This is a genomic window from Streptomyces catenulae (assembly GCF_000718015.1).
In the GTDB taxonomy this organism is placed as follows: domain Bacteria; phylum Actinomycetota; class Actinomycetes; order Streptomycetales; family Streptomycetaceae; genus Streptomyces; species Streptomyces catenulae.
Genome location: NZ_JODY01000012.1, coordinates 1 through 57,671, shown reverse-complemented (window position 1 = coordinate 57,671; position 57,671 = coordinate 1). Strand labels below are relative to the sequence as shown.

The window sequence follows — 57,671 nt, the reverse complement described above, 5'->3', positions numbered from 1 at the left end:
CGACAGGTCCCGGATCCGGCCCAGGTGCAGGGCGAGCAGGGCGAAGGAGACCACCATGTTGGTGAAGCACTTGGTGGAGACCACGCAGACCTCCGGGCCCGCGTGCACGTAGATGCCGCCGTCGGTCTCCCGGGCGATGGCCGAGCCGACCACGTTGACCAGGCCCAGCACCCGGGCGCCCTTGCGCTTCAGCTCCTGGACGGCGGCGAGCACGTCGTAGGTCTCACCGGACTGGGAGACGGCGACGTAGAGGGTGTCGGGGTCGACGACCGGGTTGCGGTAGCGGAACTCGGAGGCCGGTTCGGCGTCCGAGGGGATGCGGGCCAGCTCCTCGATCATCTGGGCGCCGATCTGACCGGCGTGGTACGAGGTGCCGCAGCCGAGGATCTTCACCCGGCGCACCGCGCGCGCCTCGCGGGCGTCGAGGTTGAGACCGCCGAGGTGGACGGTGGCGAAACGGTCGTCGATCCGGCCGCGCAGCGCCCGGTCCACCGCCTCCGCCTGCTCGGAGATCTCCTTGTGCATGTACGTGTCGTGGCCGCCGAGGTCGTACGACTCGGCCGCGTACTCGACGGTCTCCGGCGTCGTCGTGGTGCGCGAGCCCTCGGTGGTGTACGTGCGGTAGTCGTCGGCCTTGAGGGTGGCCATCTCGCCGTCGTCGAGGGTGACGACCTGGCGGGTGTGGGAGACGAGGGCGGCGACGTCGGAGGAGACGAACATCTCGTGCTCGCCGATGCCGAGGACGACCGGGGAGCCGTTGCGGGCGACGACGATGCGGTCGGGGAAGGCGGCGTGCAGCACCGCGATGCCGTAGGTGCCCTCGATGTGCCGCAGCGCCTCGCGGACCTTCTCCTCCAGCGTCTCCGCGGTGGAGCGGCCGATGAGGTGGGCGAGGACCTCGGTGTCGGTCTCGGAGGCGAATTCCACGCCGTCGGCGATCAGCTTGGCGCGCAGGTCGGAGGCGTTGTCGATGATGCCGTTGTGGACGACGGCGACCTCGCCGGTGGCGTCCACGTGCGGGTGGGCGTTCTCGTCGGTCGGCGCGCCGTGGGTGGCCCAGCGGGTGTGGGCGATGCCGGTGCCGCCCTGGAAGCGCTTGGGCAGCCGCGACTCCAGCTCCCGCACCCGGCCCTTGGCCTTGGCGGTCTTCAGGCCCCCGGCGGACTTGCCGGACGCCTTGGCGTGGATGGCGATGCCCGCCGAGTCGTAGCCGCGGTACTCCAGTCGCTGCAGCCCTTCCAGCAGCAGCGGCGCGACATCGCGCTTACCGATGTATCCGACGATTCCGCACATGGGGTGAGCCTCCTGGGTGACGTGGGGACGGGCCGCGCGGCGCGCGCCGCGGGCGGTGCCGGTGCGCGACGGCCGCGCGGGTGATGACGTAGGAGCGGACAAACGGAACGGAAAGGTGGTGGGGCATGGGCGGCGGGGTGGCGCCGGTGGCCCGGCGGGTGTCTCCGGCGGGTGCGGCGCGGTCAGCCGTAGACCATGCGGCGGAGCTGGCGGACCGTGAGATCCGGTGGGGTCACGGCGCGGTGCGGCAGCTCCTGCCGGACGCGCTCGAAGATCGCGTCGTTGCGCAGCCCCTGGAACTGCAGCTCGCGGTGGCGGCGGCGGACGAACGCCTCCGTCGTCTCGTCGAAGTACGCGAGCACGTCCAGCACCACCCGGGTGGCCTCACCGCGCTGCAGCGGTGTGCTGCGCACCAGGTGGTCCACCAGGTCGTCGTGGGGGGCGGGACGGGTGTCCACGCCACGGGCAGGGGGTTCGAGCACGGGTCGATACTGCGGGGGAGCGGAGAGTTTCGCAAGAAACCTGCCCGATATCGGGCAAGGTCGTGGCGAAAGTGCCGGAGATTGGCCCATACCTTGACCTGGAAGGGGGCTCGCGGTACGCATGGTGACCGTTCGGTCGCTCCATGCCATGTTCGACATGCCATGCACGATGCTCGCCGAAGGGATCGTCGATGAGACGACGCAGACTCCTCTGTTCCCTGCTGCTGGTGACGGCCGCCGGGACGGCCACCGCAGCCGCCCCGCCACCGGCCGCCGCGGCACCCGCCGCCACCCCGCTCGACCGGGTCGTCCCCGCCCCCGCCGCGGTCCACCCCGGCGGGGACCCGTACACGCTCGGCGACCGGACCACGATCCGGGTGCCGGGCGGTGGCGCGGAGGCCCGGCAGGTCGCCGGGTACCTCGCCGGGCTGCTCCGCCCCGCCACCGGCTTCAGCCTGCCCGTCACCACCCGCTCCGGGTCGGACGGCATCGTCCTGAAGATCGGCGGGAAGGACACCGCGAAGCTCGGCGCCGAGGGGTACCGGCTGGAGTCCGGGCCCCGCTCCGTCACCGTCCGCGCGGCCCGTCCCGCCGGGCTCTTCCACGGCGTCCAGACGCTCCGTCAGCTGCTGCCGCCGTCCGTCGAGCGCCGCACCGAGCAGCCCGGCGCCTGGCGGATCGCCGGGGGCACCGTCACCGACACCCCGCGCTACGGCTACCGCGCCGCGATGCTCGACGTCTCCCGGCACTTCTTCGGCGTCCGGCAGGTCAAGCGGTACATCGACCAGCTCGCGCTCTACAAGCTCAACACCCTCCATCTGCACCTCTCCGACGACCAGGGCTGGCGGATCGCCATCGACTCCTGGCCCAAGCTCACCTCGCACGGCGGCAGCACCCAGGTCGGCGGCGGGCGTGGCGGATTTTTCACCAAGGCGGACTACCGCGAGATCGTGAAGTACGCCGCGAGCCGGTATCTGACCGTCGTCCCGGAGATCGACATGCCGGGCCACACCAACGCCGCGCTCTCCTCGTACGCCGAGCTGAACTGCGACGGGAAGGCGCCGCCCCTCTACACCGGCACCGACGTCGGCTTCAGCTCGTTCTGTGTGCCGAAGAAGAAGACGTACGACTTCGTCGACGACGTGGTGCGGGAGCTGGCCGCGATGACGCCGGGCCGCTATCTCCACATCGGTGGCGACGAGGCGCACTCCACCAGCCATGACGACTACGTCGCCTTCATGGACAAGGTGCAGCCGGTCGTCGCGAAGTACGGCAAGACCGCCATCGGCTGGCACCAGCTGGCCGGGGCGCACCCGGCGAAGGGCACCGTCGCGCAGTACTGGGGCTACGACGCGACCTCCGCCGACGAGCGGAAGGAGGTCACCGAAGCCGCCGCGCACGGCACCCGGCTGATCATCTCGCCCGCCGACCGCTCGTACCTCGACATGAAGTACGACAAGAACACCCCGCTGGGGCTGGCCTGGGCCGGATACGTCAGCGTGCGGCGCTCCTACGACTGGAACCCGGCCACCTATCTGCCGGGCGTCCCCGAGAAGGGCGTGCTGGGCGTGGAGGCGCCGCTGTGGACGGAGACGCTGTCGACGTCGGCGCAGCTGGAGTGCGGGCGGCCGGTGACGGCCCGCCCGCCGCTCGACGCACGGGCCGTCAGCCGACGCCCAGCTCCCGGGCGATCAGCATCCGCTGGACCTCGCTGGTGCCCTCGCCGATCTCCAGGATCTTGGAGTCCCGCCACATCCGGGCGACCGGGTACTCGTTCATGAAGCCGTAGCCGCCGTGGATCTGGGTGGCCTCCCGGGCGTTGGTGACCGCGATCTCCGAGGAGTACAGCTTCGCCAGCGCCGCCTCCTTCTTGAACCGCTCGCCGCGCACCATCCGGGAGGCCGCGTCCCGCCACGCCAGCCGGGCGGTGTACGCCCGCATCTCCATGTCGGCGAGCTTGAACTGGATCGCCTGGTTGCTGCCGATCGGCTTGCCGAACGCGTGCCGCTCGCGGGCGTACTTCACCGACTCGTCGACACAGCCCTGCGCGAGGCCGGTGGCGAGCGCGGCGATGGCGATCCGGCCCTCGTCGAGGATGCGCAGGAACTGCGCGTAGCCGCGGCCCTCCTCGCCGACCAGGTTGGCCAGCGGCACCCGGACGTCGGTGAAGGACAGTTCGCGGGTGTCCGAGGCGTTCCAGCCGACCTTGGAGTACGGGGCGGCGACGGTGAAGCCGGGGGTGCCCGACGGGACGATGATCGCGGAGATCTCCGGGCGGCCGTCCGGCTTGCGGCCGGTGACGGCGGTGACGGTGACCAGACCGGTGAGGTCCGTACCGGAGTTGGTGATGAAGCACTTGGAGCCGTTGATCACCCAGGAGTCGCCGTCGCGGACCGCGGTGGTGCGGGTGCCGCCCGCGTCGGAGCCGCCGTCCGGCTCGGTCAGCCCGAACGCGCCCAGCACCTCACCGGTGCACAGCTTGGGCAGCCACTCCCGCTTCTGCTCCTCCGTACCGAAGAGGTACAGCGGCATCGCGCCCAACGACACCCCCGCCTCCAGGGTGATCGCCACCGAGGAGTCGACCCGCGCCAGCTCCTCCAGCGCGATGCCCAGCGCGAGGTAGTCGCCGCCCATCCCGCCGTACTCCTCGGGGAACGGCAGCCCGAACAGGCCCATCCGGCCCATCTCGCGGACTATCGGGTACGGGAAGGCGTGCTGCTCGTAGTACTCGCCGATCTGCGGGGCGACGACGTCGTGCGCGAACGCCTCGACCGTGCGCCGGAGTTCTTCCAGCTCGTCGGGGAGACGGTGGTCCAGGGACATGGGTGTCACTCCTTGTGGGAGAGGGCGCGGACGGTACGGGACGGGCTCGGCCGTCCGAGGGCTTCGGCCATCCACACGCTGGTGGCGGTGAGGGCGGTGAGGTCGACGCCGGTGTCGATGCCGAGGCCGTGCAGCATCCACACGAGGTCCTCGGTGGCGAGGTTGCCGGTGGCGGACTTCGCGTACGGGCAGCCGCCGAGGCCGCCCGCCGAGGCGTCCACGGTGGTGACGCCGTGCTCCAGCGCCGCCAGGGTGTTGGCCAGCGCCTGTCCGTAGGTGTCGTGGAAGTGCACGCCGATCCGGTCGGTCGGCACGTCCGCGCCGTTCAGGGCGGTCAGCAGCGCCCGGACGTGGCCGGGGGTGGCGACGCCGATGGTGTCGCCCAGGCTGAGCTCGTCGCACCCCATGTCGAGCAGCGCCCGGCAGACCCGCACCACCTGCGGGAGCGGCACCGGGCCCTCCCAGGGGTCGCCGAAGCACATCGACAGATAGCCGCGGACCCGCACCCCGGCCTCCTTGGACCGCGCCACGACCGGCGCGAACATCGCCAGCGCCTCGTCGACGGTGCGGTTGAGGTTGGCCTGGGCGAACGACTCGGTGGCGCTGGCGAAGACCGCGACCGACCGGGCGCCGAGCGCCAGCGCCCGGTCCAGCCCGCGGTCGTTGGGGACCAGCACCGGCAGCATCGCCGCGTCCAGATCGCCGAGCCTGCCGAACAGCTCCTCGGCGTCGGCGAGCTGCGGCACCCAGCGCGGGTGGACGAAGCTGGTCGCCTCGACGACGGGCAGCCCGGCGGCGGCCAGCCGGTGCACGAACTCCGCCTTGACCTCGGTCGGCACCACCGTCTTCTCGTTCTGCAGGCCGTCGCGGGCGCCGACCTCGTGGATCCGTACGCGCGCGGGCAGTCCCTGCGCGGACACCGTCATGGGAAGTCCGGAAGCGGTCATCGCGTCTGCTCCTCCTCGCCGTCGGCCGGGGGCTCCTCGTCGTGCGGGTCGACCACGGCCAGCACCTGGTCCATGGCGACGGTTGCGCCGGGGGTGACGTCCAGCGCGGTGACGGTCCCGGCGTGCGGCGCGGCGATGACGTGCTCCATCTTCATCGCCTCGACCACCAGCAGCCCCTGGCCCGCCCGCACCTCCTCGCCGACGGCGACCTTGACGACGGTGACGGTGCCGGGCATCGGCGCGGTCAGCGCGTCGGCGCCGTGCCCACCGGCCGCGCCGAGCAGCGCCGCCGCCACCGGGTCGTGGTCGGTGACGTGCCAGGAGTCGCCCTCGCGGCCCAGCCAGTCGCCCGCGCGGTGGAAGGTGTGCACCACACCGTCGACGGTGACCCGCACGGTGTCCGCCGTCACCTCGGCGCCGCCCGTGCCGGGCGCCACGTCCCGGGCGACCGGCTCCCGCCCGGGCAGCTTGAGCCAGTGCCGCACCGGCGCCGCCGCACCGCCCGGCCGGAAGCCGTTCGGTACGCCGAACGGGTCGCGCCAGCCGCCGTCCGCCGTCGGCTCCAGCGCCGCCTGCCGGACCGCCGCGGCCGCCGCGTACACCTCGTCCGGCACCCCGTCCGGCAGCAGCGTGGCGGCGTCCCGCTCGACCAGTCCGGTGTCCAGCTCGCCGGAGACCACGTCCGGGTGGGCCAGCAGCCGCCGCAGGAACCCGGCGTTGGTGGTGACCCCGAGCGTGACGGTCTCCGCGAGCGCGGCCCGCAGGGTGCGCAGCGCCGTCGCCCGGTCCGGGCCGTACGCGATGACCTTGGAGAGCATCGGGTCGTACCGGCTGCCGACCTCTGCGTCCTGGAGGAGGCCGGAGTCGGTGCGGACCGGGCCGCCCTGGGGCTCGCGCAGCAGGTGGACGGTGCCGCCGGTGGGCAGGAAGTCGCGGGCCGGGTCCTCGGCGCAGATCCGGGCCTCGACGGCGTGCCCGGCGAAGCCGATGTCGTCCTGGGTGAAGGGGAGTTCCTCGCCCGCGGCGATGCGCAGCTGCCAGGCGACGAGGTCGAGGCCGCGCTCCTGGCCGATGCTCACGGTCAGCTCGGTGACCGGGTGCTCGACCTGGAGGCGGGTGTTCATCTCCATGAAGTAGTGGGCCGAGGGGTCCTTGCCGGGGACGATGAACTCGACGGTCCCGGCGCCGCGGTAGCCGCAGGAGCGGGCCGCGCGGACCGCCGCCTCGCCCATCGCGGCGCGGGTCGCCTCGTCCAGCAGCACCGACGGCGCCTCCTCGATCACCTTCTGGTGGCGCCGCTGGAGGGAGCACTCGCGCTCGCCGAGGTGGACGACGTTGCCGTGGGCGTCGGCGAGGATCTGGATCTCGATGTGCCGGGGCCGGTCGATCCACCGCTCGACCAGCAGCGTGTCGTCCCCGAAGGAGCCGCGGGCCTCGCGGCGGGCGGCGGCGATCTCCTCGTCGAGCAGCGCGGCGTCCCGTACCAGCCGCATCCCCTTGCCGCCGCCGCCCGCCGACGGCTTGAGCAGTACGGGCATGCCGATCTCGCGGGCGGCGGCGGCAAGTTCCGCGTCGGTCAGCCCGCTGCCGGAGGAGCCGGGGACGACCGGCACCCCGGCCGCCCGGACCGTCTCCTTGGCGCGGATCTTGTCGCCCATCAGCTCGATGGCGGCGGCGGACGGGCCGAGGAAGACCAGCCCGGCGTCGGCGCAGGCGGCGGCGAACGCGGCGTTCTCGGCGAGGAAGCCGTAGCCGGGGTGGACCGCCTGCGCGCCGGTGCGGGCCGCCGCCTCCAGCAGCCGTTCGGCGGAGAGATAGCTCTCGGCGGCGGGCGCGGGGCCGATCCGGACGGCGGTGTCGGCCTCCCGGACGTGCCGGGCCCCGGCGTCCGCGTCGCTGAAGACGGCGACGGAACGGATGCCGAGGGCGCGCAGGGTGCGGATGACGCGGACCGCGATCTCGCCGCGGTTGGCGACCAGCACGGTGTCGAACATGGTGGTGGGCATGGCCTTCGAAGTCCCTCTCGTGTGCGGCACGTCGCTCACATCCGGAAGACGCCGTAGCCGGGCGCCGCGGCGTCCCGGGCGGGCAGCGGGGCATTGGCGCAGGCGGTCAGCGCCAGCCCCAGCACCTGGCGGGTCTCCAGCGGGTCGATGACGCCGTCGTCCCACAGCCGGGCGCTCGCGTAGTAGGCGTTGCCCTGGGTCTCGTACTGCGCGCGGATCGGGTCCTTGAAGGCGTCCTCGGCCTCCGCGCTCCACTCCTCGCCGCGCCCCGCCAGCTGATCGCGCTTGACGGTCGCGAGGACCGAGGCGGCCTGCTCGCCGCCCATCACCGAGATCTTGGCGTTCGGCCACATCCACAGGAAGCGCGGCGAGTAGGCCCGCCCGCACATCGAGTAGTTCCCGGCGCCGTACGAACCGCCGATGACGACGGTCAGCTTGGGCACCCGGGTGCAGGCGACGGCGGTGACCATCTTGGCGCCGTGCTTGGCGATGCCCCCGGCCTCGTACTGCCGCCCGACCATGAAGCCGGAGATGTTCTGGAGGAAGACCAGCGGGATGCCGCGCTGGTCGCACAGCTCGATGAAGTGGGCGCCCTTCTGGGCGGACTCGGAGAAGAGGATGCCGTTGTTGGCGACGATCCCGACCGGGTGCCCGTGCAGCCGGGCGAAGCCGGTGACCAGCGTCTGCCCGTACTCCGCCTTGAACTCCGCGAACCGCGAACCGTCGACGAGCCGGGCGATGACCTCGCGTACGTCGTAGGGCGTCCGGGAGTCGGTGGGCACCATGCCGTACAGCCCGGCCGGATCGGCCTTCGGCTCCTCGACCGGCCGCACCGACCAGGGCAGCGGCGGGCGGTCGCCGAGCGTGCCGACGAGGGTGCGGACGATCCGCAGGGCGTGCGCGTCGTCCTCGGCGAGATGGTCGGTGACGCCGGAGGTCTTGGCGTGCACCTCGCCGCCGCCCAGCTCCTCGGCGGTGACGACCTCACCGGTGGCCGCCTTCACCAGCGGCGGGCCGCCGAGGAAGATCGTGCCCTGGTTCCGCACGATCACCGCCTCGTCGCTCATCGCCGGGACGTAGGCGCCGCCGGCGGTGCAGGAGCCGAGGACCGCGGCGATCTGCGGGATCCCGGCGCCGGACATCCGCGCCTGGTTGTAGAAGATCCGCCCGAAGTGCTCGCGGTCGGGGAAGACCTCGTCCTGCATCGGCAGGAACGCGCCGCCGGAGTCGACGAGGTACAGGCACGGCAGCCGGTTCTCCAGCGCGATCTCCTGCGCCCGCAGATGCTTCTTGACCGTCATCGGGTAGTACGTGCCGCCCTTGACGGTGGCGTCGTTGGCGACGATCAGCGTCTCGCGGCCGGAGACCCGGCCGATCCCGGCGATCACCCCGGCGGCCGGTGCGGCGCCGTCGTACATCCCGTCGGCGGCCAGCGGCGCGATCTCCAGGAACGGTGAGCCGGGGTCCAGCAGGGTGTCGACCCGCTCCCGGGGCAGCAGCTTGCCGCGGGCGGTGTGCCGGGCCCGGGCGCGCTCGCCGCCGCCCAGCCGGGCCGCCGCCAGCTTCTCCCGCAGCTCGGCGGTGAGCGCGCGGTGCGCGGCCTCGTTGGCCCGCCAGGAGTCGGACGCCGGGTCGGCGGCGCTCCCCAGCACCGGTGCCTGCTCCATCAGTACGCGCTCCCTTGTTCGGTCGCCGCGGTCCGTCCGCCGGGACGGAGGTGCGGTTAATGGCCGTTAACGTCGCTCCGTTCAGGTTAACGACCACTAACCCGACTGTCTACAATTGCGTCCATGAGTAATGCGCCCGCCCCCGCCCCGACCAGCCGCCGCGAGCAGATCCTCAAGGAGGCGGCCCGGCTCTTCGCCGAGCGCGGCTTCCACGGCGTCGGCGTCGACGAGATAGGGGCCGCGGTCGGTATCTCCGGCCCCGGGCTCTACCGCCACTTCGCGGGCAAGGACGCGATGCTCGCCGAACTGCTGGTCGGCATCAGCGAGCGGCTGCTGGACGGCGGCCGGATGCGGATCGCCGAGGGCGGCGAGAGCCCCGGGGCGGTGCTGGACGCGCTGATCGACGGCCATATCGACTTCGCGCTGGACGACCGCCCGCTGATCACCGTCCACGACCGGGAGCTGGACCGGCTGCGCGAGGCCGACCGCAAGCGGGTGCGGCGCCTCCAGCGCGAGTATGTCGAGCTGTGGGTGACGGTCGTCCGCGAGGTGCACCCGGAGCCGTCCGAGGCGGAGGCGCGCGCCGCCGTGCACGCGGTCTTCGGCCTGCTCAACTCCACCCCGCACCTGGGCCGCCCCGGCGCGCTGCCGGGCCGCACCGACATGGCCCACCTGCTGCGGCGGCTGGCGCTCGGGGCGTTCGGCGCGATGGCGGACGGTGCCGAAGAGGCCGGTGGGGCGGGCGGTGCCGCGCCTGCGTCCGGAGCGTGACCCCTCTCTGGACAGGGTGCAAACCGGCCGGTAGCTTTCGCTGAGCAAGCGCTTAGGTAGCGATCCGGAGGAGGCGGCCGTGCGTCGCACAGTGTTCAACGAGGACCACGAGGCGTTCCGCGAGACGATCCGCGCCTTCATCGAGGCCGAGGTCGTACCGGTCTACGACCGGTGGATCGAGGCCGGAGCCGCCCCCCGCGACTTCTACCGCAAACTCGGTGAGCTGGGCGTCTTCGGGATCGAGGTCCCCGAGGAGTACGGCGGCGCCGGGGAGACCAGCTTCAAGTTCAACGCCGTGATCACCGAGGAGTGCGCCCGCGCCGGTGTCAGCTTCGGCGGCTCCAGCGTCCACACCGCGCTCTGCCTGCCCTACCTCCTCGCGTACGCCACCGAGGAGCAGAAGCGGCGCTGGCTGCCGCCGTTCGTCTCCGGCGACATGATGACCGCCATCGCCATGACCGAGCCCGGCACCGGCTCCGACCTGGCCGGGATGAAGACCACCGCCAAGCTCTCCGCCGACGGCAGCCACTACGTCCTCAACGGCGCCAAGACCTTCATCACCGGCGGCGTCCTCGCCGACCGCGTCATCGTCTGCGCCCGCACCGCGCCCCCGACGCCCGAGGACCGCCGCGCCGGTATCACCCTCCTCGTCGTCGACACCACCTCCGAGGGCTACGCCGTCGGCCGCAAGCTCGACAAGCTCGGCCTGAAGACCTCCGACACCGCCGAACTCTCCTTCACCGACGTCAAGGTGCCCGTCGCCGACCGCCTCGGCGAGGAGGGCAGGGCCTTCTCCTACCTCGGCCAGAACCTCCCGCAGGAGCGCCTGGGCATCGCCGTCGGCGCCTACGCCCAGGCCGCGGCGGCGGTGCGGTTCGCCAAGGAGTACGTGCAGCAGCGCGAGGTCTTCGGCAAGTCCGTCGCCTCCTTCCAGAACACCAAGTTCGTCCTCGCCGACTGCAAGTCCGAGGTCGACGCGATGGAGGCGGTCGTCGACCGCGCCCTCGACGCGCACGACGCCGGGGAGCTGACCGCCGCCGACGCCGCCTCCGCCAAGCTCTTCACCACCGAGCGCGCCGCCGTCGTCATCGACAAGTGCCTCCAGCTGCACGGCGGTTACGGCTACATGCAGGAGTACCCGATCTCCCGCCTCTACGCCGACACCCGCGTCAGCCGCATCTACGGCGGCACCAGCGAGGTCATGCGCTCCATCATCGCCAAGTCGATGGGCCTGTGACCGCGGCGCCTCCCGCGCACCTTGGAGACGGCGTACGGACCCGGCACCCGGTCTCCCCGGGGACCGGGTCCGTACGCCGTACCGCACCCGACCGAAAGCGCCGCATGCCGTGAACGACGCCCTCAAGGATCTGCTCACCCTGCTCGACCTGGAGCGGATCGAGCAGGACATCTTCCGCGGCGCCAGCCGGGATTCGCTGGTCCCCCGCGTCTTCGGCGGACAGGTCGCCGCCCAGGCGCTGGTCGCGGCGGGCCGCACCGTCCCCGCCGACCGGCCCCCGCACTCCCTGCACGCCTACTTCCTGCGGCCCGGCGACCCGGGCGCACCGATCGTCTACACCGTCGACCGGATCCGCGACGGCCGCTCCTTCACCACCCGCCGGGTCGTCGCCGTCCAGCACGGCCAGCCGATCTTCCATCTGTCGGCCTCCTTCCAGGTCCACGAGGAGGGGCTGGAGCACCAGGAGCCGATGCCGAAGGCGCCCGACCCGCTGTCGCTGCCGACCGCCGCCGAGACGCTGCCCCGCCACGCCGGGCACTTCGCCGACCCGGACGTCACCCGGCGGCTGCTGCGCGCCCGCGCCGCCATCGACCTGCGCTACGTCGACGCGCCCCCGTACGCGACACCGGGGGAGCCACGCGAACCCCGCTCCCAGGTGTGGTTCCGCACCAACGGGTCGCTGGACCACCTGCCGGTCGCCACCGGCTGCGGCGCCCCCGCCGACGACGCCCCGACGGCCCGCCCGCTGCTCGACATCTGCCTGGTCACCTATGTCTCGGACATGACCCTGCTGGACTCGGTGCTGCTGGCGCACGGCCGCGGCGGCTGGGCGGTCGGCGACGTGGTCGGCGCCAGCCTGGACCACGCCATGTGGTTCCACCGCCCGCTGCGCGCCGACGACTGGCTCCTCTACGACCAGGAGTCGCCCACCGCCCAGGGCGGCCGCGGGCTGGGCCGGGGCCGGATCTTCACCGCCGACGGGGAGTTGGTGGTCTCCGTCATCCAGGAGGGCGTGATCCGGGTACCGCACGGCCGGTGACGGGCGCCCGGCCCGGTGCCGCCGCCCGGCCCGGTGCCGCCGCCCGGCCCGGTGCCGTTCAGAGCAGTCCGGCGGCGTTGAGGAGGTAGGCGGTCAGCGGGTCGTAGTGGCGCGGGCTGCGCACATGGTCGTCCAGCGGGACGGTGACCCGCAGCGTGCCCTCGGCCTCGGCGAGGAAGAGCGCCGGGTCGTTGCAGTCGGCGAAGCCCACCGCGTCGATGCCGCGCTGTGCGGCGCACCCGGCCCAGCCGTGGTCGGCCATCACCAGGTCGGGCAGCGGGCGACCGGCCCGCTCCAGCCCGTCCAAGGCCGCGGCCATCGGCGCGGGGGAGTGGGTGTGCCAGAGCGTCGCCCCGCGCTCCAACATCGCCACCTCGCCGAACTGGAACACCATGCCGTCGTCGGCCCGGAGCCCGTCCGGCACCACGACGATCTCGCAGCCGTGGGCCCGCAGCGCCTCCGCGGTGGCCCGGTGGACGTCCAGCAGTCCGCCCGGGTGCCCGGTGGCGAACAGCACCCGCTGCCGCCCGGTGGCCGCCTTGTGCAGCACCGCCGCCGCCCGGTCCAGCGCGTCCACCGTCAGCTCGGGGTCGATGGTGTCCTGCCCGCTGCGGTGGTGCGGATCGTCGTTCACCCCGCACCGCTCCGCCATCACGGCCAGCACGTCCTGCTCGTCCGTCCACCGGTCGCCCAGCTCCAGCCCGAACCAGTAGTGGCGGTCACCGTTGGCGAGGCGGCGGTAGTGGGAGAGGTTGTTCTCCCGGGGCGTGGCGACGTCACCGGCGATCCGGGTCCGTACGAGATGGTCGACGAGTTCGGCGCGGGTGGGGACGGCGTCCACGGTGGGTATCGGCATGGCGCCATTGTGCCCGCCGCGGCCGTCACGGGCCGGGAGTCCGGGGTTCCGGGCTCCGGGGCGTCAGGCGGTGTGCTCCGTGACGAAGTCCGCGATGGCGTCCTGCATCTGCGTCAGCCCCGGCTCTTCGAGCGGGTAGTGACCGGCGCCGTCGAGCAGGACGGTGTCCACCGGGACCCGTGTGATGCGGGACAGCAGCGGCGTGCTCAGGTGGAGCGGGCTCCAGCGGTCCTCGGCGGGCTGGGTCAGCAGCACCGGGCAGGCGTCGAACTCCTCCGGCTCGACGGCGGGGGCGTAGTGGAGGTAGCGGTCGAGGAAGCGGACGCCGACCCGGTTCGCGGCCGAGGTGCGGTCCTTCATGAAGACCTTCATCGCCGCCCGGTCGTTGGCCAGCGCCGACATCTTCCCGGCCAGGCTCATCGGGTACCGCACCGCGGCCGCCGGGGTCTTCGCGAGCAGGCCCATGAGCGGGGCGCCGACGCGTGCGGTCAGCGGGTCGTGCGAGGTCTGCGCGCGGACCCGCCGGTCACGCTGGTCGAGGAAGGTCATCCCGACGATGCCGCGCAGCGTGCCGCGGGGCGCCTTCGCGGCGACGTGGTACGTGAGCATGCCGCCCGCGCTCAGCCCGTACAGCACGATCGGCCGGTCGTCCCGGGACTGCTCGAAGGCGAGGAAGTCCACGACGAGATCGACCCAGTCGTCGTACGACGGTGTGGTCCCGGGCCGGACCCGGGTGAGGCCGTAGCCGAGGTTGTCCAGGGCGACGGTCTCGAAGCCGCGGGCGGCGAGCGGGGCGCCCAGGATCAGCGACATCTGACGGCCGTTGGTGCCCACCCCGTGGTGCAGGACGACCTTCGCCTTCGCGGCGGGGTCGCGGTAGCGGTCGAGGTGGACGCGGTGCCCGCGCCAGTCCCAGAACTCCTCCTCGGGCGCGGTCGCGTCGGTCAGCCGCAGCCGCTCGGGCAGGAACTGCTGGAGGTCGCGCCAGGCCCGCTGGTCGCGGTAGGAGGCGGGGAGGGGGTGGCTCATGAGGGTGCCTTTCGCCGGTGGCCTGGCGGTGCTCAGGCCGGGGAGGGGGCGGGGCCGTCGAGCGCCCCGCGGGTGATCAGCCGTACGCCGGTGCGCAGTTCACGGCGGACGGCGTCGGGGTCGCGCAGATCGTCCTCCAGCCCCCGGGTGAAGGTGAGCAGCACGGCGGCCGCCTGCCGCGCGGCGTCCGGGACGACCTCGGCCAGCGCCGCCGCCAGCAACTCGGCCAGCCCGTCGGTGTAGTCGGTGACCAGGTCGGGAGCCTGGGCGGTGGCGGCGGTCAGGAGTTCCTGGGCGTGCGCCGGGCTGTCGTGCCAGAGCCGGATGGCGACCTCCAGCTTCGCGGTCAGCACGCCGAGCACCTTCTCCTCGGGCGTTCCCGCGGCCGCTGCCGCCTCCCGCGCCCCGGCGGCCGCCTGCTCCAGCGCGGCCCGGACGACCTTGACGATCGCCTCCTCCTTGCTCCCGACGTACTTGTAGACCGTCGGGCGCGACATCTGCGCCTCTTCGACGATGTCGGAGACCGTGGTGCGCCGGTACCCGTTGCGACAGAAGCAGCGGTAGGCGGCGTGCAGCACGAGCTGGGAGGAGGGAACCTTTGCCATGGCTACGAATTTAACAGGGGAGTGGAAAAGTGTAAAGCGGGAGGTTTCTGGATTCTGGGGGGAGAGGGGGAGGTGGGTGCGGGGTGCGCAGGCTGTCCGGGCAGGGCCGGGGGCCCGGTGCGGCTGCCTCGTGGGGCGCGTCGTCCGGGGCGGCCGTCCCGGGGGCGGGCATTCCGAGGCGCCCGCGCCGCCCGTGGTTCCGGCCCGTCCGGTCCGCGCCGCCCGTGGCCCTCCGGCTGGCCGTTCCGTCGAACGCCCTCCGGTCGACTCACGTAAATGTCCATCCCCAGGGGGCGCGGCGCTCCCTACCCTCACCCTCATGACCACCGCATCCGCCGCCCCGTCCGGCCCCGTCGGCCCCACCGACTCCTCCCGCGTCCCGCGCTACGCCGGGCCCGCGACCTTCGCCCGTCTGCCCCGCCTCGACCAGGTCCCCGCCGCCGATGTCGCGGTGGTCGGTGTGCCCTTCGACACCGGCGTCTCGTACCGGCCCGGCGCCCGGTTCGGCGGCAACGCGATCCGGGAGGCGTCGCGGCTGCTGCGCCCGTACAACCCGGCGCAGGACGCGTCCCCCTTCGCGCTGGCGCAGGTCGCGGACGCCGGTGACATCGCCGCCAACCCGTTCAACATCAACGAGGCGGTCGAGACGATCGAGGGCGCGGCGGACGATCTGCTCGCCACCGGCGCCCGCATGATGACGCTCGGCGGTGACCACACCATCGCGCTGCCGCTGCTCCGCTCCGTAGCGAAGAAGCACGGCCCGGTCGCGCTGCTCCACTTCGACGCGCACCTCGACACCTGGGACACCTACTTCGGCGCCGAGTACACCCACGGCACGCCGTTCCGCCGCGCCGTCGAGGAGGGCATCCTCGACACCTCCGCCCTCTCCCACGTCGGCACCCGCGGCCCGCTCTACGGCAAGCAGGACCTCACCGACGACGAGAAGATGGGCTTCGGCATCGTCACCTCCGCCGATGTGATGCGGCGCGGCGTCGACGAGATCGCCGACCAGCTCCGCCAGCGCATCGGCGACCGCCCGCTCTACATCTCCATCGACATCGACGTCCTGGACCCGGCGCACGCCCCGGGCACCGGCACGCCCGAGGCCGGGGGGCTCACCAGCCGCGAACTCCTGGAGATCCTGCGGGGTCTGGCCTCCTGCCACCTCGTCTCCGCCGATCTGGTCGAGGTCGCCCCGGCCTACGACCATGCGGAGATCACGTCGGTGGCCGCCTCCCACACGGCGTACGAACTCACCACGATCATGGCCCGGCAGATCGCGGCCTCCCGCGGCTGACGCGGCGGCACCGGAGCCTGCGGGCGGCGACCGTTGGGGGGTCGCCGCCCGCTTCCCTGCGCCCTGGGCCGCGCCCCCGTGGCTACGCCGAGGCGGTGTGCCCGGTGGTACGCGGTGACCGCGACCGGCGGGCCGGGCGGGGTGCGCGGGGCGCGGCGGCCGGGGGAGTCGCGGCCGGGGGCGGGGTGGCCGTGCCGCCGATGCGGCCCTGGAGCAGCCGGGACAGCGAGGCGTGGACGTCGTCGACCGTGCGGTGGGGCTGGAAGGACTGCCAGTCGAGGGCGGCCACCAGGACCATGCCTATCAGGGCGGACGAGGTGAGCGGGACGTCGATCTCCTCGCTCAGCTCACCGGCGTCGACCGCGTCCCGCAGCACGGACTCGACGACGGCCATCGCGCGGCCGCGCACCGACCGCAGGGTGGCGCGCCAGCTGCGGTTGGTGCGCCACAGCTCGGCGACGTACAGCTGGGTGAGCGAGGGGGCACCGGCGATGAACTCCAGCCCGGCGCGGATCATCGCGTCCACGGCGTCGATATGGGTGCCGCCGCGCGCCGTCACCTCGTCGGCGGCCCGGCGCAGGGAGGCGGCGAGCAGCTCGATGCCGTCCCGCAGCAACTCCTCGAAGAGGACGTTCTTGCTGGTGAAGTTGTAGTAGACGGTGCCCTTCGCGACACCGGCACGCTCGGCGATCTCGTCCACCGTGGTGGCGGAGAAACCCTGCTCGGCGATGAGCGTGACGGCGGCTTCGAAGAGCTTGCGGCGGGTGCTCTCCCGCCGGGCGGCCCGGGAACCCGCCGCGGGGGCGGTGCCGCTGACGGCACCGCCCCTACGGCTCGTGGACGGGGTGGTCACAGGCTGAGTTCCGGGTGGAGGTCCTTCATCCGGACGACCTGCCGGCCCCGCGCGGTCAGCGCGGTCAGCGCCAGTGAGGCGACGGTGAAGACTGCCAGCACGATGCTGCCCTGCGTGACGATCGAGAGGTCGCCGCCGGTGATCAGACGACGCAGACCGTCGACGACGTAGCTCATCGGCAGGAACGGGTGGATCGCCGCGAAGAAACCGGGGCTGGTCTGCACCGGGTAGGTGCCGCCCGCCGAGGTCAGCTGGAGCATCAGGATGACCAGGGTGAGCACCCGTCCCGCCGGTCCGAAGACCGCGCTCAGCAGCTGGATCAGGGCGGTGAAGCACGCCGTCGCCAGCAGCAGGTAACCGATCGTGGCGCTCGCCCGGGCCATCTCCAGACCGAGGCCCCAGTGGAGCACGGCCATCAGCGCCAGCACCTGGACCACGCCGATGGCGAAGGCCGGGAGCCAGGAGCCGAGGGCTATCCGCCAGCCCGGCGCACCGGCGGCGAGCGCCCGCTTGCCCAGCGGCTGGAGCAGCATGAAGGCGACCATCGCGCCGACCCACAGGGACAGCGGGATGAAGTACGGGGCGAGGCCCGTGCCGTAGTTGGGCGCCTTGTGCATCGACTTGGCGGCCAGCTCGACCGGGTCGGCCATGACCTCGGTCCGCGCGTCGCGCGCGCTCTTGTCGTAGTCCGGGATCTTGGCGACGCCGCTGTTCAGGCCGCTGGCCAGCTGGTTGGAGCCGTCCTTCAGCTTGTAGAGCCCGCCGTTGAGCGAGATCGCGCCGTCCTTGAGCTTGCCCAGGCCACCCGCCAGCTGGTCGGTGCCGTTCTTGGCCTCACCGATGCCGTTGTGGACCTGGCCCGCGCCGTCGGCGAGGTCACCCGCGCCGTCGGCCAGCTTGCCGCTGCCGTCGGCCAGCTTCCCGCTGCCGTCGGAGAGCGCGCCCAGCCCGGTGGCGAACCGGTCGGCACCGTCGGCCACCTTGTGCGCCCCGGCGTTCAACTGGGCGACCTGCGCGAGCTGGTCGTCGGCGTGCGCGGTCAGCTCGGGCACCTGCTCGGCGACCATCACCGCGCCCTCGTGGATCTCGCGGAGCTTGGCGCGCTGGGCGTCGATGTCGAGCCGGAAGATGTCGCCCTTGACGTCCTTCGTCGACTTCACCGTGTCGTCGGCCTTGGCGACGGCCTCCTTGAGGTCCGGGCAGGCGACGCCGGAGGCACCGGCCGTGCACTGCTTGCGGTAGGCCGCTGCCGTCCTGTCGGCCGCCTCCTGCGCATCGGACACGCTGGTCTCGGAGGTGTTCGGCAGCCGCCCCAGGGCGTGGTCGAGGGTCTCGGTGAGGTCGGCGACGAACTGCGCCCCCCTGGCGATCTCCTCGCTGTGCTTCTTGAGGTAGGGGAGGTCCTTCTTGGCGAGCCCGTTGAGCTTCGTGGCGAGCTGCTGGGTGCCGTCGGCGACCTGCCCGGCGCCCTCGCTCAGCTCCTTGGCCTTGGCCTGCGCCTGGCCGATGCCGGAGTGCAGGTCCGAGGCGCCCTTGCCGAGCTGACCGGCCTTGTCGTGCAGGGTGTCCGCACCGTCGCTGACCTTGCCCGCGCCCTGGTCGAGCTGGCCGAGGCCGCCGGACAGCTTGCCGGTGCTCTCCTCGGCGGTGCCGAGCCCGTCGGCGAGCTTGCCCGCGCCCTCCTTGGCGTCGTGCAGACCGTCGTCCAGCTTTCCGGCGCCGTCGGCGGCCTTCTGCGTCTGGTCGTGGAGGTCGGAGAAGGAGACGAAGATCTTGTCGAGGAACTGCCGCGACGACTTCGCCGACGTCTTCGCCCGGATCTCCGAGAACACCGTCTTGGAGATCGAGCCGACGATGTAGTTGTTGGCGTCGTTCGTACGGACCTGGAGCGCGCCGGTCTGCGGGGAGTCGCCGCCGCTGGACGCGATGCGCTCGCTGAAGTTCGAGGGGATGGTCAGCGACAGGTAGTACCTGCCGTCCTCCAGGCCCTTCGACGCCTCACCGGAGCCGACTTCCTGCCAGTCGAAGGTGTCGCTGTCGCGGACGCTCTTGACGAGCTGGGAGCCCGCGTCGAGGTGCTTGCCGTCGGCCGTGGCGCCCTTGTCGTCGTTGACGAGGGCGACCGGGATCTTGTCCAGGCGGCTGTAGGGGTCCCAGAAGGAACAGAGGTAGAGCGCTCCGTAGAGCAGGGGGATCAGCGTGAGGGCGATGATGCCGAGCCGGGGGAGCTTGCCCCGGCCGAAACGCCTCAGCTCAAGCGCGGCCAGTTTCGGCGAACGCATGCGCTGTTTCCTCCTCGTCGGTGTCGGCCGGGCCCTGCGGACCGGCGGTGGTCGTGGCATCGGTGGTGGTGCGCGGCGCGGCCGCGGCACCGGAGTCCGTACGGACGATCAGTGCGTCCTCGGGGGCGTCGCCGGCGACCGCCACGACGGTGGTGCCCGCCGCCGACAGCTCGCGCAACAGCCCCCAGATCTGTTCCCGTTCCTCCGCGGAGAGCTTGAGGTCGACGTCGTCGACGGCGAGCAGATGCGGGGCGTGCAGCATGCCGAGCGCCAGGGAGAGCCGCAGCGCCTCCAGGCGTTCGAGGTCGCGGACGGTGGTGTTCAGTCCCTTCGGCAGGGTCTCGGGGTCCAGGCCGACGGCCGCCAGCGCGGCCTCGATCCGGGCCCGGCGCTCCTCCCGGTGACGGCGGCCGAAGGAGAGCCCGCCGAGCGGGGAGCCCTTCAGCCGACGCACCAACAGGGCCTGCTCCTTGAGGTGTTCGCCGACGGTGAGGGCCGGTTCCAGGTCGGCGATGCCCGGTACGTGGGCGACCGCCGTCCGGCCGCGCACCGCGCCCATCCGCTTCGGCAGCGGGAAGCCCGCGACCGTGGCCTGGCCCTCGGCGAGCCGCATCCGGCCGGTGAGGGCGAGCAGGAGGCAGGTACGGCCGGAGCCCGAGGGGCCCTGCAGCGCGATCAGTGCGCCCGGCTCCGCGGAGATGTCGACACCTCTGAAGGCCCATCCGCGCGGTCCTTTGACGCCGATCCCCTTGGCGATGACCGCCGCCCCTTGACGGGTGGTGTCCACTGCCCCTCCTTTGATCTGACTGGTCAGTCTAAAAGTTTGCCGCATCGATCGCCGCTTGACCAATCGGCCCCCTGTCAAATGCCCGATTTCGGTGCGCTCGACGGCGCGACGTGCTTAAGGTCACCCCTGACGTCGCAAGGACGCCGCGATTTCCCCCAGGAAGCGGCCCGCGCCGGGCAGTTGCGGATCCGGGCCGCACACGGACGACGGAGAGCGATGAATCAGACGGCACGGCATCCGGCGTATCCACCATCTCCCGAGCGCCCCCGGACGGCCCGCCCGGCCGCCCGCCCCCGCAAGCTGCTCGCCCCCCTCGTCGCGGTGGCCCTCCTCGCGGGCGCGGCCCCCGCCTCGGCCGCGGCGCCGCCCCTCGCCACCACCCCCGGCGCCGCCTCGGCCCCCGGCCCCGCCCGGGGCGGACCGTGTGGCAACGGCCCCGGCTGGACCGCGAGTTCGACCCGTATCGACCCCGAGGACAGCCACCACGCCTATGTCGGCAACGGCTACCTCGGCCAACGCGTCCCGCCCAACGGCACCGGATATGCCGCCCCCGGCGGCGCCACCGGCTGGCCGCTGAAGACCCCGGCCTACGACGGCTCGTTCGTCTCCGGGCTCTACGCCAAGGGCCCCGCGAACGTCGAGGGACGGCAGGCCGTCGCGGCGATCCCCACCTGGACCACGCTCGACGTGACCACCGGCGGACCGGGCGCCGAGACCTACTCCTCCGCCACCCCCGCCGCCCGTATCTCCCACTACCGCCAGACCCTCGACCTGCGCTGCGGCTTCGTCCGCACCTCCTTGACCTGGACCACCGCCGACGGCTGCGCCACCGACCTCGTCTACGACGTCCTCGCCGACCGGACCGACGCCCACGTCGGCGCCGTACGCCTGCGGATGACACCGCACTGGAGCGGCGCCGCGACCGTCACCGATGTGCTCGACGGGCGCGGCGCCCGCCGGATGAAGGCCACCGGGACCGCCTCCGCCGACGGCACCATGGACGTCGCCTTCCGCACCGACGGCACGGACACCGACGGCGCCGTCGCCTCCACGCTGCGCCCCGGACCGGGGATCCACGCCCGCCCGGAACGGCGGCCCGCCCGCGCCTCCGGGCTGACCAACCGGCAGCACGTCACCTTCCCCGTCCGCAGCGGCCACGGCTACGAACTGACCAAATATCTCGGCGTCGACACCGCCCTGACCTCCCGCTCGCCCCGCGCCGCCGCCCGCACCGCCTCGCTGCGCGCCGCCGGGCGCGGCTGGCCGTCGCTCTTCGCCCGGCACACCGCCGCCTGGCGCTCCCTGTGGCGCAGCGACATCGAGGTCGCCGGGCGGCCCGAGTTGCAGTCCTGGATCCGCTCGGCGCAGTACGGACTGCTCTCCGCCACCCGCGCCGGGAACCGCAACAGCATCGGCCCCACCGGCCTGACCAGCGACAACTATGCGGGCGAGATCTTCTGGGACGCCGAGACCTGGATGTACCCGGGCCTGCTGGCGAGCCATCCCGCGCTCGCCCGGTCGATCGTCGACTACCGCTACCGGACCCGCGCGGGCGCCCGCGCCAACGCCCGCAAGCTCGGCTACGACGGGCTGTTCTACTCCTGGACCAGCGGCGGCAAGGGCGACCTGTGGACCGAATGCCACAGCTGGGACCCGCCGCACTGCCGCACCCAGAACCACCTCATGGGCGACATCTCCCTCGCCACCTGGCAGTACTACCTCGCCACCAAGGACACCGCCTGGCTGCGCTCGCGCGGCTGGCCGGTGCTCAAGGGCATCGCGGAGTTCTGGGCCTCGCGCGTCACCCGTAACGCGGACGGCAGCTACTCCGTCAAGAACGTCGCCGGGCCCGACGAGTACAGCAACGGCGTCGACGACGGTGTCTTCACCAACGCGGGCGCCGCCACCGCGCTGCGGCACGCCCTGCGCGTCGCCGCCGTCCTCGGCGAACCGGCCCCCGCCGCCTGGCGGACCGTCGCCGACAAGCTGCGTATCCCCTACGACTCGGAGCACAAGGTCTTCGCGCAGTACGCCGGGTACCGGGGCACCACCATCAAACAGGCCGACACGGTGCTGCTGATGTACCCCTTGGAATGGCCGATGACGACGGAGCAGGCGGCGGACACACTCGACTACTACGCGGCCCGCACCGACCCGGACGGCCCGGCGATGACCGACTCCGTCCACGCCATCGACGCCGCCGCCCTCGGCGAACCCGGCTGCGCCGCCTACACCTACCTGCTGCGCTCCATCAAGCCCTTCGTCCGCGGGCCGTTCGCGCAGTTCTCCGAGGCGCGCGGCGACAAGGCGGGGGCCGAGGACCCGCTCGCCGGACAGCCCGCGCAGGACTTCCTCACCGGCAAGGGCGGCTTCCTGCAGACCTTCACCCACGGCCTGACCGGCCTGCGGCTGCGGGAGAACGCCGTCCACCTCGACCCGATGCTGCCGCCGCAGCTCTCCCGCGGCGTCACCCTGCGCGGGCTGCGCTGGCAGGGCCGCACCTACGACGTGGCGATCGGCGCGCACCGCACCCACGTCCGGCTGACCGCGGGCGCGCCCCTGCCGGTCGAGACCCCGCAGGGCGTCGAGACGGCCCGCGCGGGGCGGCCCGTCGTCCTCACCACCCGGCGCCCCGACCTCACCCCCACGGACAACGCCGCCCGCTGCACCCCCGCGAGGGCGACGTCCGAGGAGCCCGGGATGTACGCGGGCGCCGCCGTGGACGGCAACGCCACCACCGCATGGGTGCCCGACGCCGCCGACGGCACACTCACCGTCGACCTCGGCCGCACCGTGACCGTCGGGCAGATCACCCCGCACTGGAACGCGACGAAGCCGGTCTCCTACGCCGTGCAGGTCTCGCGGGACGGCCGCCACTGGACCGGCACCGGCTACGCGGGCCGCACCCCGGCGCGGTACGTCCGCGTCACGGTCCACGGCGATCCGCGGCCGAACCCCGACGGCACGCCGAAGAAGCGCCCGGGCATCACCGAACTGACGGTGGACGGAGCCACCGGCACCGGCGGCACCCGGAACTGATCCGCACCGCCCCCGACACCCCCGGCGGCGGCCGGGCCGCACCTCGGCGCCCGGCCGCCGCCGCACGCCGTCCCGGTCACGGTCGGCCGGATATCGCGCCCTCCGCGCCGTCGGCCGGGCCGCCGCCGCGCCCGTGCACACAGCGGAAGACGTCGAGGAGGAGGCCGAAGGAGGTGACACCGCACCGCACCGGCGGAGCGGACGCGGGGCAGGAGGGGCCGAGTACGCGAATCTGTGTTCTCATGTCACTCAGCGTGACGGAAGTCCGGCTCGGGCGCCATCGGGGACATCCCGGAGATCGCCCCTGACGACCCCGACCCCCGTCTCCGGGAAAACCCGGATTCCCGGCCGATCGCCCGCGCGGAGTGTGACGGCGGGATGAAATCCGACGGTGGCGATGTTGGCAATTTCCGTCAAGGACGAGGCGCGGGAGGCACCGGGTGGCGGGGACGGACACGGCAGGACAGAGCTGGACGCGGAGGCTGGTCCGCGACTGCTGGCAGTACCGGACGGATGTACTGCTCTCACTCGGCTCCTCGCTGGGCGGTATGGCGGTCATGGCGCTGGTCCCGCTCATCCCGAAGCTGATCATCGACGACGTGATCGTCCACCAAGACCGCTCGCTCGCCCCCTGGGCCACCCTCATGGTCGTCGCCGCGGTCGTCGTCTACGCCCTCACCTACGTCCGCCGCTACTACGGCGGACGGCTCGCCCTCGACGTCCAGCACAATCTCCGCACCCGCATGTACGGCTCGATCGCCCGGCTCGACGGCCGCCGTCAGGACGAGCTGAGCACCGGACAGGTCGTCGGCCGCGCCACCAGCGACCTCCAGCTCATCCAGAGCCTCCTCTTCATGACCCCCATGATGATCGGGAACGTCCTGCTCTTCCTGGTCTCGCTGGTCGTGATGCTGGTGCTCTCCCCGCTGCTCACGGTCATCGCGCTGGCCGTCGCCCCCGCCCTGTGGTTCGTCGCCAAACGCAGCCGCGCCCGCCTCTACCCCGCCACCTGGTACGCCCAGAGCCAGGCCGCCGCGGTCGCGGGCGTCGTGGACGGCGCCGTCTCCGGCGTCCGGGTCGTCAAGGGCTTCGGGCAGGAGCAGCAGGAGACCGGCAAGCTGCGGGCCGTCGGCCACAAGCTGTTCGCCGGACGGCTGCGCACGGTGCGCCTCAACGCCGTCTACAACCCCGCCCTCCAGGCCGTCCCGGCCCTCGGCCAGGTCGCGATGCTCGCCCTCGGCGGCTGGATGGCCACCCGCGGCGAGGTCACCCTCGGCACCTTCGTCGCCTTCTCCACCTACCTCGCCCAGCTCGTCGGCCCGGTCCGGATGCTGGCCGTGGTGCTCACCGTCGGCCAGCAGGCACGGGCCGGCGTCGAGCGGGTCTACGAACTCATCGACACCGACCCGGTCGTCGAGGAGCGCCCCGACGCCCACGAACTCCCCGCCGACGCCCCCGCCACCGTCGAGTTCGACGCCGTCACCTTCGGCTACGGCGAGGCCGCCGCCGGACGGGACACCGAGCCCGCCGGGAGCGCGGCCACCGGCGCCCCCGCGTTCCGCCCCGTGCTGGACGGCTTCTCGCTGCGCATCGCCCCGGGCGAGACCGTCGCCGTCGTCGGCCGGTCCGGCAGCGGCAAGTCCACCGTCTCGCTGCTGCTGCCCCGCTTCTACGACGCCACCGCGGGCCGCGTCCTGATCGGCGGCCACGACGTCCGCGACCTCACCCTGGAGTCGCTGCGCTCCGCCATCGGCCTGGTGCCCGAGAGCAGCTTCCTCTTCTCCGACTCGGTGCGCGACAACATCGCGTACGGCCACCCGGAGGCCACCGACGAGCAGATCCGCACGGCCGCCCGCATCGCGCAGGCCGACGGCTTCATCGGCGAGCTGCCCGCGGGGTACGACACCGAGGTCGGTGAGCAGGGGCTGACGCTCTCCGGAGGGCAGCGGCAGCGGATAGCCCTGGCCCGCGCCATCCTCACCGACCCCCGGCTGCTGGTGCTGGACGATGCGACGTCCGCCGTCGACGCCCGGGTCGAGCACGAGATCCACGAGGCGCTGCGCGGGGTGATGGCCGGGCGCACGACGCTGCTCATCGCCCACCGCGCCTCCACCCTGGCCCTCGCCGACCGCATCGCCGTGCTCGACGGCGGCCGCCTCGTCGACATCGGCACCCAGGACGAACTCACCGCCCGCTGTCCCCTCTACCGCAGCCTGCTGACCGACCCGGACGAGTTGGGCGGCGTCCCGCACGACCCGGCCGGTGAGGTGGCGGGCGCCTTCGACGGCGAATCCGCCGCGACCGGCCTGCTCGACCCGCTCCCCGCGGCCCACCCCGACGGCGCCCACCCGAACGGCGCACGGCCCGGCGGCACGGACCCCGCCGCCCCGGACGGCGCGCCCGGCCCGCACGGCACCACCCCCGAGCTGTGGGTCCGCCGCGACACCGACGGCGCCCCGGAAGGACCGACCGGACCGGCCGCCACCCCCGAACTCCTCGCCCAGGTCGCCGCGCTCCCGCCCGCCACCGACACCCCGGACATCGACGAGGAGCGGGCCGCCGCGGCCGAGGGCTCGTACGGTCTGCGGCAGTTGCTGCGCGGCTTCCGCGGGCCGCTGCTGATCGCCCTCGGGCTGGTGGCCGTGGACGCCCTCGGCGGTCTCCTCGTCCCGATCCTCATCCGGCAGGGCATCGACGAAGGCGTCCGCCGCGGGGTGCTCGCCGGGGTGTGGACGGCCGCGCTCCTCGCCCTGGTGACGGTGCTCGTCCAGTGGGTCGCGCAGATCGGCGGCAACAGGATGACCGGCCGCACCGGCGAGCGGGTCCTGTACTCCCTCCGCGTCAAGATCTTCGCCCAGCTCCAGCGCCTCGGCCTCGACTACTACGAGCGCGAACTCACCGGCAAGATCATGACGCGGATGACCACGGACGTCGACGCGCTGTCAACGTTCCTGCAGACCGGCCTGGTCACCGCCGTCGTCTCGGTGCTGACCTTCGGCGGCATCCTCGTCGCCCTGCTCGTCATCGACGTCCAGCTGGCCCTGGTCGTCTTCGCCACCCTCCCGCCGCTGATCCTCGGCACGTACTTCTTCCGCAAGCAGAGCGTCAAGGCGTACGAGCTGGCCCGGGAGCGGATCAGCGTCGTCAACGGCGACCTCCAGGAGAGCGTCGCCGGACTGCGGATAGTCCAGGCGTTCCGGCGCGAGGGCATGGGCGCCGCGCGGTTCGCCGACCGCAGCCACGCCTACCGCCAGGCCCGGGTCCGCGGCCAGTTCCTGATATCCGTGTACTTCCCGTTCGTCCAGCTGCTGTCGTCGGTCGCCGCCGCCCTGGTGCTGATCGTCGGCGCCGGACGGGTCGGCGCGGGCACCCTGACGGCCGGTGCGCTCGTCGCCTACCTCCTCTACATCGACCTGTTCTTCGCCCCCGTCCAGCAGCTCTCCCAGGTCTTCGACGGCTACCAGCAGGCGTCCGTCTCGCTCGGCCGCATCCAGGAGCTGCTGCGCGAGCCGACCACCACCCCCGCCGCCGCGGACCCCCGCCCGGTGCCGCAGCTGCGCGGCGAGATCACCTTCGAGGGGGTGGACTTCCACTACGGCGCGGAGTCCGACGGCGCCGAACAGGCCCTGTCCGGCATCGATCTGACGATCCCCGCCGGGCAGACCGTCGCGTTCGTCGGCGAGACCGGCGCCGGGAAGTCCACCCTGGTCAAGCTGGTCGCCCGGTTCTACGACCCGACCGGCGGGGCGGTCCGCGCCGACGGCACCGACCTGCGGGAGCTGGACCTCACCGGCTACCGCCACCGCCTCGGCATCGTCCCCCAGGAGTCGTACCTCTTCCCCGGTACGGTCCGTGACGCCATCGCCTACGGGCGGCCGGACGCCACCGACGCCGAGGTGGAGGCCGCGGCCCGCGCGGTCGGCGCCCACGCGATGATCGCCACCCTCGACGGCGGCTACCTCCACGCGGTCGCCGAGCGCGGACGTAACCTCTCCGCAGGTCAGCGCCAGTTGCTGGCCCTGGCCCGCGCCGAGCTGGTCGACCCCGACATCCTGCTGCTCGACGAGGCCACCGCCGCCCTCGACCTCGCCTCCGAAGCCGTCGTCAACCAGGCCACCGAACGGCTCTCCGGGCGCCGCACCACCCTCGTCGTCGCCCACCGTCTGACGACCGCGGCGCGCGCCGACCGGGTCGTGGTGATGGACCGCGGCCGGGTCGCCGAGGACGGCACCCACGCCGAACTCCTCGCCCGCGACGGCCGGTACGCCGCCCTGTGGCGCGCCTTCGCCGGAGAGGAGACGGCCGCGCGGGTCTGAGCGCGCACCGGCCGGGGCCGCCACCCCCGGCCGGTCAGGCGTTACGCATCGGTGCTGGTGGGCGGCTGTTCTCCCCGGGTAGGTTCGGCGCGAATTCCGCGACCCCTGGGGAGGGATCATGCGAAGAACGTTCAGCTGGCTGGTGCCGGTCGCCGTCCTGATCGGCACGGCGGGCGCCACCACCGCCCCGGCCACGGCGGCCACCACCGCGCCGCAGCCGCAGGACATCAAGGAGCGCCTGCTCGCGATACCCGGCATGCACCTGGTGGAGGAGAAGCCGGTCGACGGCTACCGCTACTTCGTCCTCACGTACACCCAGCCGATCGACCACCGCCACCCCGGCCGGGGCACGTTCGAGCAGCGGCTGACCGTGCTGCACAAGTCGGTCGACCGCCCGACCGTCTTCTACACCTCGGGCTACAACGTCGGCACCAGCCCGTCCCGCAGCGAGCCGACGCAGATCATCGACGGCAACCAGGTCTCCCTGGAATACCGCTACTTCACGCCCTCCCGGCCGCAGCCCGCCGACTGGAAGAAGCTGGACATTCGGCAGGGCGCCGACGACCAGCACCGCATCTACCAGGCGCTGCACCGCATCTACGGGAAGAACTGGATCGCCACCGGCGGCAGCAAGGGCGGTATGACGGCGACGTACTACCGCCGCTTCCACCCCGGCGACATGAACGGCACCGTCGCCTACGTCGCGCCCAACGACGTCGTCAACGACGAGGACTCCGCCTACGACCGGTTCTTCCGCACCGTCGGCACCGCGGAGTGCCGCACGGCGCTGCACAAGATCACCCGCGAGGCGCTCAACCGCCGCGACGAGATGGACGAGCGGTTCGCCCGGTGGGCCGAGAAGGAGAAGAAGACCTTCCGCCTCTTCGGCTCCGTCGACCGCGCCTACGAAGTGCTCGTCACGGACCTGGAATTCGGCTTCTGGCAGTACCAGCCCGCCGCCACCGCCTGCAAGGACGTGCCCTCCCCGGATGTGTCCACCGACGCGCTGTGGACGTGGCTGGATGAGGTCGGCGGCTTCGAGAGCTACACCGACCAGGGCGTGGAGTCGTACACGCCGTACTACTACCAGGCAGGTACCCAGCTCGGTGAGCCCTCGTACGGCTACCCGCACCTCAAGGGCCTGCTGAAGTACCCCGGTATCAACAACTCCCGCACCTTCGTGCCGCGGGAGATCCCCATGAAGTTCGACCGGCGCGCCATGCCGGACGTGGACCGCTGGGTGCGCCACCACGCGCAGCGGATGATGTTCGTCAACGGCCAGTGGGACCCGTGGAGTTCGGAACACTTCGAGCTGGGCCGGGGCGCCCGGGACTCCTACGTCTACACCGTGCCCGGCGGCAACCACGGCTCCAACATCGCCAAGCTCAAGGACGCCGACCGCACCAAGGCCACCGCCTCCCTCCTGAAGTGGGCGGGCGTCGACGCCAACGGCAAGGCCACCGCGCAGGCTCCCTACGACCGGAAGCTGGACCGCCAGGAACTGCACCGCACCGCGCCGCTGCGCCCCTGACCTCCGGACCCCGGCCCCGTCACGGCTGACGGAACGTTACGGCGCGCCCCTCCACCCGGGAGGGGCGCGCCCCGTGCCGCCGCGTCAGTACGTCAGCCCGTGGCCGACCGGGTACAGCTCCTCGTCCGGCGCGTCGGCCCGCATCACCGGCACCGGCAGCCGCCCCCGCGGCGCCCGCCGCCCGGCGATCACCCGGGCCGCCGCCCGCACCTCGACATCGGTCCACCCGTAACTCGCCAGCGCCGCCCGCACCGCGCCGAGCTGCGCGATGTCGTACGGGTTGCGGACCGCGAGCTGCACCACCGGCTTCCCGGTGGCGAGCAGCGCCTCGACCAGCGCGCACTGCGCCGAACCGGGCGTGATGTCGTACGTCACGACGACCGCCGCGTCATGGTCGCCGAGCACCGCCACCGCGTCGTCGATCACCGTCCGGTCCGGCGTCAGGCCCGTGGACAGCGCGGTCGCGGCGAAGCCGAGCCCGGTCAGCTCCCGGGCGAGCACCCCGGTGGGCGGCCCGCCCGTCCCGGACGGCGCGGCCGTGTCCACCCCCGCGACCAGCAGCCGGTGCTCCCGGCGGCGGGAGAGCGGCAGCACCCCGCCGGTGTTGCGCAGCAGCGTCGTCGTCCGGTCGGCGAGCGCGTCCGCCGTCTCCAGATGACGGCGGATCCCCACCACCCGGTCGACCGCGGCCCGTGAGGTGTACGGATCGGTGAAGAGCCCGCGGCGCTCCTTGAGCAGCAGGATGCGCAGCAGTTTGGCGTCGATGTCGGCCTCGGACAGCTCGCCGTCCCGCAGGGCGCGGACGACGGCGGCGTGCGCGACGGCGAGGTCCGGCGGGTTGAGCAGCTGATCGACACCGGCCTTGAGCGCCAGCACCGGCACCCGGTCGTCGCCGTACTTCTCGCGGACGCCCTGCATGCCCAGCGAGTCGGTGATCACCACGCCGTCGTAGCCGAGCCGTTCGCGCAGCAGTCCGGTGAGGATCGGGCGCGAGAGGGTCGCCGGGTCCCCGCTGGGGTCGAAGGCGGGGACGACGATGTGCGCCGACATGATCACATCGATCCCGGCGGCCACCGCGGCCCGGAACGGCGGCTCGTCCAGCCGCTCCCACTCCTCGGCGGTGTGGTGGATGGTCGGCAGCCCGACGTGGCTGTCGACGTCGGTGTCGCCGTGCCCGGGGAAGTGCTTGGTGCAGGCGGCCACGCCCGCGTCCTGGTAGCCGCGCACCTGGGCGGTGACCAGCCGCGCCACGGCCCGCGGATCGGAGCCGAAGGACCGGACGCCGATGATCGGGTTGGCCGGGTTGACGTTGACGTCGGCGTCCGGGGCGAAGTCCTGCCGGAGGCCCATCGCGTACAGCTCGGCGCCGCTGATCCGGGCCGCGACCGTGGCGTCGGCGCGTGAGCCCCCGGCGCCGAGCGCCATCGCGCCGGGCAGCAGTGTGGCGGGCGCGCCGATCCGGGTGACGATGCCGTGTTCCTGGTCGGTGGAGATCAGCAGCGGGACGGGCAGCCGCTGGGCGGCGCCCGCCCGCTGGATGCCGTTGGACAGCTCCGCGATCTGGTGCGGATCGCGGGTGTTGTGCGCCCAGCTGAAGTAGATGATGCCGCCGACGTGGTACTTCGCGATGAGTTCGGCCGCGTTGGCGACGCCGATCTCCTTGCGGTTGGCGTCCACGTCGGCCTGGTCGGGGTCGGTGGCGGAGTGCCCGTAGACCCGCATGACGAAGAGCTGACCGGCCTTCTCCTCCGGTGTCATACGGGCGATGAGGCGCCGCATCCGCTCCCGCGCGGCGGCGGTGGGACGGGCGGCGGCAGGGCCCGCGGCGGTCGCGGGAACGGTGCCCGCGGCGCAGGCGGCGGCCACGGCGGCGGTGGTCAGGACGGCACGTCTGGAGTGCATGTGCGCTCCTTCCGGCGGGCTTCCCCGGCGAAATGAGGGACAGTCGGAGGATCACGGATAGCCCGAAAGCATCGCCCGGTCAATCACCGGTTGACCGGCGCCGCCCGGCGGTTGCGGCCGACGCGGACCCGTGCGCAGGGCCGGCACCGCCCTCCCGGCGGCCCGTCAGGATCCCGCCGGTGCCTCGGCCGGGCCGCGTTGTCGGACCCCGGCGGTACCGTTCGGAGCATGGGCAACACGGTCAACGCCTCGGTGGTCGAGGGGGTCCTGGAGCGGATCACCTACGCCGACGAGAAGAGCGGTTACACCGTCGCGCGCGTCGACACCGGCCGCGGCGCGGGCGATCTGCTGACGGTCGTCGGCGCCCTGCTGGGCGCGCAGCCCGGCGAGTCCCTGCGGATGGAGGGCCGCTGGGGTTCGCATCCGCAGTACGGCAAGCAGTTCACCGTCGAGAACTACACCACCGTCCTGCCCGCCACGGTCCAGGGCATCCGCCGCTATCTGGGCTCCGGCCTGATCAAGGGCGTCGGCCCGCGCATCGCCGACCGGATCACCGAGCACTTCGGCGTGGCCACGCTCGACGTCATCGAGGAGGACCCGGCGCGGCTGATCGAGGTGCCGGGGCTCGGCCCGAAGCGGATGAAGAAGATCGCCGCCGCCTGGGAGGAGCAGAAGGCGATCAAAGAAGTGATGATCTTCCTCCAGGGCGTCGGCGTCTCCACCTCCCTCGCCGTGCGCATCTACAAGAAGTACGCGGACGACGCCGTCACCATGGTCCGCGAGCGGCCCTACCGCCTGGCCGCCGACGTCTGGGGCATCGGCTTCCTCACCGCCGACCGCATCGCGCAGGCGGTCGGCATCCCGCACGACAGCCCGGAGCGGGTCCGGGCCGGGATCCAGCACGCCCTGTCGCAATCGGCCGACCAGGGGCACTGCTTCCTGCCCGAGGAACAACTCCTCGCCGACTCCGTGAAGTTGCTCCAGGTGGACACCGGCCTGGTCATCGACTGCCTGGCCGAGCTGGCGGCGGACCCGGAGGGCGTGGTGCGCGAGAAGATCCACCGGGGCGGCGGCGAGGACCCCGTCACCGCCGTCTACCTGGTGCCTTTCCACCGCGCCGAGCTGTCCCTCACCGGGCGGCTGACCCGGCTCCTGCGCACCCCCGAGGACCGGCTCGCCGTCTTCGGCGACGTCGACTGGGAGCGGGCGCTGGCCTGGCTGGCGCGGCGTACGGGCGTCGAGCTGGCACCGGAGCAGCGGGACGCGGTGCGCCTCGCGCTGACCCGCAAGGTGGCGGTGCTCACCGGCGGCCCGGGGTGCGGCAAGTCCTTCACGGTCCGCTCGGTGGTCGAGCTGGCCCGCGCCAAGAAGGCCCGGGTGGTGCTGGCCGCGCCGACGGGCCGGGCCGCCAAGCGGCTGGCGGAGCTGACGGGCGCGGAGGCGTCGACCGTCCACCGGCTGCTGGAGCTGAAGCCCGGCGGGGACGCCGCCTACGACGCCGACCGGCCGCTGGAGGCCGATCTGGTGGTGGTCGACGAGGCGTCCATGCTCGATCTGCTGCTCGCCAACAAGCTGGTCAAGGCGGTCCCGCCGGGCGCCCATCTGCTGCTGGTGGGCGATGTCGACCAGCTGCCGTCGGTCGGCGCGGGGGAGGTGCTGCGGGATCTCCTGGCCGACGGCGGCCCGGTCCCGTGCGTCCGGCTGACCAGGATCTTCCGCCAGGCCCAGCAGTCCGGCGTGGTGACCAACGCGCACCGCGTCAACGCCGGGAAGCCGCCGCTGACCCAGGGCCTGCCGGACTTCTTCCTCTTCTCCGAGGAGGACACCGAGGAGGCCGGTCGGCTGACCGTCGACGTGGCGGCCCGCCGCATCCCCGCGACGTTCGGGCTGGACGCCCGGCGGGACGTCCAGGTGCTCGCCCCGATGCACCGCGGTCCGGCCGGGGCGGGCGCGCTCAACGCCCTGCTCCAGCAGGCGGTCACCCCGGCGCGCCCGGACGTGCCGGAGCGCCGCTTCGGCGGCCGGGTCTTCCGGGTGGGCGACAAGGTCACCCAGATCCGTAACAACTACGAGAAGGGCCGCAACGGCGTCTTCAACGGCACGGTCGGCGTGGTCACGGATATGAACGCCGAGGAGCAGCGGCTCCTGGTGCGCACGGACGAGGACGAGGAGGTTCCGTACGACTTCGACGAGCTGGACGAGCTGGCGCACGCCTATGCGGTGACGATCCACCGCTCCCAGGGGAGCGAGTACCCGGCGGTGGTGATTCCGGTCACCACGGGCGCCTGGATGATGTTGCAGCGGAATCTGCTCTATACGGCGATAACCCGGGCAAAACGATTGGTGGTGCTGGTGGGGTCCCGGAGGGCTCTGGGGCAGGCCGTACGCACGGTGTCCGCCGGTCGGCGGTATACGGCGCTCGATCGCCGACTCGCCGGAGTGGTGGGCGTCGCTCAACTTCCCTAATCGGGTCGAAGGGGCGCAGGATGGTCAGGTAAACGGCACTCAGTGCCGCCCGAAGGCCGAATTGCCGACCCCGAGTGCACATCCCACGTCCAAATGGGGGAAGGTAGAGGCAGTCAGGGCACCTCGAAGAAGAGGCACAACGTCGGTGAGGGATGACGTGAGCGACAACTCTGTAGTACTGCGTTACGGGGACGGCGAATACAGCTACCCGGTCGTCGGCAGCAGCGTCGGCGATAAGGGCTTCGACATCTCGAAGCTGCGCGCCCAGACCGGTCTGGTGACCCTGGACTCCGGTTACGGCAACACCGCCGCGTATAAATCCGCGATCACCTATCTGGACGGTGAGCAGGGGATTCTGCGCTACCGCGGCTACCCGATCGAGCAGCTCGCGGAGCGCAGCACGTTCGTCGAGACCGCGTACCTGCTGATCAACGGTGAGCTGCCGACCGTCGATCAGCTGTCCAACTTCAAGCAGGACATCACGTACCACACCCTGCTGCACGAGGACGTCAAGCGCTTCTACGACGGCTTCCCCCGGGATGCCCACCCGATGGCGATGCTGTCGTCGGTCGTCAGCGCCCTGTCGACCTTCTACCAGGACAGCCACAACCCGTTCGACGAGCAGCAGCGGCACATCTCCACGATCCGCCTGCTGGCCAAGCTGCCGACGATCGCGGCGTACGCGTACAAGAAGTCGGTCGGCCACCCGGTCGTCTACCCGCGTAACGACCTCGGCTACGTCGAGAACTTCCTGCGCATGACGTTCTCGGTGCCTGCCGCCGAGTACGACCTGGACCCGGTCGTGGTCAGCGCCCTCGACAAGCTGCTGATCCTGCACGCGGACCACGAGCAGAACTGCTCGACCTCCACCGTGCGTCTGGTCGGCTCCTCGCAGGCGAACCTCTTCGCCTCGATCTCCGCCGGTATCAACGCGCTCTGGGGCCCCCTGCACGGCGGTGCCAACCAGTCGGTGCTGGAGATGCTGGAAGGCATCCAGCGCGACGGCGGCGACGTCGACTCCTTCATCCGCAAGGTGAAGAACAAGGAAGACGGCGTGAAGCTCATGGGCTTCGGGCACCGCGTCTACAAGAACTTCGACCCCCGGGCGAAGATCATCAAGGCGGCGGCGCACGACGTCCTCTCGGCGCTCGGCAAGTCTGACGAGCTGCTGGACATCGCCCTGAAGCTGGAGGAGCACGCGCTCTCCGACGACTACTTCGTCGAGCGCAAGCTCTACCCGAACGTCGACTTCTACACCGGTCTGATCTACCGGGCCATGGGCTTCCCGACCGAGATGTTCACGGTCCTCTTCGCCCTCGGTCGCCTCCCGGGCTGGATCGCCCAGTGGCACGAGATGATCAAGGAGCCCGGTTCCCGGATCGGCCGCCCGCGGCAGATCTACACCGGCATCGTCGAGCGCGACTTCGTGCCCGTCGAGCAGCGCTGATCCGTCCGGGCGTCCGCGCCCGGTACGGAGACGGCCCCCGCCCGTCCCGGGTGGGGGCCCGTCCGCTTTCCGTGCGGGGAAGGCGGACGGAGCAAAAAACGGGAAACGAAAAGCGCCCCGCCTCCAGATCCCCCCACGGGTCCAGAGCGCGGGGCGCTTCCCTTGTCCCGGGTCGGATTCCCCCCACGGGATCCGTCCGGGCGTTCAGGGTGCACCGCGATCTGCCGGGACGCGCACGTTCGGGAGGGCCGCTCAAAGCTCCCCGGGCACGTCGCCCCGGCCACGCGTAGCCGGTCCGATCCCCCAAGACCGGCACGGCTGTTGCCGAACAGGCCCCGCCGGGGTGCCTGCTCACCTGGTTAGACTCTCGACCCCCCACGATGGTTACGTTCGGAACTCTGTGATCTGAGTCTCTTGCCATATGAGGGCGAATACGGTCAAGGGCCGCGATCTGAATTTCGCGGCCCTGACGTATGGGTGTTGTGCCCATTGTGGGAATTTTGTGAACGTGTGGGCTGTGTGGGCCATGGAGCGGCCCCTGTGACGAAAAGCCCTCCGGCTCACGCGGGGAAGGCTCAGGCCCGGCCCACCAGCTCGTAGCCGGCCTCGTCCACCGCCTCGCGCACCGCGGTCTCGTCGAGGGCGCTCTGCGAGACGACGGTCACCAGACCCGTCGCGGCCTCCGCGCGCACCGACACGACGCCGTCCAGTTCCGAGATCTCGGAGTTGACCGCACCTTCGCAGTGCCCGCAGGTCATCCCGGTCACCTTGTAGGTCGTGGTGATCTCGCCCGCCTGCGCCGCGCCTTCGCCGGAGTGGCAGGAGCCTTCGGGCGTGCAGCAGGAGCCGTTCGTCGATGCGGCGGTCATGGGAATCTCCTCGTGGTGCCGATGGTCCGTGGATGTCGTGGTGTCGTACGGGTGCCGGGCCCGCCGGGGCGTGCGCCACCGGGGGCGGCGGGGCGACCGGAGTCGCCACCGTCCGACGAGCGCAACTGTATACCCCTAGGGGGTATCAATCCAGCGGCGGCGCGCCCCTTCTCCCGGCACGCGTTGCCACCCCGCGCGCCGCGCGTCAGCCTGGGAGGTACCGGTGCGGGCCCGCTCCGCGCCGGGGCGATCGGAGGAGGCGCGCCGGATGGACGTGCTGGCCCTCTACGGGCTCCTGGTGCTCACCACCCTGCCACCGCTGGTGCCCAACTCCGCGCTGCTGGTTTCCGCCGGGGTCCTCGCCGCGCACGGCGACCTCTTCCTCCCCTTCGTCCTGATCGTCGTCGCCGGTAGCGCCACCCTCGGTGACCTGCTGATGTATCTCCTCGCCCGCCGCTTCGGCGGTCCGGCGCGCGGGTGGATGCGGCGGAGCGTCCGCCGCCGCGTCCTCCTGGAGTGGACGTCCCGGCGCATCGAGTGCTACGGCCTGCCCTTCGTCCTCGGTGTGCGCTTCCTGCCCAGCGGCCGGATCGTCGGCGCCCTCGCCTCGGGTGTCCTGCGCTATCCGCTGCGCCGCTATCTGCTCGGCACCGCGATCGCCGAAACGGTGTGGGCGACCTACTCGATCGGCCTCGGCTACCTCGGCAGCGCCGCCGTCGGCAACCGCCTCTACGCCGCCGCCATCGGCATCGGCATCTCGTGCGCCGTCGCCACGCTGGGCGCCCTCGTCCCCTGGCTGGCCCGCCGCCGCGCCGTCCGGGCGCGGCGGGCCCCGGTACGCCGGGTGGCGCCCGCCGGGGTAGTGGTCCGGAGCGGCAGCTCCGGCGGGGCGGCGCGGCGGAGCGAGGGGGGTGCCGCGCAGGACGGGTGCCGCGTTCCGGGTCCGGGGCGGTGCTCCCGGTCCGCTGTCAGTGGTCGCCCTTACCTTTGAGTCATGGTTGATGAACTCTCCGTGATTATCGCGGTGTTGGGGTGGGTGGCGGCCCGGTCGTGGCGGGCTCTGCGTACTCCGTGGTGTCCCGGCTCAGGCGCCGCCCGAGGCCCGCAGGTCGCGGTCGACGGCGCGCAGCAGGGTGAGCAGCATGCGGTTCAGCGGCGTCGGGACGGCGTGGCGGTCACCCGCCGCGACCACCGCTCCGGTGAGGTATTCGTGCTCCAGCGGGCGGCCCGCCTCGCGGTCGTAGAGCATCGACGAACCGCCGCCGGGTGGCGCCGCCGCATAGATCTCCAGCGTCCCGGCGATATCGCTCTCGCCGACGTCCGCCCCCTCCGCGCGGGCCACCTGCGCCGCCTCGGTGAGCAGGGCGCGGGCGAGCGCGGCCATCTCCGCCTCCCGGAAGATGCCCATCCGTTGCCCGAGCAGCGCGGTGAGCGGGTTGGCGGCGAGGTTGAAGAACAGCTTGCGCCAGGTGGCGGTGGTGAAGTCCGGCACCTGCGTGACGTTCAGCCCGGTGCCGTCCAGCAGCGCGGCGAACGCCTCGGACGACGGGCCCTGCGGCACATGGAGTTCGCTCGCGAGGTGGTGGACGATCCGCCCCGGCGCGGTGCGCTCCGCCGAGAAGTAGCAGATCACCGGCAGCGTCGCGGTTCCCTCCGGAACATACGGGGCGACGCGTTCCGCGAGCCCGGTGCCGTTCTGGAGCACCGCGACCGTGGTGCCTGGCCCGCACAGGGCGCGCAGCCACGGTGCGGCGCCCGGGGTGTCCTGCGCCTTGGTGGTCAGCAGCACCCAGTCGACGGGTCCGACCCGCGCGGGATCGGTGACGACGGGCACCGCGGCGTGCCGGTCGACGCCGTCGAGGGTGACGGTCAGCCCGTCGACGGGCGTCCGTGCGCACAGGGTGACGTCGAGACCGGCCCAGTGCGCCAGGGCGGCGGTGTAGCCGCCGACCCCACCGGCGCCGATCACCGCCAGCCGGGCGGAGGAGGAGCGAGATGTCGTGGACATGGGGTGATCGTAGGAGGGGTCGGCCCGGCATGTCCGGTGGTGCGCGCAACCGCCCGTGCCCGGTGGTCGGGGGGATGTCGGCCCGACGCGGCGCGTGCCCCGTGCCGGGGGTGTGCGGGGCCGAGGTCACCCCCGGCGGCTGTGGCCCGGTCTGCGGGTCACCCAGTCGCGGACGGTGTCGGCGAACCAGTACGGACGGCCGCCCTCGACATGGTCCGGCTCGGGGAGGAGTCCGTGCTTGCGGTAGGAGCGCACGGTGTCCGGTCGCACCCGGATGTGCGCGGCGATGTCCTTGTAGGACCAGAGCCTCCGGTCGGTCATCGCTGCCTCGCCTCCCTGATCCGGGGCCCCGGCCGCGCGGTCTGTGGAAAGGCGCGGACGGAGCGGGTGTTCCTGTGTCCTGCGCCGGGACAACGACACCGACCGCCGTACGGACAGGGGCTGTTGATCACCTGTGACGGAAGACCCGCGTAACCGTGACGGACGTGACGCAACAGGGACGGACGTGACACGTACGGAACAGAAGGGGAGAAGAGGGGAGGAGTGCGGGATGCGCGAAGGGCGTGGCCTTGCCGGGTGGTGGTTGCACCGGACGTGAGCGGCGGGCCGCCCCGCCCGGGACGGCCCGCCGTACGGAGAGAGCGCCGCGCGCCGTCGGTGCGCGGCGGTCGGTCAGGCGTAGAGCGCCTTCCAGGTCTTCTTGCCGACCTTGCCGTCGGCGGTCAGATGCGCCGCCTTCTGGAACTTCTTGACGGCGGCGAGCGTCTGGTCGCCGAAGTAGCCGGTGAGGCTGCTCCACGGCAGGTACTTACGGTTGGCCAGCAGGCACTGGACCTGCTTGACCCGGTCGTTGCGCTGGCCGTACACGGTCAGCGCGGTGCCGCTGTAGTAGGCGCAGGCCGCCTTGGGGCTCGGTCCGGTGGTGGCCTGCGCCCCGGGTGCCGTACCGGTGAGCAGGGCGGCGGTGATCAGGCCGGTGGCGGCCGCCAGGGCGGCCGGGCGGCGGATGGTGCGGTGCAGTGAGGTGATGCGCATGATGTCCTCTTTTCCCCCGTTGGGCGCCATGCATCCGTATGGTGCGTATCCGACCACCCTCAGGGGGTACCTGCGCCGGACCGACCCGCAGCGGGATGCCGTGCATCTACGGGCACGCCACCCGAGCCCGCCGTGGTTGCCGGAGGCGCGGAGTCCGGTGTGTCAACTTTTCTACGGAGGAGGGGGGATGAGGGGGCATCGTCACGGACCGGTCGGTATGGGGCGAACGTGCCACGGACCGGGGGACGCGGCAGGGCGGCCGCCGCCCGCGTGGCGGCGCCGGACGGGCGGGGGAGGGCGCGGCTCAGCGGTACAGCGCGGGCCGTTCCGGCAGGTCGACGGGGACCCGCTCGCCGGTGCGCTGCGCCTGGACGCCCGCCCGGCAGACCACCGCGGCGGCGTAGCCGTCCCAGCAGCCGGGGCCCTCGACGGTGCCGCGCCGGGTGGCGTCCACCCACTGCTGCACCTGGCGGTCGTACGCGCCCGCGAAGCGTGCCACGAAGTCCGGCGGGATGGTGCCGCCCCAGCGGCCCGCCGCGTTGACGAAGACGCCGCGGTCGTCGCCGATCCGGGCGGTGCCCCGCTCGCAGACCGCCTCGCAGGACACCTGGTAGCCGAAGCCGCAGTTGACGAAGAGTTCGGTGTCGACGAGGTGGCCGTCCGCGGTCTCGAAGACGATCAGCTGCGGATCGTGCAGCCCCTCGGGAGCGCCGCCCGAGGGCGCCGGACGCAGCACCCGTACGGCGGTGATCTCGGTGTCCAGCAGCCAGCGCGTCACATCGATCTCGTGCACCGCGGAGTTGTGCACCGTCTGCGCGTCGGTGCAGCCGGGCGCCGAGGAGACGTTGCGGTGGGTGTGGTGCAGCATCAGCGGGCGGCCGTACGCACCGCGCGCCAACTGCGCCTTGAGGGTGCGGTAGTCGGCGTCGTAGCGGCGCATGAAGCCCAGTTGGACGAGGCGGCGGCCGAGGCGTTGCTCGGCGGCGAGCACCCGCAGCGCGGAGTCCGGGTCCGGCGTCAGCGGCTTCTCGCAGAGCACCGGCAGACCACGGTCGAACGCCGCCGCCAGCGCCGCCTCATGGGCCGCCCCCGGCGAGGCGACGAGGACCGAGTCCACCCCCGGAGCGTCCATCGCGGCCACCGGATCGGTGCAGGCCACGGCCCCGTCGATGGGGTCGGCCAGCGCCTCGGCGCGGGCCCCGTCCACATCGGCGACGGCCGCCACCCGCGCCCCGCTGATCACCTCGTCGATCCGGCGGACGTGGTCGGCGCCCATCCGCCCGGCGCCGATGACGGCCACCCCCAGCGTTCCGTGCATCTCGTCCTCCTGCTCGCGGTCGGTTCCGTCCGTCGCTCAGGCGCCGCAGGAGCGCAGAAAGCGGCGGGTGCGTCGGGCGATGGGCAGCGGCTGCTCCGGCGGACAGGGGTACATGTCCTGCTCGACGATGGCGAAGAGCGCGGTGCCCAGCTCCTGCGCCGCCTCCAGGACGGGCGGCAACGCGGGCACCCCGCGCGGCGGTTCGCACATCACGCCCTGCCGGACGGCCGGGCCGAAGGCGGTGCCCCGGGCGCGGACGTCGGCGAGCACACCGGGGTCGACCTGCTTGAGGTGGAGATAGCCGATGCGTTCGCCGTAGGTGCGGATCAGCGCGACGCTGTCGCCGCCGCAGTAGGCGTAGTGGCCGGTGTCCAGACAGAGGGAGACCAGGTCGGAGTCGGTGGCGTCGAGGAAGCGGGTGACGTGCTCCTCGGTGTCGAGATGGGTGTCGGCGTGCGGGTGCACCACCAGCGTCAGGCCGAACTCCTCCCGGACCCGCCGGGCCAGCCACTCGGTGCCCTCGGCGAGATGCCGCCACTGCGCGGCCGTCAGCTCGGGCGGCTCCAGCTGCTCGGCGGTGCGGTCGTCGCGCCAGAAGGACGGGATGGCGACGAGATGCCCGGCGCCCGTCGCCCGGGCGAGCGCGGCGACCCGGGAGACCTGCGCCCAGGTCGCGTCCCGGACCGCGGGCCCGTGGTGCAGCGAGGTGAAGACCGTTCCGGCCGAGACCCCGAGGCCGCGCCGGGCGGTCTCGTCGCGCAGCACCGCCGGGTCGGTGGGGAGATAGCCGTAGGGGCCCAGCTCGATCCAGTCGTAGCCCGCCTCGGTGACCTCGTCGAGAAAGCGCCGCCAGGGGATCTGCTGGGCGTCGTCGGGGAACCACACGCCCCAGGAGTCCGGTGCGGACCCCACCCGGATGCGGTCCAGCACGGGCGCGTCGGCACGGGCTGCGGTCATGCGACGGCTCTCCTCTCGCCGGTCGGCGGTGACCGGGGGCGCGGGAGTGGTGGGCTCAGCCTCGCGGGCACCCCGGGGGGTGTCAAGATTCCCTCCCGCCAGGAGGACCGGCCGGTACGACGCTCCGGGAGCCCGCGCGGAAGTGGCGGTTCCGGCAGGGCGCCGCCCGGGTCGCTGCCGATACGGGCGGCGTCCGCAGCCGTGCGGCCACTCGCCCGTACCGCCGCCGCCGTACAGGTCAGCGCGGTGCGCCGGGCCGTTGACACGGTCCGGCGGCCCCACTAGACCTGAGCCCGCGACGGGGCGTGGGCGCACCGCCCGGCCCCGCCGTGCCGCGCCGGGCGAAGCGAAGGGGATCCATGCCGGAACCGTTCGACCTCATCACCATGGGCCGCATCGGGGTGGACCTCTACCCCCTCCAGGCGGGCGTGCCGCTCGCCCGGGTGGAGACCTTCGGGAAGTTCCTCGGCGGCTCCGCCACCAATGTCGCGGTGGCCGCCGCGCGCCTGGGCCGCCGCACCGCCGTCATCAGCCGCACCGGACGCGACCCCTTCGGCGACTACCTCCACCAGGCGCTACGGGAGTTCGGCGTCGACGACCGCTGGGTCACCGCCGTGGACGACCTGCCCACCCCGGTCACGTTCTGCGAGATCTTCCCGCCGGACCACTTCCCGCTCTACTTCTACCGCCGCCCCACCGCCCCCGACCTCACCCTCCGCGCCGACGAACTGGACCACGACGCGCTGCGGGCCGCCCGGATCCTCTGGGTCACCGGCACCGGACTGTGCGAGGAACCCAGCCGCACCGCCACCCTCGCCGCGCTCGCCGCCCGCGGCAGGCGCGGCCCCACCGTCCTCGACCTCGACTGGCGGCCGCTGTTCTGGGGCGGTGCGGGCGGCGCCTCCGGGGACGGCGGGGCGACCGGCGCCGCCGCCATGGCCGCCGCGCGCCCGCACTACGCGGCGGCCCTCGCCCACGCCACCGTCGCCGTCGGCAACGTCGACGAGGCCGAGGTGGCCACCGGGCTGCGCTCCCCGCGGGCCTGCGCCGAGGCGCTGCTCGCCGCGGGCGTCGAACTCGCCGTCGTCAAACAGGGCCCCAAGGGCGTCCTCGCCGCCCACCGGGACGGCCGCACCGCCGAGGTCCCCGCCTTCCCCGTCGACGTCGTCAACGGGCTCGGCGCCGGGGACGCCTTCGGCGGCGCCCTCTGCCACGGCCTGCTGCACGGCTGGGAGCTGGCGCGGACGATGCGTTACGCCAACGCGGCCGGAGCCCTCGTCGCCACCCGACTCGCCTGCTCACCGGCGATGCCGACCACGGCGGAGGTCGACGCGTTCCTCGCCGGACGATGAACCGTCCGCCCGCCGCGACCGGGGCGGACGGCCGTCACCGGGACCCGGCCGCGGACGGCCGGACCGGGCCACGCGCCCGGCCGCATACGAACGGGTGGGCGCCGTCGCGGCGTCCGCGGATCCCTCACTGTCAGTGGTCGGATGGAGACTTGTGGTCATGAACCCCGTATCCGCGTCATCCCCGTCCGCACCCGGCCCCGGCCGGGCCCTCGGCCTCCACATCCCGGCAGGTCACGGCGGCGCCGGGCGGTACGCCCTGGACATCACGCCGGAGCGGGCGGGCTGGGGCCACTCCTCGCTGCGCATCCTCGACCTGCCCTCCGGCGGCCACCACACCTTCGACGCCGGGGACAGCGAGTGGATCGTGCTGCCCCTCACCGGAGGCTGCACCGTCACCACCGACGGCACCCCGTACGAACTCATCGGCCGCGACAGCGTCTTCGGCGGCCTCACCGACTTCGCCTACGTCCCGCGCGACGCACGCGCGCGGCTCACCAGCAGGGCGGGCGGCCGGTTCGCCCTCGCCGGGGCCCGCTGCACCCGCCGCCTGCCCGCCCGCCGTGGCGCCGCCGCCGACGTCCCCGTGGAGCTGCGCGGCGCCGGGGCCTGCTCCCGCCAGGTCAACAACTTCGCCGCCGCCGACACCTTCCCCTGCGACAAGCTCATCGCCGTCGAGGTCCTCACCCCCGGCGGCAACTGGTCGTCCTACCCGCCGCACAAACACGACACCGCCCACCCCGGCGAGGAATCCGAGCTGGAGGAGATCTACTACTTCGACGTCGAGCCCGCCCACGGCACCCCGGGCGTCGGCTATCAGCGCGTCACCCCCTCCGGGCCCGGCCACACCACCGACGTCCTCGCCGAGGTCCGCGCCGGCGACGCCGTCCTCATCCCCGACGGCTGGCACGGCCCGTCCATCGCCGCCCCCGGCCACACCCTCTACTACCTCAACGTCATGGCCGGCCCCGGCGCCACCCGCGAGTGGCTGATCCGCGACCACCCCGACCACGGCTGGATCCGCGACACCTGGCCCGGCCTGCCCGCCGACCCCCGCCTGCCCCGCTACACCGCGCCCCCGGGAGACACCCGATGACCACCCTCCGCCTCACCGTCGCGCAGGCCCTGGTGCGGTTCCTCGCCCGCCAGTACACCGAGCGCGACGGCCACCGCCACCGCCTGGTGAACGCCTGCTGGGGCATCTTCGGCCACGGCAACGTCGCCGGGATCGGCCAGGCGCTGCGCGAGGACCCCCAGGCGCTGCCGTTCCTCCAGGGCCGTAACGAACAGGCCATGGTCCACGCCGCGACCGCCTACGCCCGCCAGAGCGACCGGCTCCGCGCCCAGGCCGTCACCACCTCCATCGGCCCCGGCGCCACCAACCTCGTCACCGGCGCCGCCCTCGCCACCGTCAACCACCTGCCGGTCCTGCTGCTGCCCGGCGACACCTTCGCCACCCGCCGCGCCGACCCCGTCCTCCAGCAACTGGAGGTCCCGTACGCCGGTGACCTCTCCGTCAACGACGCCCTGCGCCCCGTCTCCCGCTACTTCGACCGCATCACCCGCCCCGAGGCGCTCATCCCGGCCGCCCTCCAGGCGATGCGGGTCCTCACCGACCCCGTCGACACCGGCGCCGTCACCCTCGCCCTGCCGCAGGACGTCCAGGCCGAGGCATACGAGTGGCCCGCGGAGTTCTTCACGTACCGCATCTGGCGGGTGCCCCGCCCCGGGCCCGACCCGGACGCCCTCTCGGCGGCGGCCAGGGTGCTGCGCGCCGCCCGCCGCCCGCTGATCATCGCCGGGGGCGGCGTCCACCACAGCGAGGCCGAGGGCGCGCTGCGGACGTTCGCCGACGCCACCGGCATCCCCGTCGCCGCCACCCAGGCGGGCAAGGGCGCCCTCCCCCACGACCACCCCGCCGACGTCGGCGGCATCGGCCACACCGGCACCGCCACCGCCGACGGGCTCGCCCGCGACGCCGACGTGGTCCTCGGCATCGGCACCCGCTACACCGACTTCACCACCGCCTCCGCCACCCTCTTCGCCGACCCCGCCGTCCGCTTCGTCAACCTCAACATCGCCTCCTTCGACGCCCACAAGCTGGCGGCGCTGCCCCTGGTCGCCGACGCCCGCGAAGGGCTCGTCGCGCTCACCCGCGCCCTGCACGGCCACCGCGTCGAGGCCGCGTACGAGGCCGGTTACGCCACCGCCAAGGCCGACTGGGAGCGCCGCGTCGACGCCGCGTACGCCGCCCCCGACCCGGACGCCCGGCCCACCCAGACCCAGGTGCTCGGCGCCCTCGACGCCGTCGTCGACGACACCGACATCCTCGTCAACGCCGCCGGATCCCTCCCCGGCGATCTGCACCGGCTCTGGCGCGCCCGCTCCCGCCGCCAGTACCACCTCGAATACGGCTACTCCTGCATGGGATACGAGATCCCCGCCGCCCTCGGCGTCGCCCTCGCCGCGCCCGGCCGCCCGGTGTGGGCCCTGGTCGGCGACGGCACCTATCTGATGAACCCCACCGAGATCGTCACCGCGGTCCAGGAGGGCGCCGCGTTCACGCTGGTGCTGCTCCAGAACCACGGCTTCGCCTCCATCGGCGGTCTCTCCGAGCAGACCGGCGGCGAACGCTTCGGCACCGACTACCGCTTCCGCGCCGCGGACGGCACCTACACCGGCGATCCGCTGCCCGTCGATCTCGCCGCCAACGCCGCCTCCCTCGGGATGCGGGTGCTGCGCGCGCCCACCGTCGGCGCCCTGCGCGACGCCCTCACCGAGGCGCGCGGCGCGAACCGTCCCACATGTGTCTACGTCGAGACCGAAACGGCCGACACAGTGCCGGGCGCGCCGGGCGCCCAGTCCTGGTGGGATGTACCCGTTGCCGAGACCGCGACGCGTCCGTCGGCGGTCGCCGCGCGCCTGGCCTACGACCAGCACGCCGCCGACCGCCGCCGACACCTCTGACATCGGCCCGTAGTCGTCACCACCGGAAAGGCCCCCCGCATGCAGACCATCAGCCACTGGATCGGCGGCAAGCCCGTCGAGGGTGTGTCGGGCAACTTCGGCCCGGTGTTCAACCCGGCCACCGGCGCCCAGGAGAAGCAGGTCCCCTTCGCCTCCGTGGAGGAGGTCGACGCGGCGGTCGCCGCCGCCAAGGAGGCGTTCGCGACCTGGGGCACCAGCTCCCTCGCCAAGCGCACCTCGGTGCTGTTCCGCTACCGCGAGCTGGTCTCCGCCCACCGCGAGGAGCTGGCCCGGCTGATCACCGCCGAGCACGGCAAGGTGCACTCCGACGCCCTCGGCGAGGTCGCGCGCGGGCTGGAGATCATCGAGCTGGCCTGCGGCATCCCCGAGAAGCTCAAGGGCGAGCTGTCCACGCAGGTCTCCACCCGGGTGGACGTCGCCGCGATCCGGCAGTCCCTCGGCGTGGTCGCCGGCATCACGCCGTTCAACTTCCCCGCCATGGTGCCGATGTGGATGTTCCCGCTCGCCGTGGCGTGCGGCAACACCTTCGTCCTCAAGCCCAGCGAGAAGGTGCCCAGCGCCGCCCTCAAGCTCGCCGAGCTGGCCGCCGAGGCGGGTCTGCCCGACGGTGTGCTGAACGTCGTCCACGGCGACAAGACCGCGGTCGACCGCATCCTGGAGCACCCGGACATCGCCGCGGTCTCCTTCGTCGGCTCCACCCCGATCGCCAGGTACATCCACACCACCGGCACCGCCAACGGCAAGCGGGTGCAGGCGCTGGGCGGCGCCAAGAACCACATGCTGGTGCTGCCCGACGCCGACCTCGACCTCGCCGCCGACTCGGCGATCAACGCCGCGTACGGTTCGGCCGGTGAGCGCTGCATGGCGATCTCCGTCGTCGTCGCCGTCGGCGACACCGCCGACCCGCTGATCGAGAAGATCACGGAGCGCGCCGCCGCCCTCCGCATCGGTCCGGGCGACGACCCGGCGTCCGAGATGGGCCCGCTGATCACCAAGGTCCACCGCGACAAGGTCGCCTCGTACGTCCGGGGCGCCGCCGCACAGGGCGCCGACGTCGTCGTCGACGGCACCGGCTTCACCGTCGAGGGCTTCGAGGACGGCCACTGGATCGGGGTGTCGCTGCTCGACAACGTCACGCCCGAGATGGACGCCTACCGCGACGAGATCTTCGGCCCGGTGCTGTCGGTCGTCCGCGTCGCCACGTACGACGACGCCATCGCGCTGATGAACGCCTCGCCGTGGGGCAACGGCACCGCCATCTTCACCCGCGACGGCGGCGCGGCCCGCCGCTTCCAGCTGGAGGTCGAGGCGGGGATGGTCGGCGTCAACGTCCCGATCCCGGTGCCGGTCGGCTACCACTCCTTCGGCGGCTGGAAGGACTCGCTCTTCGGCGACCACCACATCTACGGCAACGACGGCGTGCACTTCTACACCCGCGGCAAGGTCGTCACCACCCGCTGGCCCGACCCGTCCGACGGCGGCATCAACCTCGGTTTCCCCAGCAACCACTGACGGACCGTCCGCCCGCCGCCCCGCAGGTCACCGACCGGCGGGGCGGCGGCGTCCGGTGCGCCGCGGGGGCGGGCGCTCGCGGGGGCGGCTGTCAGTGGGGGTTGTTACGGTGACGGGGCGTGTACACCACACCATCATCGGGGGACGAGATGCCACGGAGCACGGCGCTGGCCAAGGGCGCACGGATCACGGGCGGCATGTTCTGCCTGGTCTTCTTCCTCTACACCGGCTTCTGGCTCTGCTACGACCTCGCGCAGTTCGGCCTCCCCGCGGTGTGGGATTACTGGACGGGCGCACGTCCGCCCGGCCTCAACACCGTCAGCAACTCCACGCAGTTCTGTCTGGCCCTGGTGCAGCTGAGCGGTGCCGTCGCGGCGTTCACCGGGCGGCGGACGGCCGGTGGTCTGATGGCCGTGGCCACCACCTTCACCTTCGCCACCGCCGTCCAGACCATGATCAGCGTCGGCTCCCACACCGGTGACAACCGCTGGTTCCGCAACGCCCGGATCGACGCCGACCCGTTCGAAGCGGTCTTCCTCGGCAGCCTGGTGCTGGCCCTGCTGACCTTCCTCGCCGCGATCGTGCTGCTCGCCGGGGTGCGGTCCTGGCCGCGCCCCGCGCCCAGCCTGCCGCCGGTACGTCCGGCCAGGGCGGCAGGCGTCATCGGCGGTCTCGTCCTCGGCGCGATGGCGCTGCTCTCGGTGGTCTGGCAGCTGTACATGCTGGTCCGGAGCGGCAGTGTGGGCGACACCTTCCTCATCCTCTATCTGGGCAAGGGCATCCTGTCGTCCCTGACCTCGCTGGCCCCCGGCTGGGACGCGCTGGTCCTGCTGGTGCTGGCGGGCATCGCCGCGCTCAACTGCCTGATCCGCGGCACCGCCGCCCGTGGCCTCGCCCTGGGCCTGGCGACGCTGCTGCTGCCCAACGCCCTGCTGATGGTGATCGGCCCCGGGCTCTCCGGCCATCTGTTCACGATCAGCGACGCGGCGCCGGGCCAGAGCATCCTCGCCCTCGCCGAGGTGGCGCTGGACCTCTTCGGCTCGCTCGCCCTGTTCGCGCTGATGGCCAAGGGCGAGCCGGTCGCCCCCGGCTGGCAGCCGCCCGCGCCCGCAGCGCAGTTCGGCGCCCCCGGCTTCGTCCCGCCCGGCCCGCAGCCGGCCGGTTGGCAGCCGCCGGTCCCGATGCCGGGCGGCCCGATGCCGGGCGGCCCGATGACCGGCGGCCCGGTCCCCGGCGCCCCCGTGCCCCCGCAGGCGGGCCCGGTCCCGCCGATGCCGACGGCGGGCCCCGCCGATACCGCCCGCCGCCCCGCCCGGCAACCCGCCGGTCCCGGGCGGCTTCGGACCGCCGCAGTACTGACGGGGAGCGGGCCGGACCGCGCCGCACGGCCCGCCCGCCGACCGGGGCGCGGGCACGCCCGACGGCCCCGGCGTCGCTTCCGCCCCACTCCCGGCACGCCCCGTACGGCCCACTCCCTAGGATCCCCGTATGGATCTGCGACTGCGCGGACGACGGCTCTACGCGGCCGTCGGTGCCCTGGCCCTGCTCATGGGCGGCGGGGTGTGGACGGCCGCCGCCTCGGACGCCGCACCGGCCGTGCACCGTTCGGACCGGACGCTGACGATGCCGGAGAAGCCCGGCAGCGGGAAGACCGTACGGATCGACACCTCCTACTTCACCGCCGGGAGTTCCACCGCCCGCCGTCCCGCCGTGCTGCTCGCGCACGGCTTCGGCGGCAGCAAGAGCGAGGTCCGGCCGCAGGCGGAGCGGCTGGCCCGGGACGGCTACGCGGTCCTGACCTGGTCGGCGCGGGGCTTCGGCGAGTCCACCGGCACCATCGGGCTCAACGCCCCGGACCGTGAGGTCGCCGACGTCAGCCGCCTCGTCGACTGGCTGGCACAACGCCCCGAGGTACAGCTCGACAAGGCGGGGGACCCACGCGTCGGCATCGCCGGTGCCTCGTACGGCGGCGCCGTCGCGCTGCTCGCCGCCGGGCACGACCCGCGCATCGACGCCCTCGCCCCGCAGATCACCTACTGGAACCTCGCCGACGCGCTCTTCCCCCACGGGGTGTTCAAGAAGCTGTGGGCCGGGATCTTCTTCACCACCGGTTCGGCGGGCACCCCCACCACGGCGCCCGGCCGCGCCCCCGCACCGTCCGGTGGCTGCGGCCGGTTCGCCGCGGACCTGTGCGCGATGTACGAACGGGTCGCGGTCGCCGGGAAACCGGACGCGGCGGCCCGCGCCCTCCTGGAGAGGCGCAGCCCGTCCGCCGTCGGCGACCGCATCACGGCACCGACCCTGATCATGCAGGGGCAGACCGACTCGCTCTTCACCCTCGACCAGTCCGATGCCATGGCGCGGGCGCTGCGCCGCAACGGCGCCCCCGTCTCCGTCGACTGGATCGCCGGTGGCCACGACGGCGGCGACCGGGAGACGGGACGGCTCGCCGACCGGACCCGCGCCTGGTTCGACCGTTACCTCAAGGGCGAGCGGACCGCCGCCACCGGGCCCGCGTTCCGGGTCAGCCGCAGCGGGGGAGTGGACTCCACCAACGGCGCCCTGCAACTGCGCGGCGCGAGCGGCCCGTCCTACCCCGGGCTCGACCACGACCCGCGCCGTATCCAGCTCACCGGCCCCGAGCAGCGCTTCACCAACCCGCCCGGTGCGAGCCCGCCCGCGATCTCCGCGGTCCCCGGCACCGGCGCGCTCGGCGCCCTCTCCTCCCTGGGCACCGGCGGCCTCGCGGTCGACTTCCCGGGCCAGTACGCCCGCTTCGACTCGGCGCCGCTCACCGCCCCCGTCCACCTCACCGGCGCCCCGCGCACCACCGTGACCGTCCGGTCCACCTCCCGCGACGCGGTCCTCTTCGCCAAGCTCTACGACGTCGCCCCGGACGGCACCAAGCAGGTGCTGCCCGCCCAACTCGTCACGCCGTACCGCATCTCCGGCGCCGACCGCGGCACCCGCGTCACCCTGGAACTGCCCGCCGTCGACCACGACTTCGCCGCCGGACACCGGATGCGCCTGGTCCTCGCCGCGACCGACCTCGGCTACGCCTCACCCACCGAGCCCGCCACCTACACCGTGGCGGCGGCGGGCGGCGGCGCCCTGAGCGTCCCCACCGACCCGCAGGTCCGCGCGGCCGCCGCCTCGCTGCCCACCTGGACATGGCTGCTCCCGTCGGTCGCCGCGGTCCTCGCCGCCGCCCTGCTGCTCACCGCCCGCCGCCGCACCGCCGCCCCGCCCGCCGATCCGTCGCTCGCCGCGGTGCCGCTGGTGATCGACGGGCTGAGCAAGCGGTACGCCGGGGCGAGCGACCGGTACGCGGTGCGGGACCTGTCGTTCCGCGTCGAGACCGGGCAGGTCCTGGGGCTGCTCGGCCCCAACGGCGCCGGGAAGACCACCACCCTGCGGATGCTGATGGGCCTGATCCGGCCGGACGAGGGCGGGATCCGGGTCTTCGGGCACGCCGTCCGGCCCGGCGCCCCGGTGCTCTCCCGGGTCGGCGCGTTCGTCGAGGGCGCCGGGTTCCTGCCGCATCTGTCGGGCCGCGCCAACCTCGACCTGTACTGGCGCGCCACCGGACGGCCCGCCGCCGACGCGCACGCCGAGGAGGCTCTGGAGATCGCCGGGCTCGGCACCGCCCTGGACCGCGCGGTCCGCACCTACTCCCAGGGCATGCGGCAGCGCCTCGCCCTCGCCCAGGCCATGCTGGGCCTGCCCGACCTGCTGATCCTCGACGAACCGACCAACGGCCTCGACCCGCCCCAGATCCGCGAGATGCGCGAGGTGATGATCCGTTACGCGGCCGCCGGACGCACCGTCATCGTCTCCAGCCATCTGCTCTCCGAGGTCGAGCAGAGCTGTACGCATCTGGTCGTCATGGACCGCGGACGGCTGGTCAGGTCGGGGCCGGTCGCGGAGATCACCGGCGCCCAGGACACCGTCCTGGTCGGCGTCGCGGATCCCGGGGCGCTCACCGACGCGGTGCTGGAGAGGGTCCGTGAGCTGCCCGGAGTCGTCGCGGCGGTCCGCGCCGACGACGGTCTGCTGCTCCGCCTCGACGACCCCGAGGCCACCCCGCGGCTGCTCGCCGGGCTGCTCCGGCTGGACCTGCCGGTGCACCGCGTGGGGCCGCACCGCCGTCTGGAGGACGCGTTCCTCACCCTGATCGGAGGCGACCGATGACCGCCACCCCGCCGGAGCCGCACCCCGCACCGGCCGCCGGGCCCCCGGGGACCGCCGCCGCCCCCGGCTACCGTCCGCACCGCACCCTGCCGTTGCGCGTCGAGGCGCTGCGGCAGCTGCGGCGCCGCCGCACCCTGGTGATCGGCGCCGGGCTGGCGCTGCTGCCGTTCGTGCTGGTGGTGGCCTTCGCCATCGGCGGCACCCCGGGGCGGCGGGCGAACGGCCGGATCACCCTGATGGAGACCGCGACGGCGTCCGGCGGCAACTTCACCGCCACCGTGCTCTTCGTCTCGGCGGGCTTCCTGCTGGTCGTGCCGGTGGCGCTGTTCTGCGGGGACACGGTGGCGTCCGAGGCGAGCTGGTCGTCGCTGCGCTATCTGCTCGCGGCGCCGGTGCCGCGGGCCCGGTTGCTGCTGAGCAAACTCACCGTGGGCCTGCTCTTCAGCGCCGCCGCGATGGTGCTGCTGCCCCTGGTCGCCCTGGGGGTGGGCACCGCCGCGTACGGCTGGGGACCGCTCACCCTGCCCACCGGCGGGGTGCTGGCGTCGGACGAGGCGGTGGGGCGCCTCGCGGTCGTGGTGGCGTATCTCTTCGTCAGTCAGCTGGTCACGGCGGCGCTGGCGTTCTGGCTGTCGACGGTCACCGACGCGCCCCTGGGGGCGGTCGGCGGCGCGGTCGGGCTGACCATCATCGGCAACGTCCTCGACCAGGTCACCGCCCTCGGCGGCTGGCGCGACGTGCTGCCCGCCCACTGGCAGTTCGCCTGGGCCGACGCCCTCCAGCCCAGGATGGAGTGGTCCGGGATGCTCCAGGGCGCCTCCGTCTCGGTCTCCTACGCGCTGGTCCTCGTCGCCCTGGCGTTCCGCGGCTTCGCCCGGAAGGACGTGGTGTCCTGAGGGACGGTCCGCCGGGCCGCCCGGACGTCCCGTAAGGGCCCGGCCGAGGGGCGCACCGGCCGGGCGGACGCGCCGGATGCGCACGCCGCCCCGCGGGCGGCACCACACGGCGCGCGACGAACCGGACGCGCCCCTGCCGGGTCCGCCGAGGCACCTCCCGTACGGCCCCCGCGCCACGCGGGACGCCGGTACCGGCCGCCCCGAACCGCGGCATTTCGCCCCGTATTCTCTGGTTATGACCTGGTCGCGCGCGCTGAAGCAGACCGCCCGCTCCGGGCTGACCATCGAGCGGGCCGAGCTGACCCCCCTCATCGCGGTCCGCGGCACCGTCGGCGTCGCCCTCGTCATCGGCATCTGCCTGTGGCGCGGCGATCCGACGCTCGCCGTCTCCTCCGCCTTCGGCGCCTTCGCCGCGGGCACCGTCACCTTCCAGCGCAGCTGGCGCCCGCGCCCCGTCCTCGCCCTCGCCGTCGCCGGTGGACTCGCCCTCTCCACCTTCCTCGGCTACCTCGCCGCCGCCCACCTCCTCGCCTTCCTGCTGCTCCTCGCCGGCTGGACCTTCCTCGCCGGGCTGGCCTGGGCGATCGGGCCGATCACCGGCCTCGTCGGCACCCAGACCATCTCGATCATGCTGGTCACCGTCACCCTGCCGACCTCCGTGCTCGGCGCCCTCGAACACGCCGCGCTGATCGCCTTCGGCGGTCTCATCCAGGCCACCTTGATCGTCGTCTTCCCGGTGCGCCCCTGGGGCGTCCAGCGCGACGCCCTCGCGGACGCCCTCGCCGCCGAGGCGGACTACGCCCGGCGGCTGCGCCACGACCCCGTCGCCCCCTTCGACCCGCAGCCCCTCATGGACGCCCGGCTCGCCTCCGCGGTCACGCCCCGCCAGGCCAGACGCCGCCCGGTCCAGCTCCACGGCCCCCGCGGCATCGCCGAACAGATCCGGCCGGTCCTCGCCTCCCTCGCCGACCCGGTGGTCGGCACCCCCCTGGAAGGACCCGAACGCGACCGCACCCGCGACCTGCTGGGCGCCGCCGCCACCGTCCTCGACGCCGTCGCCCACGCCATCCGCCACGACCGCCCCGTACGGCTGACCCCGGAGACCATGGCCACCCTGGAGGTCCCGCCGTCCGGACCGCAGCTCAAGGGCGCCGCCCGCCGCTCCGCCTACCGCCTGATCGCCCTCCTCGCCGACGCCGTCGAGAGCAGCGACGAGCCCGTCGAGTCCACCCGCCCCACCACCGCCGAACAGGAACGCCACCTGCTGCGCCCCAGCGTCCCCCGGCTGATCCCGGGCGCGCTGCGCTCCCTCCACCGCGAACTGCGCTGGTCCTCCCGCTTCCTGCGGCACGCCGTCCGGCTCAGCGCGGTCGCCTCGGCCGGTTACCTCCTGGGCACCGTGCTGCCGTTCGGCCACGGCTACTGGGTGCCGCTCGCCTCCGTCGTGGTGATGCGCCCCGACTTCGGCCAGACCTACGCCCGCGGCGTCGCCCGGTTCTGCGGCACCCTCGTCGGCGTCACCATCGGCGGCGCCCTGATGGCGCTCTTCCACCCCGGCGTCTACATCGACGCGGTGCTCGCCCTCTGCTGCGTCCTGCTGATGTACCTGCTCATGCGCACCGGCCACTCCGTCACCTCCGCCTGCGTCGCCGCGTACGTCGTCTTCCTCCTCGGCATCGCCGGTACCGGCTGGGAGCAGACCGTCCTGGAGCGCGCCGTCCTCACCGCCGTCGGCGGACTCCTCGCGATGGCCGCCTACGCCCTCTTCCCGACCTGGGAGACCCCCCGGCTCCGCCGCCGCCTCGCCGAATGGCTGGACGCCAACGGCCGCTACGCCCTCGCCGTCTTCGAACTCCACGCCCGCCCCGCCGAACGCCGCCCCCGCCAGGTCCGCGACGCCCTGCTGGACTCCCGCGCCGCCCGCGCCGCCTGGGAGGAGTCCGAGGAACGCGCCGAGAAGGAGCCGGTACGCCACCGGGGGCTCTCCCGCACCTCGGCCGCCGCGGCGACCACCGCGCTCACCACCATGGGCCGGGTCGCGATGATCCTGGAGGCCCACCTCCCCAAGAAGGACGCCGAACCCTCCGTCGGCGCCACCGCCTTCGCCTACGAACTGCGCGAATCCCTGGACCGCGCCACCCGGGCCGTGATGGACCGCGAGGAACTGGACTGGAGCGAACTGCGCGCCGTCTGGGAGCGGTGGGACGCGGAGGACGAGAGCCAGGGCGTCGCCCTGCGCGGCGCCGACCTCCTCCTCGACGCCCTCGACGACCTCGCCCACGCCCTCTCCCGCGGCCCCGGCGGCCGCAACCGCGCCGCCCGGGGCAGGCTGGGCAGCAGCAGCCGGTGACGGCGGGCCGGTTCCGGACGGCTCCCCGGGGCGCCCGCGTGGAACCGGCCCACCCGGGGAACGGTTGGGGGGACCGGCCCGCCCCGGGCACCGACCCCTGCGGAACCCGTCCGCGGTTCCGCCCGTTTCCCCACCGCAGGAACCGATCCGCGACCCCAGTACTCTTGATAATTGCCCGAAAATGACGCCATTGGTACGCCCTTGGTGCCTCTGGGCCGCGATGCCCGAGGACCCCGCCCCGCCGGGTCCTGTCATCCAGTGTGAGAAAGAGCGAACGAACTCCCCATGGCGCCCAGCACCTCGTCCGGTACGTACGACATAGGCATCGACCTCGGCACCGCCAACACCCTGGTCCACGCACGCGGCAAGGGGGTCGTGCTCAACGAACCGTCCGTCGTCGCCGTCAACGCCGCGGGCGACGTCATCGCCGTCGGCGCCGAGGCCAAGCGCACCATCGGCCGCACCCCCTCCGGGATCACCGCCCTGCGCCCGCTCCGCGAGGGCGTCATCGCCGACTTCCACGCCGCCGAACAGATGCTGCGCGCCCTGATGAAGAAGGCGCTGCCCACCCGCCGTTTCTCCAAGCCGCGCGTGGTCATCTGCGTCCCGTCCGGGATCACCGGGGTCGAGCGGCGCGCCGTCATCGACTCCGCACGCGGCGCGGGCGCCCGTGAGGTGCACCTCATCGAGGAGCCCATGGCCGCCGCGATCGGCGCCGGGCTGCCGGTCGCCGAACCGGTCGGCTGCATGGTCGTCGACATCGGCGGCGGCACCACCGAGGTCGCGGTCCTCTCCCTGGGCGGCCTGGTCACCGCCCAGTCCGTACGCGTCGCCGGGGACGCGCTGGACGCCGCGATCATGACCTACGTCAAGAAGAAGCACGCGCTGGCCATCGGGGAGCGCACCGCCGAGGACATCAAGATCGCGATCGGTTCGGCGGCCTGGAGCCCGGTCGTCAAGGACGAGGACGGCACCCCGGAGCGCCCCACCACCTACACCGTCCGCGGCCGTGACCACGTCGGCGGGTTGCCGCGCGTCCAGGAGGTCACCGAGGAGGAGATCCGCGAGGCCCTCGCCGAGCCGGTCGACGCGATCGTCCGCGCCGTCCACCGCACCCTGGACGAGTGCCCGCCGGAGCTGTCCGGCGACATCGTCGAGCGCGGTATCGCCCTGACCGGCGGCGGCGCCCTGCTGCGCGGCCTCGACCAGCGGCTGCGCCAGGAGCTGGGGGTGCCGGTGACCGTCGCCGACCAGCCGCTGGACTGCGTCGTCAACGGCACCGCGAAGTGCGTCGACGAGTTCGCCACCCTCAAGGGCCTGCTCTCCGACGCCAAGCAGTCGCCCCGGCGCGCGGTCCGCCTCTAGGACGCACCGCCACGATCCCGGGCGCCGGTTCCCCGGCGCCCGGGACACCCCTCGCCCCCGCTTCCTCCCCGGGGGCACACATCCGGTGAACCCGGAATCGCCCACCGCGGACGAAACGGACGGCCCCTCTCTCCCCGGCCGCCGCGGCCTGCCGCCGCCCTCCCCGGTGCGCCCATCCCCACGGGTGAACTCTCCGCCGCCCGGGGTGACCCCTGTCTCGCCGCCGCCCGCTACGAACGGCGGATGCGGCCCTACGCCACCCGGTGTCGACGGGGCGGACACCAGGTCGGAGAGTTCCTGGCACCCCGCACCCGCGAGGCGATCGACGCCCGCCACGCTCCGTTGAACAAACCACTGGCATGTGCCGCCGCACCCGGCGAGGGGCGGGAGGTCCCCGGAGGGATCGCACGGCCGGACCACTCCCGCCGGGCTGCCGAAAACCCGTCCGATGACACGACTCACCCCGGAATCGGCGGGGGACTGACGGAGTGTCGAAAATGAAGGGGAGGTTCGATTTCCGCTTGTTCAGGGCGTAGTGACCTGGCGTCAGCCTGCGATCAAACCCGGTTATGCTACTTCCGGTCCGCCGCCCCCCTGGAAGCGTTGCACGGTAACCACCGTGGCAGCGCTGTCCGTTGTGTCGCGGATCCGGCAAGTCGTCCCGATCTTTCAATGTTTGAGGGTTTTGAGGGTGCAGATGGTTCGAGAAGGATCGTCACCCGGGGGGTCACGTCCCGTCTCGGTTCTCGCGTGGGCCGTGCCCGCCGCGGTGACGGCCGTGGCCGGAGTCATCGCCGCGGTGACGGTCCCCTCCCAGGCGAGTACACCGGTCGCCTGGGTCGGGGTGATCGCCACTGTCGCGGTCGCACTGGTCACGGCCGAGCTGGCCCGACGCGCCAGGGTGATCGCCGGGTTGCGCCAGCGCGACCGTGAGTACCGCACGGCCCTGTCCCGCCAGGAGTCGGAGACCATCCGCCTGGCCAAGGACCTGCTGCCCGAGATGGTCTCCCGGCTCAGCCGCGGCGAGTTCCCCGAAGACGTCTTCAACGCCATGGGGGAGCGCCTCGCCAAGCACGCCAAGGAGGCGGAGCTCACCCCCGAGTTCCACGGCGCCCACCAGGCCGTTCTGCGGTCCGTCATGGAAGCCGTCGTCGCGGAGGAGGACCTCCGTGACGCCGCCCAGCGCGCGTTCGTGAACATCGCCCGGCGCGTCCAGGCGATCGTCCACCAGCAGGCCCAGGAACTCCGCGAGATGGAGGACCGCCACGGCCACGTCCCCGAGGTCTTCGGCGACCTGCTCCAGCTGGACCACGGCACCGCCCTGATCGGCCGCCTCGCCGACTCCATCGCCGTGCTCGGTGGCGCCCGCCCCGGCCGTCAGTGGAGCCGCGCGGTTCCGCTCTACAGCGTGCTCCGCGGCGCCATGTCCCGGATCCTCGACTACCAGCGCGTCGAACTGCACTCGGTCTCCGAGGTCGCCGTCGTCGGCCCCGCCGTCGAGCCGCTCATCCACGCCCTCGCCGAGCTGCTGGACAACGCCACCCGTTACTCCCCGCCCCAGACCCGGGTCCACCTGACCGCCGTCGAGGTGCAGTCCGGTATCGCGGTGGAGATCGAGGACGGCGGCGTCAGCATGAGCGAGGAGGCGCGCAAGCGCGCCGAGCGGATGCTGGAGCAGGCCCAGAAGGGCATCGACGTCAACGACCTCGGCGAGACCCCGCGCCTCGGCCTCGCCGTCGTCGGCCGCCTCGCGCAGGTCTACAACTTCCAGGTGTCGCTGCGTACCTCCGCCTACGGCGGTGTCCGCGCGGTGCTGATCGTCCCGCAGGACCTGATCACCACCGCCCCCGCCACCGGCCGGGCCCACGGCATCGGCGCCTCCTCCGGCCCGCTGACCGCCCGTCCGGAGCGTCCCGCCGCGGCCGCCCGCCCCGCCGCCGCTCCCGCGGCCGCCCCCGTGGCGGCGGCCCCCGCCGCCCCCGCACCGGTCAACGGTGGATACCCCGGCGACACCATGGACGACATCCCCGTGGTGACGGAGCGAACCGCCACCGGACTTCCCCAGCGGCGGCGCAAGGCCAGGGCGACCGCCCCCATGGCGCCTGTCTCTTATACACATCTCCGAGCCCACGAGACTCCTGAGCATCTCGTATGCCGT

At 73.2% G+C, this 57,671-nt stretch carries 40 protein-coding genes (1 of these 40 running past the window's edge); 20 read left to right on the top strand and 20 right to left on the bottom strand.

Features of this window, described 5'->3' with window-relative positions; all coding sequences use genetic code 11:
* Positions 1–1,293, bottom strand: the 5' portion of a protein-coding gene (glmS, locus tag IF23_RS0113270) for a glutamine--fructose-6-phosphate transaminase (isomerizing) (protein ID WP_030283207.1). Its footprint begins 537 nt before the window's first position; 1,293 of the gene's 1,830 nt are visible here — the first part of the coding sequence; it begins with the start codon at positions 1,291–1,293; its stop codon lies beyond the left edge, outside the window.
* Positions 1,294–1,475: 182 nt separating this feature from the next.
* Positions 1,476–1,775: a hypothetical protein gene (locus IF23_RS0113265; RefSeq protein WP_245654975.1), complete on the bottom strand. Its 300-nt coding sequence runs from the start codon at positions 1,773–1,775 to the stop codon at positions 1,476–1,478.
* 191 nt (positions 1,776–1,966) lie between these two features.
* Here IF23_RS0113265 and IF23_RS0113260 point away from each other — a divergent pair, with 191 nt between their 5' ends.
* Positions 1,967–3,556, top strand: coding sequence for a beta-N-acetylhexosaminidase (locus IF23_RS0113260; protein WP_157848011.1), 1,590 nt, complete (start codon positions 1,967–1,969; stop codon positions 3,554–3,556).
* Here IF23_RS0113260 and IF23_RS0113255 read toward each other — a convergent pair.
* The 4 genes from IF23_RS0113255 to IF23_RS0113240 are packed head-to-tail and all read right to left on the bottom strand — an operon-like array spanning position 3,441 to position 9,218.
* Positions 3,441–4,598, bottom strand: a complete 1,158-nt coding sequence (locus IF23_RS0113255; protein ID WP_030283202.1) for an acyl-CoA dehydrogenase family protein — start codon at positions 4,596–4,598, stop codon at positions 3,441–3,443. The two genes, IF23_RS0113260 and IF23_RS0113255, sit on opposite strands and share 116 nt — an antisense overlap.
* Before the next feature lie 5 nt (positions 4,599–4,603).
* Positions 4,604–5,545, bottom strand: a complete 942-nt coding sequence (locus IF23_RS0113250) for a hydroxymethylglutaryl-CoA lyase (protein WP_030283200.1) — start codon at positions 5,543–5,545, stop codon at positions 4,604–4,606.
* Entirely contained in the window at positions 5,542–7,551 is a 2,010-nt protein-coding gene (locus IF23_RS0113245) for an ATP-binding protein (RefSeq protein ID WP_037678087.1), read from the bottom strand. The genes IF23_RS0113250 and IF23_RS0113245 overlap by 4 nt, the downstream gene beginning before the upstream one ends.
* A gap of 35 nt (positions 7,552–7,586) precedes the next feature.
* Positions 7,587–9,218 carry a carboxyl transferase domain-containing protein gene (locus IF23_RS0113240; RefSeq protein WP_030283196.1) on the bottom strand — a complete coding sequence of 544 codons (1,632 nt, stop codon included), beginning with the start codon at positions 9,216–9,218 and terminating at the stop codon, positions 7,587–7,589.
* A gap of 123 nt (positions 9,219–9,341) precedes the next feature.
* On the opposite strand from IF23_RS0113240, the gene IF23_RS0113235 reads away from it, so the two are divergent.
* The 3 genes from IF23_RS0113235 (at position 9,342) to IF23_RS0113225 (ending at position 12,265) form a co-directional block, all read left to right on the top strand.
* Entirely contained in the window at positions 9,342–9,989 is a 648-nt protein-coding gene (locus IF23_RS0113235; RefSeq protein WP_030283194.1) for an SACE_7040 family transcriptional regulator, read from the top strand.
* Positions 9,990–10,068: 79 nt separating this feature from the next.
* Complete coding sequence (locus IF23_RS0113230) at positions 10,069–11,226, top strand: acyl-CoA dehydrogenase family protein (protein WP_030283192.1); 1,158 nt, start codon at positions 10,069–10,071, stop codon at positions 11,224–11,226.
* Positions 11,227–11,335: 109 nt separating this feature from the next.
* On the top strand, positions 11,336–12,265 hold the full coding sequence (locus IF23_RS0113225) for an acyl-CoA thioesterase (protein ID WP_030283190.1): 930 nt from the start codon (positions 11,336–11,338) through the stop codon (positions 12,263–12,265).
* Positions 12,266–12,323: 58 nt separating this feature from the next.
* Here the strand turns inward: IF23_RS0113225 and IF23_RS0113220 are convergent, their stop codons facing one another.
* The 3 genes from IF23_RS0113220 to IF23_RS34415 all read right to left on the bottom strand — a co-directional run bounded on the left by IF23_RS0113220 (position 12,324) and on the right by IF23_RS34415 (position 14,755).
* On the bottom strand, positions 12,324–13,121 hold the full coding sequence (locus IF23_RS0113220) for a phosphatase (RefSeq protein ID WP_030283189.1): 798 nt from the start codon (positions 13,119–13,121) through the stop codon (positions 12,324–12,326).
* A gap of 63 nt (positions 13,122–13,184) precedes the next feature.
* A complete protein-coding gene (locus IF23_RS0113215; protein WP_030283186.1) occupies positions 13,185–14,150 on the bottom strand; it encodes an alpha/beta hydrolase in 966 nt (321 codons plus the stop codon).
* Positions 14,151–14,182: 32 nt separating this feature from the next.
* Complete coding sequence (locus tag IF23_RS34415; protein ID WP_169750001.1) at positions 14,183–14,755, bottom strand: TetR/AcrR family transcriptional regulator; 573 nt, start codon at positions 14,753–14,755, stop codon at positions 14,183–14,185.
* Positions 14,756–15,074: 319 nt separating this feature from the next.
* Here IF23_RS34415 and speB point away from each other — a divergent pair, with 319 nt between their 5' ends.
* On the top strand, positions 15,075–16,052 hold the full coding sequence (speB, locus tag IF23_RS0113205; RefSeq protein WP_030283182.1) for an agmatinase: 978 nt from the start codon (positions 15,075–15,077) through the stop codon (positions 16,050–16,052).
* Positions 16,053–16,134: 82 nt separating this feature from the next.
* On the opposite strand, the gene IF23_RS0113200 is transcribed toward speB, so the two are convergent.
* From IF23_RS0113200 to IF23_RS0113190, 3 genes are read right to left on the bottom strand one after another with little or no spacing between them, the layout of a single operon-like run.
* Positions 16,135–16,905: a TetR/AcrR family transcriptional regulator gene (locus IF23_RS0113200; RefSeq protein ID WP_078653951.1), complete on the bottom strand. Its 771-nt coding sequence runs from the start codon at positions 16,903–16,905 to the stop codon at positions 16,135–16,137.
* Positions 16,902–19,187 carry a YhgE/Pip domain-containing protein gene (locus IF23_RS0113195; protein WP_030283178.1) on the bottom strand — a complete coding sequence of 762 codons (2,286 nt, stop codon included), beginning with the start codon at positions 19,185–19,187 and terminating at the stop codon, positions 16,902–16,904. Before IF23_RS0113195 ends, IF23_RS0113200 begins: the two co-directional genes overlap by 4 nt.
* Entirely contained in the window at positions 19,159–19,974 is an 816-nt protein-coding gene (locus IF23_RS0113190) for an ATP-binding cassette domain-containing protein (protein WP_030283176.1), read from the bottom strand. The genes IF23_RS0113195 and IF23_RS0113190 overlap by 29 nt, the downstream gene beginning before the upstream one ends.
* 216 nt (positions 19,975–20,190) lie before the next feature.
* On the opposite strand from IF23_RS0113190, the gene IF23_RS0113185 reads away from it, so the two are divergent.
* Entirely contained in the window at positions 20,191–23,013 is a 2,823-nt protein-coding gene (locus tag IF23_RS0113185) for a discoidin domain-containing protein (protein WP_051739549.1), read from the top strand.
* A 76-nt stretch (positions 23,014–23,089) separates the two neighbouring features.
* Here IF23_RS0113185 and IF23_RS34020 read toward each other — a convergent pair whose 3' ends face one another.
* Positions 23,090–23,257 carry a hypothetical protein gene (locus IF23_RS34020; protein ID WP_157848010.1) on the bottom strand — a complete coding sequence of 56 codons (168 nt, stop codon included), beginning with the start codon at positions 23,255–23,257 and terminating at the stop codon, positions 23,090–23,092.
* A gap of 196 nt (positions 23,258–23,453) precedes the next feature.
* On the opposite strand from IF23_RS34020, the gene IF23_RS0113180 reads away from it, so the two are divergent.
* Entirely contained in the window at positions 23,454–27,329 is a 3,876-nt protein-coding gene (locus IF23_RS0113180; protein ID WP_030283173.1) for an ABC transporter ATP-binding protein, read from the top strand.
* Positions 27,330–27,447: 118 nt separating this feature from the next.
* A complete protein-coding gene (locus IF23_RS0113175) occupies positions 27,448–28,860 on the top strand; it encodes a S28 family serine protease (RefSeq protein WP_030283171.1) in 1,413 nt (470 codons plus the stop codon).
* 84 nt (positions 28,861–28,944) lie between these two features.
* On the opposite strand, the gene IF23_RS0113170 is transcribed toward IF23_RS0113175, so the two are convergent.
* The gene (locus IF23_RS0113170; RefSeq protein ID WP_030283170.1) at positions 28,945–30,762 is read right to left on the bottom strand and encodes a glycoside hydrolase family 3 protein; all 1,818 of its coding nucleotides are present in this window, start codon (positions 30,760–30,762) and stop codon (positions 28,945–28,947) included.
* Positions 30,763–30,990: 228 nt separating this feature from the next.
* On the opposite strand from IF23_RS0113170, the gene recD2 reads away from it, so the two are divergent.
* Both recD2 and IF23_RS0113160 read left to right on the top strand, forming a co-directional pair.
* Positions 30,991–33,228: an SF1B family DNA helicase RecD2 gene (gene recD2, locus IF23_RS0113165; protein WP_030283169.1), complete on the top strand. Its 2,238-nt coding sequence runs from the start codon at positions 30,991–30,993 to the stop codon at positions 33,226–33,228.
* Positions 33,229–33,385: 157 nt separating this feature from the next.
* Complete coding sequence (locus IF23_RS0113160; RefSeq protein WP_030283168.1) at positions 33,386–34,675, top strand: citrate synthase; 1,290 nt, start codon at positions 33,386–33,388, stop codon at positions 34,673–34,675.
* 575 nt (positions 34,676–35,250) lie between these two features.
* Here IF23_RS0113160 and IF23_RS0113155 read toward each other — a convergent pair.
* The gene (locus IF23_RS0113155) at positions 35,251–35,544 is read right to left on the bottom strand and encodes a heavy-metal-associated domain-containing protein (RefSeq protein WP_030283167.1); all 294 of its coding nucleotides are present in this window, start codon (positions 35,542–35,544) and stop codon (positions 35,251–35,253) included.
* 268 nt (positions 35,545–35,812) lie between these two features.
* Here IF23_RS0113155 and IF23_RS0113150 point away from each other — a divergent pair, with 268 nt between their 5' ends.
* The gene (locus tag IF23_RS0113150; protein WP_078653949.1) at positions 35,813–36,535 is read left to right on the top strand and encodes a DedA family protein; all 723 of its coding nucleotides are present in this window, start codon (positions 35,813–35,815) and stop codon (positions 36,533–36,535) included.
* A gap of 93 nt (positions 36,536–36,628) precedes the next feature.
* Here IF23_RS0113150 and IF23_RS0113145 read toward each other — a convergent pair whose 3' ends face one another.
* The 5 genes from IF23_RS0113145 to IF23_RS0113125 form a co-directional block, all read right to left on the bottom strand.
* On the bottom strand, positions 36,629–37,552 hold the full coding sequence (locus tag IF23_RS0113145; RefSeq protein WP_030283160.1) for a 2-dehydropantoate 2-reductase: 924 nt from the start codon (positions 37,550–37,552) through the stop codon (positions 36,629–36,631).
* A 126-nt stretch (positions 37,553–37,678) separates the two neighbouring features.
* A complete protein-coding gene (locus tag IF23_RS0113140) occupies positions 37,679–37,873 on the bottom strand; it encodes a helix-turn-helix transcriptional regulator (protein WP_030283159.1) in 195 nt (64 codons plus the stop codon).
* Between the two features lie 351 nt (positions 37,874–38,224).
* Positions 38,225–38,587, bottom strand: a complete 363-nt coding sequence (locus IF23_RS0113135; RefSeq protein WP_030283157.1) for a peptidoglycan-binding domain-containing protein — start codon at positions 38,585–38,587, stop codon at positions 38,225–38,227.
* 304 nt (positions 38,588–38,891) lie between these two features.
* Positions 38,892–39,905: a Gfo/Idh/MocA family protein gene (locus IF23_RS0113130; protein WP_030283155.1), complete on the bottom strand. Its 1,014-nt coding sequence runs from the start codon at positions 39,903–39,905 to the stop codon at positions 38,892–38,894.
* Positions 39,906–39,941: 36 nt separating this feature from the next.
* A complete protein-coding gene (locus tag IF23_RS0113125; protein ID WP_030283153.1) occupies positions 39,942–40,862 on the bottom strand; it encodes a sugar phosphate isomerase/epimerase family protein in 921 nt (306 codons plus the stop codon).
* Positions 40,863–41,221: 359 nt separating this feature from the next.
* On the opposite strand from IF23_RS0113125, the gene iolC reads away from it, so the two are divergent.
* The 9 genes from iolC to IF23_RS0113075 form a co-directional block, all read left to right on the top strand.
* Positions 41,222–42,214: a 5-dehydro-2-deoxygluconokinase gene (gene iolC / locus IF23_RS0113120; RefSeq protein WP_030283151.1), complete on the top strand. Its 993-nt coding sequence runs from the start codon at positions 41,222–41,224 to the stop codon at positions 42,212–42,214.
* Between the two features lie 157 nt (positions 42,215–42,371).
* The gene (iolB, locus tag IF23_RS0113115) at positions 42,372–43,307 is read left to right on the top strand and encodes a 5-deoxy-glucuronate isomerase (protein WP_051739547.1); all 936 of its coding nucleotides are present in this window, start codon (positions 42,372–42,374) and stop codon (positions 43,305–43,307) included.
* Complete coding sequence (iolD, locus tag IF23_RS0113110) at positions 43,304–45,178, top strand: 3D-(3,5/4)-trihydroxycyclohexane-1,2-dione acylhydrolase (decyclizing) (protein WP_030283148.1); 1,875 nt, start codon at positions 43,304–43,306, stop codon at positions 45,176–45,178. Before iolB ends, iolD begins: the two co-directional genes overlap by 4 nt.
* 39 nt (positions 45,179–45,217) lie before the next feature.
* The gene (locus IF23_RS0113105; protein WP_030283146.1) at positions 45,218–46,711 is read left to right on the top strand and encodes a CoA-acylating methylmalonate-semialdehyde dehydrogenase; all 1,494 of its coding nucleotides are present in this window, start codon (positions 45,218–45,220) and stop codon (positions 46,709–46,711) included.
* Positions 46,712–48,199: 1,488 nt separating this feature from the next.
* Entirely contained in the window at positions 48,200–50,902 is a 2,703-nt protein-coding gene (locus IF23_RS0113095) for an alpha/beta fold hydrolase (RefSeq protein WP_030283143.1), read from the top strand.
* Complete coding sequence (locus IF23_RS0113090; protein ID WP_030283141.1) at positions 50,899–51,798, top strand: ABC transporter permease; 900 nt, start codon at positions 50,899–50,901, stop codon at positions 51,796–51,798. The genes IF23_RS0113095 and IF23_RS0113090 overlap by 4 nt, the downstream gene beginning before the upstream one ends.
* Before the next feature lie 235 nt (positions 51,799–52,033).
* Entirely contained in the window at positions 52,034–54,148 is a 2,115-nt protein-coding gene (locus IF23_RS0113085) for an FUSC family protein (RefSeq protein WP_030283139.1), read from the top strand.
* A gap of 285 nt (positions 54,149–54,433) precedes the next feature.
* Entirely contained in the window at positions 54,434–55,513 is a 1,080-nt protein-coding gene (gene mreB / locus IF23_RS0113080) for a rod shape-determining protein (protein WP_030283138.1), read from the top strand.
* Between the two features lie 697 nt (positions 55,514–56,210).
* Positions 56,211–57,671 (top strand): sensor histidine kinase (locus IF23_RS0113075; RefSeq protein ID WP_107126932.1); only part of this gene is annotated, 1,461 nt, incomplete at its 3' end.

Coding starts and splice junctions, on each gene's coding strand:
- IF23_RS0113185 (WP_051739549.1), top strand. CDS start 20,191: ATGAATCAGACGGCACGGCATCCGGCGTATCCACCATCTCCCGAGCGC.
- IF23_RS0113240 (WP_030283196.1), bottom strand. CDS start 9,218: ATGGAGCAGGCACCGGTGCTGGGGAGCGCCGCCGACCCGGCGTCCGAC.
- IF23_RS0113105 (WP_030283146.1), top strand. CDS start 45,218: ATGCAGACCATCAGCCACTGGATCGGCGGCAAGCCCGTCGAGGGTGTG.
- IF23_RS0113215 (WP_030283186.1), bottom strand. CDS start 14,150: ATGAGCCACCCCCTCCCCGCCTCCTACCGCGACCAGCGGGCCTGGCGC.
- mreB (WP_030283138.1), top strand. CDS start 54,434: ATGGCGCCCAGCACCTCGTCCGGTACGTACGACATAGGCATCGACCTC.
- iolC (WP_030283151.1), top strand. CDS start 41,222: ATGCCGGAACCGTTCGACCTCATCACCATGGGCCGCATCGGGGTGGAC.
- IF23_RS0113140 (WP_030283159.1), bottom strand. CDS start 37,873: ATGACCGACCGGAGGCTCTGGTCCTACAAGGACATCGCCGCGCACATC.
- iolB (WP_051739547.1), top strand. CDS start 42,372: ATGAACCCCGTATCCGCGTCATCCCCGTCCGCACCCGGCCCCGGCCGG.
- IF23_RS0113155 (WP_030283167.1), bottom strand. CDS start 35,544: ATGACCGCCGCATCGACGAACGGCTCCTGCTGCACGCCCGAAGGCTCC.
- IF23_RS34415 (WP_169750001.1), bottom strand. CDS start 14,755: ATGGCAAAGGTTCCCTCCTCCCAGCTCGTGCTGCACGCCGCCTACCGC.
- IF23_RS0113220 (WP_030283189.1), bottom strand. CDS start 13,121: ATGCCGATACCCACCGTGGACGCCGTCCCCACCCGCGCCGAACTCGTC.
- IF23_RS0113145 (WP_030283160.1), bottom strand. CDS start 37,552: ATGTCCACGACATCTCGCTCCTCCTCCGCCCGGCTGGCGGTGATCGGC.
- speB (WP_030283182.1), top strand. CDS start 15,075: ATGACCACCGCATCCGCCGCCCCGTCCGGCCCCGTCGGCCCCACCGAC.
- IF23_RS0113250 (WP_030283200.1), bottom strand. CDS start 5,545: ATGACCGCTTCCGGACTTCCCATGACGGTGTCCGCGCAGGGACTGCCC.
- IF23_RS0113130 (WP_030283155.1), bottom strand. CDS start 39,905: ATGCACGGAACGCTGGGGGTGGCCGTCATCGGCGCCGGGCGGATGGGC.
- IF23_RS0113150 (WP_078653949.1), top strand. CDS start 35,813: ATGGACGTGCTGGCCCTCTACGGGCTCCTGGTGCTCACCACCCTGCCA.
- IF23_RS0113195 (WP_030283178.1), bottom strand. CDS start 19,187: ATGCGTTCGCCGAAACTGGCCGCGCTTGAGCTGAGGCGTTTCGGCCGG.
- IF23_RS0113175 (WP_030283171.1), top strand. CDS start 27,448: ATGCGAAGAACGTTCAGCTGGCTGGTGCCGGTCGCCGTCCTGATCGGC.
- IF23_RS0113095 (WP_030283143.1), top strand. CDS start 48,200: ATGGATCTGCGACTGCGCGGACGACGGCTCTACGCGGCCGTCGGTGCC.
- recD2 (WP_030283169.1), top strand. CDS start 30,991: ATGGGCAACACGGTCAACGCCTCGGTGGTCGAGGGGGTCCTGGAGCGG.
- IF23_RS0113255 (WP_030283202.1), bottom strand. CDS start 4,598: ATGTCCCTGGACCACCGTCTCCCCGACGAGCTGGAAGAACTCCGGCGC.
- IF23_RS0113260 (WP_157848011.1), top strand. CDS start 1,967: ATGAGACGACGCAGACTCCTCTGTTCCCTGCTGCTGGTGACGGCCGCC.
- iolD (WP_030283148.1), top strand. CDS start 43,304: ATGACCACCCTCCGCCTCACCGTCGCGCAGGCCCTGGTGCGGTTCCTC.
- IF23_RS0113090 (WP_030283141.1), top strand. CDS start 50,899: ATGACCGCCACCCCGCCGGAGCCGCACCCCGCACCGGCCGCCGGGCCC.
- IF23_RS0113135 (WP_030283157.1), bottom strand. CDS start 38,587: ATGCGCATCACCTCACTGCACCGCACCATCCGCCGCCCGGCCGCCCTG.
- IF23_RS0113125 (WP_030283153.1), bottom strand. CDS start 40,862: ATGACCGCAGCCCGTGCCGACGCGCCCGTGCTGGACCGCATCCGGGTG.
- IF23_RS34020 (WP_157848010.1), bottom strand. CDS start 23,257: ATGAGAACACAGATTCGCGTACTCGGCCCCTCCTGCCCCGCGTCCGCT.
- IF23_RS0113085 (WP_030283139.1), top strand. CDS start 52,034: ATGACCTGGTCGCGCGCGCTGAAGCAGACCGCCCGCTCCGGGCTGACC.
- IF23_RS0113235 (WP_030283194.1), top strand. CDS start 9,342: ATGAGTAATGCGCCCGCCCCCGCCCCGACCAGCCGCCGCGAGCAGATC.
- IF23_RS0113245 (WP_037678087.1), bottom strand. CDS start 7,551: ATGCCCACCACCATGTTCGACACCGTGCTGGTCGCCAACCGCGGCGAG.
- IF23_RS0113170 (WP_030283170.1), bottom strand. CDS start 30,762: ATGCACTCCAGACGTGCCGTCCTGACCACCGCCGCCGTGGCCGCCGCC.